At 69.6% G+C, this 55389-nt stretch carries 49 protein-coding genes, 1 pseudogene and 1 riboswitch (1 of these 51 running past the window's edge); of the genes and pseudogenes, 17 read left to right on the top strand and 33 right to left on the bottom strand.

The features are described 5' to 3' along the window. Positions 1 to 128 precede the first annotated feature (128 nt). Positions 129 to 1415 carry a tyrosine-type recombinase/integrase gene (locus tag DTPSY_RS18235; protein ID WP_015914418.1) on the bottom strand — a complete coding sequence of 429 codons (1287 nt, stop codon included), beginning with the start codon at positions 1413 to 1415 and terminating at the stop codon, positions 129 to 131. 417 nt (positions 1416 to 1832) lie between these two features. Here DTPSY_RS18235 and DTPSY_RS15845 point away from each other — a divergent pair, with 417 nt between their 5' ends. Continuing rightward, complete coding sequence (locus DTPSY_RS15845) at positions 1833 to 2585, top strand: tyrosine-protein phosphatase (RefSeq protein ID WP_041838898.1); 753 nt, start codon at positions 1833 to 1835, stop codon at positions 2583 to 2585. An 87-nt stretch (positions 2586 to 2672) separates the two neighbouring features. Here the strand turns inward: DTPSY_RS15845 and DTPSY_RS15840 are convergent, their stop codons facing one another. Beyond that, a complete protein-coding gene (locus DTPSY_RS15840; protein WP_011806976.1) occupies positions 2673 to 3092 on the bottom strand; it encodes an HU family DNA-binding protein in 420 nt (139 codons plus the stop codon). A 220-nt stretch (positions 3093 to 3312) separates the two neighbouring features. Between DTPSY_RS15840 and DTPSY_RS15835 the strand changes: the two genes are divergently transcribed. Then, the gene (locus DTPSY_RS15835; protein WP_015914416.1) at positions 3313 to 4308 is read left to right on the top strand and encodes a PhaM family polyhydroxyalkanoate granule multifunctional regulatory protein; all 996 of its coding nucleotides are present in this window, start codon (positions 3313 to 3315) and stop codon (positions 4306 to 4308) included. Between the two features lie 40 nt (positions 4309 to 4348). Further along, positions 4349 to 5614 (top strand): FIST signal transduction protein, encoded by a 1266-nt coding sequence (locus tag DTPSY_RS15830; protein ID WP_011806974.1) that lies wholly within the window; start codon positions 4349 to 4351, stop codon positions 5612 to 5614. Between the two features lie 71 nt (positions 5615 to 5685). On the opposite strand, the gene DTPSY_RS15825 is transcribed toward DTPSY_RS15830, so the two are convergent. The 5 genes from DTPSY_RS15825 to DTPSY_RS15805 all read right to left on the bottom strand — a co-directional run bounded on the left by DTPSY_RS15825 (position 5686) and on the right by DTPSY_RS15805 (position 11559). Continuing rightward, positions 5686 to 6996: a D-amino acid dehydrogenase gene (locus DTPSY_RS15825; protein ID WP_015914415.1), complete on the bottom strand. Its 1311-nt coding sequence runs from the start codon at positions 6994 to 6996 to the stop codon at positions 5686 to 5688. 93 nt (positions 6997 to 7089) lie between these two features. Beyond that, positions 7090 to 7201: riboswitch (glycine riboswitch) on the bottom strand. A gap of 171 nt (positions 7202 to 7372) precedes the next feature. After that, positions 7373 to 8482 (bottom strand): peroxidase-related enzyme, encoded by a 1110-nt coding sequence (locus DTPSY_RS18230; protein WP_015914414.1) that lies wholly within the window; start codon positions 8480 to 8482, stop codon positions 7373 to 7375. Next, the gene (locus DTPSY_RS15815; RefSeq protein WP_015914413.1) at positions 8479 to 9957 is read right to left on the bottom strand and encodes an NAD(P)-binding domain-containing protein; all 1479 of its coding nucleotides are present in this window, start codon (positions 9955 to 9957) and stop codon (positions 8479 to 8481) included. Before DTPSY_RS15815 ends, DTPSY_RS18230 begins: the two co-directional genes overlap by 4 nt. Positions 9958 to 9989: 32 nt before the next feature. Then, positions 9990 to 10976 (bottom strand): Bug family tripartite tricarboxylate transporter substrate binding protein, encoded by a 987-nt coding sequence (locus DTPSY_RS15810; RefSeq protein ID WP_011806970.1) that lies wholly within the window; start codon positions 10974 to 10976, stop codon positions 9990 to 9992. Between the two features lie 166 nt (positions 10977 to 11142). Then, complete coding sequence (locus DTPSY_RS15805; protein WP_015914412.1) at positions 11143 to 11559, bottom strand: YXWGXW repeat-containing protein; 417 nt, start codon at positions 11557 to 11559, stop codon at positions 11143 to 11145. Positions 11560 to 11921: 362 nt separating this feature from the next. On the opposite strand from DTPSY_RS15805, the pseudogene DTPSY_RS15800 reads away from it, so the two are divergent. Both DTPSY_RS15800 and DTPSY_RS18225 read left to right on the top strand, forming a co-directional pair. Next, positions 11922 to 12359: pseudogene (locus DTPSY_RS15800) on the top strand (host attachment protein). Between the two features lie 32 nt (positions 12360 to 12391). After that, complete coding sequence (locus DTPSY_RS18225; RefSeq protein ID WP_434060544.1) at positions 12392 to 12823, top strand: alcohol dehydrogenase catalytic domain-containing protein; 432 nt, start codon at positions 12392 to 12394, stop codon at positions 12821 to 12823. An 18-nt stretch (positions 12824 to 12841) separates the two neighbouring features. Here the strand turns inward: DTPSY_RS18225 and DTPSY_RS15795 are convergent, their stop codons facing one another. Further along, positions 12842 to 13585, bottom strand: coding sequence for a helix-turn-helix domain-containing protein (locus DTPSY_RS15795; protein ID WP_011806966.1), 744 nt, complete (start codon positions 13583 to 13585; stop codon positions 12842 to 12844). A gap of 134 nt (positions 13586 to 13719) precedes the next feature. On the opposite strand from DTPSY_RS15795, the gene DTPSY_RS15790 reads away from it, so the two are divergent. Beyond that, complete coding sequence (locus DTPSY_RS15790) at positions 13720 to 15675, top strand: MFS transporter (protein ID WP_015914409.1); 1956 nt, start codon at positions 13720 to 13722, stop codon at positions 15673 to 15675. A 39-nt stretch (positions 15676 to 15714) separates the two neighbouring features. On the opposite strand, the gene DTPSY_RS15785 is transcribed toward DTPSY_RS15790, so the two are convergent. Next, positions 15715 to 16731 (bottom strand): 1-aminocyclopropane-1-carboxylate deaminase, encoded by a 1017-nt coding sequence (locus DTPSY_RS15785; protein ID WP_015914408.1) that lies wholly within the window; start codon positions 16729 to 16731, stop codon positions 15715 to 15717. A gap of 140 nt (positions 16732 to 16871) precedes the next feature. Between DTPSY_RS15785 and DTPSY_RS15780 the strand changes: the two genes are divergently transcribed. From DTPSY_RS15780 to DTPSY_RS15760, 5 genes are all read left to right on the top strand, one after another. Continuing rightward, a complete protein-coding gene (locus DTPSY_RS15780) occupies positions 16872 to 17381 on the top strand; it encodes an Lrp/AsnC family transcriptional regulator (RefSeq protein WP_015914407.1) in 510 nt (169 codons plus the stop codon). 128 nt (positions 17382 to 17509) lie between these two features. Beyond that, a complete protein-coding gene (locus DTPSY_RS15775) occupies positions 17510 to 17992 on the top strand; it encodes a YiaA/YiaB family inner membrane protein (RefSeq protein ID WP_015914406.1) in 483 nt (160 codons plus the stop codon). A gap of 23 nt (positions 17993 to 18015) precedes the next feature. Continuing rightward, entirely contained in the window at positions 18016 to 18474 is a 459-nt protein-coding gene (locus tag DTPSY_RS15770) for a hypothetical protein (protein ID WP_041839085.1), read from the top strand. 2 nt (positions 18475 to 18476) lie between these two features. Continuing rightward, a complete protein-coding gene (locus DTPSY_RS15765; protein WP_015914404.1) occupies positions 18477 to 19277 on the top strand; it encodes a DUF2145 domain-containing protein in 801 nt (266 codons plus the stop codon). Positions 19278 to 19355: 78 nt separating this feature from the next. After that, positions 19356 to 20516 carry a hypothetical protein gene (locus tag DTPSY_RS15760; protein WP_015914403.1) on the top strand — a complete coding sequence of 387 codons (1161 nt, stop codon included), beginning with the start codon at positions 19356 to 19358 and terminating at the stop codon, positions 20514 to 20516. On the opposite strand, the gene DTPSY_RS15755 is transcribed toward DTPSY_RS15760, so the two are convergent. Beyond that, entirely contained in the window at positions 20513 to 21262 is a 750-nt protein-coding gene (locus tag DTPSY_RS15755; RefSeq protein WP_015914402.1) for a DUF72 domain-containing protein, read from the bottom strand. The genes DTPSY_RS15760 and DTPSY_RS15755 overlap by 4 nt on opposite strands. Before the next feature lie 79 nt (positions 21263 to 21341). After that, positions 21342 to 22514, bottom strand: a complete 1173-nt coding sequence (tgt, locus tag DTPSY_RS15750; RefSeq protein ID WP_015914401.1) for a tRNA guanosine(34) transglycosylase Tgt — start codon at positions 22512 to 22514, stop codon at positions 21342 to 21344. A gap of 102 nt (positions 22515 to 22616) precedes the next feature. Between tgt and DTPSY_RS15745 the strand changes: the two genes are divergently transcribed. Continuing rightward, positions 22617 to 23105: a universal stress protein gene (locus DTPSY_RS15745; protein ID WP_015914400.1), complete on the top strand. Its 489-nt coding sequence runs from the start codon at positions 22617 to 22619 to the stop codon at positions 23103 to 23105. A 75-nt stretch (positions 23106 to 23180) separates the two neighbouring features. Here the strand turns inward: DTPSY_RS15745 and DTPSY_RS15740 are convergent, their stop codons facing one another. From DTPSY_RS15740 to DTPSY_RS15725, 4 genes are all read right to left on the bottom strand, one after another. Then, a complete protein-coding gene (locus DTPSY_RS15740; protein ID WP_011806955.1) occupies positions 23181 to 23567 on the bottom strand; it encodes a hypothetical protein in 387 nt (128 codons plus the stop codon). Between the two features lie 241 nt (positions 23568 to 23808). Further along, a complete protein-coding gene (locus tag DTPSY_RS15735) occupies positions 23809 to 24990 on the bottom strand; it encodes a phospholipase A (RefSeq protein WP_015914399.1) in 1182 nt (393 codons plus the stop codon). A 41-nt stretch (positions 24991 to 25031) separates the two neighbouring features. Beyond that, positions 25032 to 25361 (bottom strand): hypothetical protein, encoded by a 330-nt coding sequence (locus DTPSY_RS15730; RefSeq protein ID WP_238526544.1) that lies wholly within the window; start codon positions 25359 to 25361, stop codon positions 25032 to 25034. A gap of 109 nt (positions 25362 to 25470) precedes the next feature. Continuing rightward, a complete protein-coding gene (locus tag DTPSY_RS15725; RefSeq protein WP_015914397.1) occupies positions 25471 to 27540 on the bottom strand; it encodes an ATP-dependent helicase in 2070 nt (689 codons plus the stop codon). Between the two features lie 177 nt (positions 27541 to 27717). On the opposite strand from DTPSY_RS15725, the gene DTPSY_RS15720 reads away from it, so the two are divergent. Next, complete coding sequence (locus DTPSY_RS15720; RefSeq protein WP_015914396.1) at positions 27718 to 28674, top strand: AEC family transporter; 957 nt, start codon at positions 27718 to 27720, stop codon at positions 28672 to 28674. Between the two features lie 212 nt (positions 28675 to 28886). On the opposite strand, the gene DTPSY_RS15715 is transcribed toward DTPSY_RS15720, so the two are convergent. The 4 genes from DTPSY_RS15715 to DTPSY_RS15700 form a co-directional block, all read right to left on the bottom strand. Next, entirely contained in the window at positions 28887 to 30008 is a 1122-nt protein-coding gene (locus DTPSY_RS15715; RefSeq protein ID WP_015914395.1) for an asparaginase, read from the bottom strand. Between the two features lie 115 nt (positions 30009 to 30123). Continuing rightward, on the bottom strand, positions 30124 to 32298 hold the full coding sequence (gene priA / locus DTPSY_RS15710) for a replication restart helicase PriA (protein WP_015914394.1): 2175 nt from the start codon (positions 32296 to 32298) through the stop codon (positions 30124 to 30126). A gap of 650 nt (positions 32299 to 32948) precedes the next feature. Continuing rightward, positions 32949 to 34061: a uroporphyrinogen decarboxylase gene (gene hemE / locus DTPSY_RS15705; RefSeq protein WP_015914393.1), complete on the bottom strand. Its 1113-nt coding sequence runs from the start codon at positions 34059 to 34061 to the stop codon at positions 32949 to 32951. Between the two features lie 101 nt (positions 34062 to 34162). Further along, entirely contained in the window at positions 34163 to 35089 is a 927-nt protein-coding gene (locus DTPSY_RS15700) for a LysR family transcriptional regulator (RefSeq protein ID WP_015914392.1), read from the bottom strand. 127 nt (positions 35090 to 35216) lie between these two features. Here DTPSY_RS15700 and DTPSY_RS15695 point away from each other — a divergent pair, with 127 nt between their 5' ends. Further along, positions 35217 to 36200: a TerC family protein gene (locus DTPSY_RS15695; RefSeq protein ID WP_015914391.1), complete on the top strand. Its 984-nt coding sequence runs from the start codon at positions 35217 to 35219 to the stop codon at positions 36198 to 36200. 52 nt (positions 36201 to 36252) lie between these two features. Here the strand turns inward: DTPSY_RS15695 and DTPSY_RS15690 are convergent, their stop codons facing one another. Genes DTPSY_RS15690 through nhaA form a run of 3 tightly spaced genes read right to left on the bottom strand, consistent with a single transcriptional unit; the run spans position 36253 to position 39448 of the window. Further along, complete coding sequence (locus DTPSY_RS15690) at positions 36253 to 37578, bottom strand: O-acetylhomoserine aminocarboxypropyltransferase/cysteine synthase family protein (protein ID WP_015914390.1); 1326 nt, start codon at positions 37576 to 37578, stop codon at positions 36253 to 36255. A gap of 54 nt (positions 37579 to 37632) precedes the next feature. Next, positions 37633 to 38148 carry a CoA-binding protein gene (locus DTPSY_RS15685; RefSeq protein ID WP_015914389.1) on the bottom strand — a complete coding sequence of 172 codons (516 nt, stop codon included), beginning with the start codon at positions 38146 to 38148 and terminating at the stop codon, positions 37633 to 37635. 49 nt (positions 38149 to 38197) lie between these two features. After that, positions 38198 to 39448 carry a Na+/H+ antiporter NhaA gene (gene nhaA, locus DTPSY_RS15680; RefSeq protein ID WP_041838897.1) on the bottom strand — a complete coding sequence of 417 codons (1251 nt, stop codon included), beginning with the start codon at positions 39446 to 39448 and terminating at the stop codon, positions 38198 to 38200. 181 nt (positions 39449 to 39629) lie between these two features. On the opposite strand from nhaA, the gene DTPSY_RS15675 reads away from it, so the two are divergent. Then, a complete protein-coding gene (locus tag DTPSY_RS15675; RefSeq protein ID WP_015914387.1) occupies positions 39630 to 40676 on the top strand; it encodes a formylglycine-generating enzyme family protein in 1047 nt (348 codons plus the stop codon). On the opposite strand, the gene DTPSY_RS15670 is transcribed toward DTPSY_RS15675, so the two are convergent. Then, a complete protein-coding gene (locus DTPSY_RS15670) occupies positions 40677 to 42893 on the bottom strand; it encodes a protein-disulfide reductase DsbD family protein (protein ID WP_015914386.1) in 2217 nt (738 codons plus the stop codon). A 52-nt stretch (positions 42894 to 42945) separates the two neighbouring features. Next, positions 42946 to 43698 carry an alanyl-tRNA editing protein gene (locus tag DTPSY_RS15665; RefSeq protein WP_015914385.1) on the bottom strand — a complete coding sequence of 251 codons (753 nt, stop codon included), beginning with the start codon at positions 43696 to 43698 and terminating at the stop codon, positions 42946 to 42948. Positions 43699 to 43748: 50 nt separating this feature from the next. On the opposite strand from DTPSY_RS15665, the gene DTPSY_RS15660 reads away from it, so the two are divergent. Then, entirely contained in the window at positions 43749 to 44576 is an 828-nt protein-coding gene (locus DTPSY_RS15660; RefSeq protein WP_015914384.1) for a creatininase family protein, read from the top strand. 65 nt (positions 44577 to 44641) lie between these two features. On the opposite strand, the gene DTPSY_RS15655 is transcribed toward DTPSY_RS15660, so the two are convergent. The 9 genes from DTPSY_RS15655 to DTPSY_RS15615 form a co-directional block, all read right to left on the bottom strand. Continuing rightward, positions 44642 to 45313, bottom strand: coding sequence for a histidine phosphatase family protein (locus DTPSY_RS15655; protein WP_011806938.1), 672 nt, complete (start codon positions 45311 to 45313; stop codon positions 44642 to 44644). A 60-nt stretch (positions 45314 to 45373) separates the two neighbouring features. Beyond that, positions 45374 to 46495 (bottom strand): SDR family oxidoreductase, encoded by a 1122-nt coding sequence (locus DTPSY_RS15650; protein ID WP_015914383.1) that lies wholly within the window; start codon positions 46493 to 46495, stop codon positions 45374 to 45376. Further along, positions 46492 to 47751 (bottom strand): ABC transporter substrate-binding protein, encoded by a 1260-nt coding sequence (locus tag DTPSY_RS15645; RefSeq protein ID WP_015914382.1) that lies wholly within the window; start codon positions 47749 to 47751, stop codon positions 46492 to 46494. Before DTPSY_RS15645 ends, DTPSY_RS15650 begins: the two co-directional genes overlap by 4 nt. A 33-nt stretch (positions 47752 to 47784) precedes the next feature. Then, complete coding sequence (locus DTPSY_RS15640; RefSeq protein WP_011806935.1) at positions 47785 to 48873, bottom strand: cyclase family protein; 1089 nt, start codon at positions 48871 to 48873, stop codon at positions 47785 to 47787. Positions 48874 to 49047: 174 nt separating this feature from the next. Then, a complete protein-coding gene (locus DTPSY_RS15635) occupies positions 49048 to 50025 on the bottom strand; it encodes a threonine dehydratase (RefSeq protein ID WP_015914381.1) in 978 nt (325 codons plus the stop codon). Continuing rightward, positions 50022 to 50897 carry a PhzF family phenazine biosynthesis protein gene (locus DTPSY_RS15630; RefSeq protein WP_015914380.1) on the bottom strand — a complete coding sequence of 292 codons (876 nt, stop codon included), beginning with the start codon at positions 50895 to 50897 and terminating at the stop codon, positions 50022 to 50024. The genes DTPSY_RS15635 and DTPSY_RS15630 overlap by 4 nt, the downstream gene beginning before the upstream one ends. Positions 50898 to 51011: 114 nt before the next feature. Continuing rightward, on the bottom strand, positions 51012 to 52190 hold the full coding sequence (locus DTPSY_RS15625) for an aminotransferase-like domain-containing protein (RefSeq protein WP_187148582.1): 1179 nt from the start codon (positions 52188 to 52190) through the stop codon (positions 51012 to 51014). 165 nt (positions 52191 to 52355) lie between these two features. After that, a complete protein-coding gene (locus DTPSY_RS15620) occupies positions 52356 to 53300 on the bottom strand; it encodes a DMT family transporter (RefSeq protein WP_015914378.1) in 945 nt (314 codons plus the stop codon). A gap of 68 nt (positions 53301 to 53368) precedes the next feature. Beyond that, entirely contained in the window at positions 53369 to 53968 is a 600-nt protein-coding gene (locus tag DTPSY_RS15615; RefSeq protein WP_015914377.1) for a LysE family translocator, read from the bottom strand. A 144-nt stretch (positions 53969 to 54112) separates the two neighbouring features. Between DTPSY_RS15615 and DTPSY_RS15610 the strand changes: the two genes are divergently transcribed. Then, positions 54113 to 55389: the 5' portion of an aminotransferase-like domain-containing protein gene (locus DTPSY_RS15610; protein ID WP_015914376.1), read on the top strand. The gene runs 181 nt beyond the window's last position; only the first 1277 of its 1458 coding nucleotides appear in the window; it begins with the start codon at positions 54113 to 54115; its stop codon lies off the right edge, out of view.

The following is a 55389-nucleotide window of genomic DNA, read 5'->3' as shown; positions in this document are numbered from 1 at the left end:
TCGGCTTGCGAGGTTAAAGGTATGGGGCCCTGCCCGAATGGCGTGACGCGGCCCCAAGGGTGCTTTGACGCAGAATCCTCAATCCGAATGCTAGCCATTCACGGGCGGCGCTTTTTTGCCCTTACGGGCTAGGCAGCCATTTGCACTTCGTTCGTAGCATTTCCTCGGCGGAGGGCTTCCAGGTAATTAGCCCATTGCTGCATCATCTTTCGGCGCTGAACAAGGTACTCCGTGCGGTTGTACGCGCGCCCAAGGCTGTCTTTAACTGAATGAGCAAGCTGGGCTTCTATGATTTCTGACGCAATGCCGAGTCGTTCGTCCAGCAGCGTCCGCGCGGTCGCGCGGAATCCATGTCCCGTTACCTCGTCCGCTCCAAATCCCATCGCTCGTAGTGCTGCATTCACCGTGTTTTCAGACATCGGGCGGTGATGATGGCGCTCTCCCCTGAAGACGAGTTCGCCGCGGCCGGTAATCGGGTGTAGCTCACGAAGTACCTGTACCGCTTGCCGCGGGAGCGGGACAATGTGTGGCATGCCGTTGAGCTTACCTTCCCGCTCACGTTTCATCCGCTCACCTGGAATCGTCCATGTAGCTGTGTTCAGGTTGATCTCATCCCATCGAGCATGCCGCAGCTCTCCTGGACGCAGCAGCAGCATGGGAGCCAAACTCAGGGCCGCGCGTACAACGTGCGTACCAACGTAGCCGTCGCACGCGCGCAGCAGTTCGCCGAGTCGTTTGGGGCACAGGATTGCAGGGAAGTGCCTAGTTCTTGGCTTACGCAGCAGGCCCTTCAGGTCGCGTGCAACATCCCCTTTCGCAAGTCCCGCGCCTACAGCGAAGCGGAAGATTTGTGAGCAGCTTTCGTGTGCCCTATGCGCCGTCTCGATGACCCCTCGATCTTCGATACGGCGCAGAACGGCAAGAAGTTCAGGTGCGGTTACATCTCCGACAGGCCGTATTCCGATGTGGGGAAACACGTCGGCCTCAAGGCGGCGCAGAACCTTTTCAGCGTATTTGGCAGCCCATTCGGGCGAACGCACCTCAAACCATTCCCGCGCGACTGCCTCAAAGGTACCGTTCAGAGGCTTGCCTGCGGCAACGAGCTTTGCATCCTCGTGCACTTTTTTTTCCGCTGCCTTTTTCGACTTTCGGTCAGCGCTGGGGTCAATCCCGGCTGCGACCAGTTCGCGTGCTGCGTTGGCTTTCGCGCGTGCCAGCGACAGCGATGTTGCCGGGTAGGTCCCCAGCGAAATCGTCTTGCGTTTGCCTTGGACTTTGTAGTCAAAACGCCAGCCATGCTTGCCCCCGTTCACGTAGAGCAATAGGTAAAGTCCATTGCCGTCCGTCAGCTGTCTGCGCGGGTCTCCGGGCTTGACGCTGCGAATGGTGGTGTCAGAGAGGGCCATGGTAGCCATACAGTAACTTCTCCAGTAACATGAGGAACCACGTATAGGCAAACTCATTGCTTTTGCGGGGTCGGCTCTGGTTTTCGAGAGCGTCCCAGCCACCACATACAACGCCCAACCACTCGGTTGGGCGTTTTTGTTTCTGCACTGCCACGCTACGTGGAACGACGCAGTAGTTGCGTGTCCTCATCCTCCAGCGCTGCACAGACCTCTCCGTGATTCGGGGCCTTGTTTCTTTCGTGGGGCGGTAGTCCTTTTTTTGGGAGCCAGTACCTGCAGGCACGGGCGCGGGGCGTACGGAAGCCAGGCACTCTCCCATGCCCCAGAGATCACGCGATGCGGGCAGCTCTACGCAAGGCGACACTTCGGGCTGCATGTACGCCCATGTGTCATGAGCGTGTGACGGCTTTGAACTACAGTGACCGGATGCAAGACTTTTCACGCACGCTTTCGCTGACGGGGGCGTCCAACTTCCGTGATCTGGGAGGCTATGCGGGGCTGGATGGACGCACGGTACGCTGGCGCCGGTTGTTCCGCTCCGATCATCTGGCGGCCCTGACACCGCAGGACGCGCAGGTGCTGGCCGGTCTGGGGCTGACCCGCTCGGTGGACTTCCGCGGGCTGGTGGAGAGCGCGGCCCAGTCGTATGCGCTGCCGCAGGTGCGCTATCACGCGCTGCCGATCGAGCCGACCGTTGTGCAGCGCGCCAAGGAACTGGCGGTAGCGGGCCAACAGATCACGGCACCCGTTGCGGTAGGGCTGATGCAGGACACCTACCGCGCCTTTGTTTCCGACAACGCGCAGCAGTTTGCGGGCTTGTTCGAGCAGTTGCTGGCAGAGGATTCCCCACTGGTCTTTCACTGCACTGCGGGCAAGGACCGCACCGGTTTCGCCGCGGCCCTGATTCTGCTGGCGCTCGGCGTGTCGCGCGAGGTGGTCATGCAGGACTACCTGTTGACTAACGCGCTGTACCGTCGGCCCGCGGGGCTGGTCAGCTCCGCGCCGCAGGAGGTGCTGAACGTGATCTGGCGCGTGCAGGAGGACTTCCTGGAGGCCGCATTGCGAGCCGTTGACCAGGACCACGGCGGCGTGCAGTGTTACCTGGAGCGTCGCCTGGGCGTGGACGATGCCGCGCGCAACCGCCTGGCGCAGCTGTACCTGCAGCCGTTGCCGGAGTGAGGCGCCGCGGCCGTGCGCCCCGGGTCGCTCGGGCATAAAAAAAGCAGCCCGGAGGCTGCTTTTTTTTGCGAAACCCGCGCCACGGTGTCAGAGCGTGGCGTCCTTGAGTTTCTTCAGTGCGCGGGTCTTGATCTTGACCGATGCGGGCTTGGCGGGGAACCAGCGCTCTTCGCCGGTGAACGGGTCCTTGCCGAAGCGCTTCTTCTTGGCGGGCACTTGCTGCAGGCCGATCTTGAGCAGGCCGGGCAGCGTGAACTCGCCGGAGCCCTTCTTGTGCACGGAAGCCAGGATGGCCGTCTCCAATGCGGCGAGCACGGCCTTAGCGGCCTTGGGCTCGACACCCGCCTGCGTGGCGAGGTGGGCGATCAGCGCGGTCTTGGTGAAGGCTTCCTTCACGGGCTTGATGGCAGCAGGAGCTGCGGGGGCGGCTGCCTTCTTGGCAGGTGCCGCCGCCTTTTTGGCGGCGGTCTTTTTCACCGGAGCGGTGGTCTTCTTTGCAGTTGCCATGATGTCGGATCGTTGTAAGGTGTATAGAAGCAGGCCAGCCAGGCTGGTGATCGGATTCTAGGCGCTGTCTGCGCGCGTGGGGTGCCCTATTCATGCGGGTTTGCGCGAGAAAACCACGCTATCGCGGGCCTGTGGACGGTACAGGGCACGCACGTGCCGCACGGGTGGCGCGCATGCGGGTAAGCTGTGCAACCATTCCCTGATGCACCAGGAGCAGGCCATGAGCGATAGCACCCCTTTCGGCTTCGGGCGTTTCGTCCCGGGATTTGATTTCCTGCAGAACCTGGCCAAGGGCGCTGCGGCGGGTATGCCCACCATGCCGGGGCTGTCGGGCTGGGTGGCGCCCACGGTGAGTGTGGACGAGCTGGACAAGCGCATCCAGGAGCTCAAGGCCGTGCAGTTCTGGCTGGAGCAGAACGCGCGCGCCCTGGCCGCCACCGTGCAGGCGCTGGAGGTGCAGAAGATGACGCTGGCCACGCTGCAGGATATGAACGTGGCGATGGGCGACCTGGCCGCGAGCTTCGGCGCCGCCGCAGGCCAGGACACGGAGCGGCCCGCCGCACGAGCCGCCGAGCCACCGTCCGCGTTCCCGTTCACTTCTCCACCCACACCTGCACCTGCACCTGCACCGGAGGCGCCGTCCCCGGCCAACAACGCCTCGGCGGCGCGCAGCGCGCGAACACCACCGGACGATGAGGCCGCGCCCGAGCAGACCAAGGGCGTGGCCGACCCGATGCAATGGTGGGGTGCGCTGACCAGCCAGTTCCAGCAGATCGCGGCGCATGCCCTGCGGGATGCGGGCACGCACCAGGCGGCCTTCGACGCCACGCGCGAGATGGCCAGCGGCGCACTCAAGACCGCTTCCAGCATGGCGGCGCAGATGGCCGCGCAGGGCATGCACGGCATGCGCGCGGCGGCGCAGGCCGCCGGTGCGGCGCCTGCGGCAACGCCCGCCCCTGCCGCCGGGAAGCCTTCCGCAAAGGCGGCCGCCCGGCCGGCGACCCAACCGGGCGGCAAGGCCAACGACAAGGCTAACGATAAGGCTAACGACAAGGCTAACGACAAGGCTAACGACAAGGCTAACGACAAGGCTAACGACAAGGCACGTCCGGCCGCCAAGCGGACTGCCGCGGCCAGCGCGGGCGCCAAGCGTGCCCCCGCACCATCGCCCACCCAAAAGGCTGCCGCGTCCCGCACGCGGCGGCCGACAGGCTGAGCTGCGCGGCGGCGCCTGTACCCCACCGCAGGGCTGACACATGAGACTCTTTCCCAACGCACACGCCACCCATCCGCAGTGGCACATGGCCGCGGTGCTGGTGCTGGCGCAACTGCGGGCGCAGATGGCGCTGCCCCAGTACGCCAGTGCACCCACGCTGGGGCTGCTCTACATCACCGACCACTACGCGGACGATGCCGCGGCCCTGCTGGACCTGCTGCGGCGCGAACTGCCGACGGTCACCGACTGGGCAGGCGCGGTCGGCGTGGGCGTGGCGGGCAACAACGTCGAATATTTCGATGAACCCGCGCTCTCGCTGATGCTGTGCGACCTGCCGCGCGCGCACTACCGCGTGTTCTCGGGCGTGGCGCCGCTGGCGCACGGCGATGCGGCCGGGGTGGGCTTTGCGGCCCACACGGCGCTGGTGCATGCGGACGGCCAGACACCCGAACTGGCGGACCTGGTGGCCGAGATGGCGGGCCGCACCAGCAGCGGCTACCTGTTTGGCGGCGTGGTGGCCAGCCGCGGGGCGCAGGTGCAGCTGGCGCTGCCCGCCGGCGGCGAGGGCGACGGCGTGCTGCACGGCGGCCTGTCGGGCGTGGCCTTTGATGCGCAGGTGGAACTGGTCTCGCGCGTCACGCAGGGCTGCCAGCCCATCGGCGCGCAGGCGGCCATCACCGCCGCGCAGGACAACGTGGTGCTGGAGCTGGACGGCGAGCCCGCGCTGGACGTGCTGCTGGACACGCTGGGCGTGACGCTGCAGGGGGACGCCCAGGCCGCCCTGCGCGCCGTGCGCGCCACGCTGGCAGGGCTGGAGGACGCGGACGCACCGCAGCGCCAGCGCACGGGCCATTTCGGCGCCGACACGCGCGTGCGCCACATCGTCGGGCTGGACGCGACGCGCAGCGGCGTGGCGCTGGGTGACCATGTCGAGGTGGGCATGCGCCTGGCCTTCTGCCAGCGCAACGTCGGCGCGGCCCGTGCCGACCTGATGCGCATCTGCGCAGAGGTCCGTGAGGAGCTGTCGCCCCAACTCGAAGAGGCGCAGGCGCTGCCCGCCGCAGGCAGCGCGCCGCATGCCGAGCCGGCGGGCGGCCGGCGCATTTGCGGTGCGCTGTATGTGAGTTGCTCGGGCCGCGGCGGGCCGCACTTCGGTGGGCCCAGCGCCGAGCTGCAGATCGTGCGCCATGCGCTGGGCGACGTGCCCCTGGCGGGCTTCTTCGCCGGCGGCGAAATCGCCGCGCACCGGCTCTATGGCTACACGGGCGTGCTGACGGTGTTCGTCGCGCCGGACGGGGCTTTATAAGCCTTTTGGGCCTCTAGCGCCCGTCCATCAAGCGCAAGCAGCTATGCAATGCATAGCGCCGTGGCGCTTGCTCAAACGCCGATGACGGCGGGGCGGGGCGCCGCAGCAGGGCGCGGCAGGCCGCAGAACGCGAAGTCCAGCTCCGGCTCCAGCCCGCTCACGATGCGCGCGATGGACTTGCCAGAGCCGCAGGCGTGGGTCCAGCCCAGCGTGCCGTGGCCGGTGTTCAGGAACAGGTTGCCGTAGCGCGTCTTGCCGATCAGCGGCACGTTGCTCGGCGTGGCGGGGCGCAGGCCGCTCCAGAACTGCGCCTGGCTCGCATCGCCCGCGCCGGGAAAGAGCTGCTCCACGCGCCGCACGATGGCTTCGCAGCGCACGGCGTTCAGTGCGCGCTCGTAGCCGTTGAGCTCGGCCGTCCCCGCGATGCGCAGCCGGTCGCCCTGGGCACTGGTGTAGCGCGAGAAGACCAGCTTGTACTCATCGTCCGTCAGGCTCACCTGGTAGGCGGCGGCCGCGTCGCGCACCGGCAGCGTCACCGAATAGCCCTTGGCCGGGTAGATGGGCAGGCGCAGGCCCAGGGGCTGGGCCAGCAGCGGGCTGAATGCGCCCAGCGCCAGCACGTAGGCGTCGCCGCGCACGCGCTCGTAGCCGCCGGCCTCGTTGGTGATCTCCACATGGTCGATGGCGCCGCCCGCCGGGTGCAGCGCGGTGATGTGGCAGCCCAGGCGGAATTGCACGCCCGCGGCCTGGGCCACGCCGGCCAGCGCGCGCGTGAACAGGTGGGCGTCGCCGGACTCGTCCTCCGCCGTGTAGGTGGCGCCCGCCAACTGCGGGCGGACGTGGGCCAGGGCTGGCTCGATGCGCACGGCCTCGTCCGCGTCCACCACGCGGCGGTGGCAGCCCAGCGCACGCATCTGCTCGGCGGGCGCCAGCGCGGCGTCGACCTCCTGGGTGCTGGTGTAGAAGTGCAGGATGCCCTGCGTGCGCTGGTCGTACTGCAGGCCCGTGTCGGCGCGCAGTTGCTGCAGCGTGCTGCGGCTGTAGCTGCCCAGGCTCACGATCTGCTCGATGTTGTGGCGCGTGCGCGCGGGCGTGCATTCGCGCAGGAATTGCAGGCCCCAAAGCCACTGGCGCATGTCCGCGCGCAGGCGAAACAAGAGCGGCGCATCCTCTTTGCCCAGCCACTGCAGCACCTTGAGCGGCGCGCCGGGGTTGGCCCAGGGCTCGGCGTGGCTGACCGAGATCTGGCCGCCGTTGGCGAAGCTGGTTTCCGCACCGGGCACAGCCTGCCGGTCGATGACGGTGACCTCGTGGCCGAGTTGCTGGAGAAAGTACGCAGAGGTGGTGCCGACGACGCCGGCGCCCAGAACGATCACGCGCATGGTTGACAAGCCTTTTTCAAGGTTTGCGCAGGCAGGGCGCGCGCGAGCAGCTATTGAATGAATAGCGAACAGCGGGCGCGACATGGCCTGGCTGCCGCTCCCCCTGTCCTTGGTACCTGAGAGATTCATGCCGCGCGGGACCGTGCGCGGCACTTGCTCCTTCGGTGCGCCACGGCGGGCGTGGCGGCTCTCCAGACGGCTGTGTGGGTGTGCAGTACGGAACCTGAGCGTGTATGGGAGTTTGCGCCTTCGGTGAAACGGCACATGGCCGTTTGCTCTCCTGCGCCGGCCATCGTAGCGGCCCGGGCGCGGCGGCCCCAGCGGGCTAACCCTCAGACCATGAACACGCTCTCAGGGTGGGGCGCTGGGTGCATGCTCAGGGGTAGACCGCTTCGCCCAGGTTGAGCATGAGGCGGTTGGCCCAGGCGAACAGCGCGGCGGCGTGCACCGTGTCCAGGATTTCCAGGTCGCTCAGGCCCGCGGCGCGCAGCGGCGCGAGGTGCTGTGGCCCGAACGCACCGGGCGCGCGCGTGAGCGCGGCGCTGGCCTGCGCCAGGGCGCGCTCGCGGGCGTTGGTGCCGGCGCTGTCGGGGTCGGCGAAGATCTGCGCGATCACGTCGTTGCGCTTGGCCAGCTGCTCGAAGCGCTGCGCATGCACCGCCGCGCAGTACACGCAGCCGTTGATGCGCGAGACCACGGTGGTAGCTACCTCGCGCTCGGCGCGCGGCAGGCCGCCAGGCGCATACATGATGGCGTTGAACGCCTCCGAGCGCTCGGCGAGCACGCGGGGCTGGTGCGCCAGCACGAGGTAGAAGTCCGACGTGCGTGCCTTGGGGTGGCTTGCGTCCAGCACGGCGTTCTGCTCGGCGCTGGCGGTGGCGGGGTCCACCACGGGCAGCCAGGCCTTCCAGTCCAGCGTCTCGCTGGTGTAGCCGGCCAGGCGCAGCGGCTCGCCGGGCGGGGGCAGGTTGGCGGGGTGCACGAAGGGCGCGTCCGGCGTGGTGGGAGCGACCGCCGTGGCTGCGGTGCCCGCGGGGCCGAGGGCGGCCAGCGCCGCCACGCCTGCCACCAACCGCGCCTGGTAGGCCACGAAGCCGATGAGTTGCGCGAGCAGCACCACGTCCGGCGTGGCGAGGCCCGCCTGGGGCAGGGCGAGCAGGGCCGCGCGGTCGGCCGCAGCGGGCTGCGTGGTCAGCAGCTGCGTGAAATGCGTGATGGCTTGCCAGCGGGCATCCGCCGCGGGGGCGGGTAGGCCGGCCAGGCGCGCGCCGTAATGGTCGGCCAGCGTTGCCACGCCGCTGGCGGCCGCCACGGCCTGGGCCACGGACAGGCGCTCGGCCAGCGCCAGGCCACCGGGCAGTTGGGGGGCGAGCAGCAGGTCTTCGCAGGCCTGGGTGGCGGTGATGGCCTTGGCGCGCTGTTGGCGCGCGGCCTGGGCATGGGGGGCATGGCCCAGGCGGGCGAGTTGGTCGATGGTGTCGGTCATGGCGAAGGCAGGATGCGTTGGGAGGTGTCGGCGGGCGTCCATTCGTCGCCCAGCAGTTCCGGCTCGGCATAGGCCTGCAGCGCGGCGAAGTGGTGCTCCACGTCCTCGCGGTACAGCAGGCCGGCGATGCCGCTGGCCAGGCGCCGTGCGCCGTCGCTGATGGCGGGAATGTCGCCCGACACCGTGCCGTGTGACAGCGCCGCGGGGTAGCAGAAGCAGTGGATGCGGTCCAGGCCAGGGCAGGCGCCGGCGGCTTTCTCGCGGAATTCGAACACCGGGCCGAGGTCGGGCGAGTCGGACAGTTCGCGGTCTTCATCGCCGGCGGGCGGCTGGTAGCGCTCGCCCCAGGTGCGCACATGGCGCGCAAACGGCGCGAACTCGGGCTTTTGTGCCCAGTCGATCACGAAGCCTGTTGCGAGGACCAGGAAGTCGAATGCGAACGTACCCTTGGCCGTCGCCACGTGCAGCGCGTGGCCCACCTGCGTAACGTCCTGCACTGCGCAACCGAAGTGGAAGAAGGCGTTGGCGTGGCCGGACACGCGCAGCGTGCTGCCGTGCGGCGGCGGTACCTGCTGCACGTTGATGTAATGGCGGATGCGCCACTTCCATGCGTCGGGCAGGTCGTGGTGCCCTTGCGTGAGGCCGGGCACGCCCGAGCCCTTGGACTTGTTCACCGTGGGCATGACCGCGCGACGCGCGATCAGGTCCACGCTGGCGGCGCCGCATTCCAGCGCCGTGCCGGCGCTGTCCATGGCGGACGAGCCCATGCCGATCACGCCCACGCGCTTGCCCTTGAGCGTGGCGTAGTCCAGCACGTCGGACGAATGCGCCCACAGGCCACCCTGTGCGGCGTGGGCCACGCCCCGCATGAACGCAGGGACCTGCGGGCCGCCCAGGCCGTCGCGGCCCGTGGCCAGCACCACACGGCGCGCCAGCCAGGTGGCGTGGCCGGCGGGGGCCTGCACGTCCACCGCCACCAGACCGTCGGCGCGTGGGTGCACGGCGGTGACGGTGTGTTCATTGCGCACGTCGGGCTGCGTCACGCGGCGGTACCAGCGCAGGTAGTCCATCCATTGCAGGCGCGGGATCTTGTCGAGCGAGGCCCAGGCCTCGCCGCCCCACTGGGCCTCGAACCAGGCGCGGAAGGTGAGCGAGGGCACGCCGAGCGCGGGGCCGGTGAGCTCCTTGGGCGAGCGCAGCGTGTCCATGCGCGCCGTGGTGGCCCAGGGGCCCTCGTAGTCGGCGGGCGCGCGGTCCAGTAGCACGGCGGCAATGCCCTGCTGCGCCAGCGCCATGCTGGCCGCCAGGCCCGCCTGGCCGGCACCGATGATGAGCACGTCGGTGACGGGCTGCCCTTCATGGGTGCGTGGCGGCAGCCATGCGCGGGCGCGCCAGTTGAGGGTGAGCAGGTCGTGCCGCAGGCGGTCTTCGAGGGCGGCCAGGCCGGCCGCCCCCAGGGGAAGCGAAAGAGACATGGAGGGCGTCGAAGAAAGCGTGGAGGGCGAAATCAGTCGATGCTGATTTTGGCGTCCTTCACCACTTGCGCCCACTTCGCGCGGTCCTTGTGAACCGTCTGGCGGAACTGCTCGGGCGTTTCGATGCGTACCGTGTTGCCCTGCGACTCGAAGCGCTGGCGCACGTCGGGCTGCTCCAGCACCTCGCGCAAGGCGGTGTTCAGCTTCTGGACCACGGCTGGGTCGGTGCCCTTGGGAGCGAAGATGCCGAACCAGATCGAGCTGTCAAAGCCCTTGGTGCCGGGCAGGCCACTGGCGCCGATGGGCGGCACCTCCTTCACGGCCGCCACGGGCTTGGCCGTGGTCACCCCCAGCAGGCGCACCTTGCCGGTCTTGTAGTGCGGCAGCACGGTCTGCACCTGGTTCATGATGCAGCAGGTCTCTCCGCGCAGCACGGAGGTGATGGCCTCGGGCCCGCCCTTGTAGGGCACGTGCACCATGTTCAGGCCCAGGCGCGCATTCAGCTCGGCAAAGGCCATGTGCGTGCCCGTGCCGTTGCCGGTGGAGGCGAAGTTGTACTTGCCCGGGTTGGCGCGCACGGTCTCGACGAACTCCTTGAGGTTCTTGGCGTCGATCACCGCGGGGTTGATGGTCAACACGTTGGACACGTCGATCAGCGGGGCGACGGGCACGAAGTCGGCCTCCACGTCGAACGGCAGGTTCTTGTAGAGCGCGGCATTGCTGCCGTGCGTGGCGGCCGTGCCGAAGGCCAGGGTGTAGCCGTCGGCCTTGGCGCGGGCCACGTACTCACTGGCGATGTTGCCGGCCGCGCCGGACTTGTAGTCGATGACCACGGGCTGGCCGAGTTTCTGGCCCAGCGGCTCCTGCACCGCGCGCGCCACCACGTCCACGCCCGATCCGGCCGGAAAGCCCATGATCAGGGTGACGGGCTGCTTGGGCCAGTCCGTGGCCTGGGCGAGGGCGGATGTGACGGTCAGCAGCGTGGCCAGGGCGGCGGTGGCGTGGCGCAGGAGGGGCATGGCGAATTTCCTTGTGATAGGTCAGTGCAAGGCGGCGCTCTATCGTGTAAGCGCAGCCGAAACACACCCATTGTGGAGAAATTCACATGCGCACGCGCTATATGCATATGGACGGCCCGTCGCCGTCCCGGGCCATGCTGGGCGCGGACGACCGGCGCTCGGCCGTTCATCTCCGGTAGGGGTTGTCGGGCCGGCGGTCGTGGCGGTTGGGCACGCCGTCGCCATCGCGGTCCCAGCCGCCGCGCACGAAGCGCCATTGGTCACCGCGCTGCACCCAACGCGGCTGGCGGTAATGGTGGCCGTGGCGCACCTGCATCCACTGGCCGGGCACCCACACATGGCGGTGGCCGCGCCATTCCCAGTGGCCCTGCGACCAGACCATGCCGCGGCGCGGCGGGGGCACGCGCTCGTAGCGTGGCGGCGGTGGCGCGTGGTACTGCACCGCATAGGCGGGCGGTGCCGAGTAGTGGGGCGTGCCGGCCTGGATCACGACGGTGGCGTTGGTGGCTGCATGCGCGGCGCCTGCCAATGACAGCAGGGCGACGAGGCTGCCGGCTGCGGCAAGGGTGGCGGTGCGGACCATGGCGTTCTCCTGTGTTGTGGGATGCGGCGCGGGGCGCTGCGGGAGACTCCATGCTGCGGGCCGCATGTCAACGTTTCGGGCGCGTTGTTGCATCCCCGGCAAAGGTTTGTGAGCAGGTGTGACGACGGCCTTTCGGCGGGCAGGACTCAGGTGCTGGTAGGGCTGAAGCCCTTGTCAGAGAAGCGCCACAAGCTCCTTTTTCAATAGTGAGAGAGGCGCGACCAGTGCGTGGCGAGGCGCCGCGGTGCTTGGCGCACCGCCCGCCACGCCACGATTGCTTGCATGTACCGTGGGATTGACCCCTCTGGGGCCGCCCCCCAAGATCAAACACCGCACACGGCTTGGAGAACTGGGGGCTTTGCATGGACACACCCAACTGGGCCCTGGTGGCCAATGGCTCGATGGCGCGCCTGCTGGAGCTTGACCCCGCGGCAGCCACGCACTGGACGGAAAGGCAATGCCTGACGCATCCGGCCGCCCGCCTGCATGGCAGTGCGGCGGGGCATGAGCCGCCCGGACATTCGATCGCAGGACGCAGCGGTCCGGCGCCGCGCAGCGAGGCCGCCGCGCAGGACCGGCGCACCTTCGCGCGCGAGGTGGCCCACGCGCTGCGCGAGGCCGTGGGCACGGCCTAGCGCAGCCGCGTGGCCGTGTTCGCGTCCAACCCCTTCCTGGGCGAGCTGATGGAACAGCTGGATGGCGTCACCCACCAGCGGCTGGTGGCCAGCCATGCACAGGATCTGACGCACCTGAGCTTGCAGGAGCTGGCGCGGCATTTGCAGGCGGAACGCGGCGGCTGACACGGCCCCGGTGTGAGGACCGACCACGCGCCATGGTGCTGGACGGGCCCGGCCAGCCGCTGCGGCTGGCGGAGTTGCCGTGCCCCGTTCCGCAGGCAGGCCAGTTGCTGCTGGCGGTGCAAGCCTGCGGCGTGTGCCGCACGGACCTCCATCTGCGTGACGGCGAGCTGCCGGATGCGGTGTGGCCCCTCGTGCCGGGGCATGAGATCGTGGCCCGTGTCGCCGGCCTGGGGCCGGGCGTGCGGGGCTGGCGGCGGGGACAGCGGGTAGGCGTTCCTTGGCTGGGGTGGACCTGTGGGCACTGCCGGTTCTGCACCAGTGGGCGCGAGAACCTGTGCGTGCAGGTGTGTGGGGGCGACGGATGGTCCAGTGTGGGCACCGCGAAGGGGGAAGTCAATGGCAGGCCGACTGCGTCGGGTTTTGGGTGTTTTAAGGCGTTGGCACCCGTCCATCAAGCGCCATAAGCTATTAATATAGGAGCATCACGGCCTTGCGGTGCGGCGCATCTGGGCAAAGGCCTCGAACTCCCAGCTGCGCATGGCCAGCAGCAGGGTGTAGCCCTCGCGCTCACGCTCGGGCAGGCGCTGGTCGGCCAGGTGCTGCTGCGCAAAATCCTGCGCCACGCGTTGCAGCCGCTCGGTGAAGGCCGGCGCCAGGCTGCGTGCGATGGAGCCGTGCACCAGCAGCACGCCCTCGCCCGGCGCGTCGAAGCCGCCGTTGAAGTAGTCCAGCAGTGCATGGTCGCGGAAGTAGTGCATCACCGGCCCGTGCGGGCGCCAGCGGAAGGTCTTGGCAAGCTTCAGGCGGTAGCGGTTGAGCGGGCGCAACTCGATGATGCCGATGCGGTCGAGCTGCGCCAGGTACTGGATGCCCTCGGCCTCGCTCAGCCGGTAGGTGGTGGTGATCTGCTCCAGGGTCCACTGGCTCAGCACGCAGATCGCCATCAGCAGCAGCTTCTTGTCGGCCACCACGGCCTTTTCCTGCTCCTGCGTCAGCTCGCTCAGCAGCGGCTGGCTGTCGGCCACGCGCCGCGCCAGGTCGGCAAAGTCCAGCCGCAGCACGCGGCAGATGGCGTCGATGCGCGACAGCGGCATGTCGCCCTTGGCCAGCATGCGCTTGACGCTGGACTCGGCCATGCCCAGCGCCTGTGCCAGGCCGGCATAGGTCATCTGGGCGGACTTGAGTTCCTTCTTCAGGGCGATGACGAGGTCGGCGGTGGTGCTCATGGGGTGCTGGAGGTGAAAAGTATCGAATGGCGATACCCTAAGTGTGATCCAAGCCACAAAGGCCCACAAGCGGCTGGCCTGCGCGGGCTTTGTGCGCACAATGCGCGGCACCTTCACACCCCAGCACACCGCATATGAGCGCGCAGCACCCCGTGACCTTGTCGCCCACCGCCCAGCCTGCCGAGGCGCCGGCGCACCCCAACCAGTTCGCGCTGCTGCGCCAGCGCCGCTTCGCGCCGTTCTTCTGGACGCAGTTCGCCGGCGCGGCCAATGACAACCTGTTCAAGTTCGCCTTCACGGTGATGGTGACCTACCAGCTCAGCGTGTCGTGGATGCCGCCGGCGCTGGCGGGACTGGTGATCGGCGCGCTGTTCATCCTGCCGTTCCTGCTGTTCTCGGCCACGGCAGGGCAGCTCACGGACAAGTACGAGAAGACGCGCATCATCCGCTTCGTGAAGAACCTGGAGATCGCCATCATGCTGGTGGCGGGCGCGGGTTTCGTAGCCGGCAGCGCGGCCATCCTGCTGGGCTGCGTGTTCCTGATGGGGCTGCATTCCACGCTGTTCGGCCCCGTGAAGTTCGCCTACCTGCCGCAGGCCTTGAACGAGCGCGAGCTGACGGGCGGCAACGGCATGGTGGAGATGGGCACCTTCGTCGCCATCCTGCTGGGCAACGTCGCGGGCGGCCTGCTGGTGGCGCTGCCGGCCATCGGCCACACCACAGTGGCGGTAGCCTGCCTGGCCCTCGCCCTGCTGGGACGCCTGGTGGCGCAGTTCATTCCGCCGGCCCCGGCCACTGACCCGGGCCTGACGGTGAACTGGAACCCGGTCAGCGAGACGTGGCGCAACCTGAAGCTGGCGCACGGCAACACCGTGGTGTTCCGCTCGCTGCTGGGCATCTCGTGGATGTGGTTCTTTGGCGCGGTGTTCCTGTCGCAGTTCCCCAGCTTCGCCAAGGACGTGCTGCATGGCAACGAACAGGTGGCGTCGCTGCTGCTGGTGGTGTTCTCGGTGGGCATCGGCATCGGCTCGCTGCTGTGCGAGGTGCTCTCGCGCCGGCATGTGGAGATCGGCCTGGTGCCGCTGGGCGCCATCGGCATGAGCGTTTTCGCTATCGACCTGTACTTCGCCTCGCGGGCCCTGCCGCCGTCGGAGGTGCTCACCCTGGCGGCCTTCGCGGCGCAGCCCGCGCACTGGCGCGTGATGGCCGACCTGCTGCTGCTGTCGCTGTTCGCGGGCCTGTACAGCGTGCCCATGTACGCGTTGATCCAGATGCGCAGCCAGCCCACGCACCGCGCGCGCATCATCGCCGCCAACAACATCCTCAACGCGCTGTTCATGATCGCCAGTGCCGTGCTCGCGGGGGCGCTGCTGTCGGCGGGCTTCACGGTGCCGCAGATCTTCCTGTTCACCGGCATCGCCAATGCGGTGGTGGCGTTCTATATCTTCCTGCTGGTGCCCGAGTACCTGCTGCGCTTCGTGGCCTGGGTGCTGTCGCGCTGCATCTACCGTTTCAAGGTGCGCGGCGACGAGCACATTCCCACGGAGGGCGCGGCCATCCTGGCCTGCAACCATGTGAGCTTCGTCGATGCCGTGCTGCTGATGGCGGCCAGCCCGCGCCCCATCTACTTCATCATGGACCACCGCATCTTCCGCATCCCGGTGCTGGGTGCGCTGTTCCGCCTGGCCAAGGCCATTCCCGTCGCGCCGCAAAAGGACGATGCCGCCACCTACGAAGCCGCGTTCGAGCGCGCGGCCCAGGTGCTGAAGGACGGCGACCTGCTCGCCATCTTCCCCGAGGGCGGCATCACGCGCGACGGGCAACTGCAGGCGTTCAAGGGCGGCATCATGAAGATCATCGAACGCGCGCAGGCCGACGGCGTGCGGGCGCCGGTGGTGCCCATGGCGTTGACCAACCTGTGGGGCTCGTTCTTCAGCCGCATCGAGCAGGGCGGCGCCATGGTGCGGCCGTTCCGCCGCGGCATGTTCAACCGCGTGGGGCTGAACGTCGGCGCGCCGCTGCCGGCTGCCGAGGTGCAGCCAGCCCTGCTGCGTGAGCGGGTGGCGGGGCTGCTTCAGATCAGCGCTTGAGCCAGCAGGCGCCCCAGGGCCTGCGCATCCGCTGCGGCTTCAGCCGTTGCGAAAAAGAAAGCTGTACGCGTTCAGGGCCGGCACGCCGCCCAGATGCGCGTACAGCACCTTCGATCCGGCCGGGAATTCGCCGTTGCGCACCCGCTCGATCATGCCGTGCATGGACTTGCCCTCGTACACCGGGTCCGTGAGCATGCCCTCCTGGCGAGCGCACAGGCGGATGGCCTCCAGCGTGCCTTCATTGGGCAGGCCGTATTCCGGGCCGCCATAGCGCGTGTCCAGCACCACATCCTCGGCAGTGATGTCCTGGCCCAGCTCCACCAGATCGGCGGTGCTCTGCGCGATGCGCAGGATCTGCGCGTGGGTCTTCTCGGGCGTGGCGGATGCGTCGATGCCGATCACCCGGCGCGCGCGCCCGTCGGCGGCAAAGCCCACCACCATGCCCGCCTGCGTGCTGCCCGTGACCGAGCACACGACGATGTAGTCAAACCGAAAGCCCAGCTCCTTTTCCTGCTGGCGCACCTCTTCGGCAAAGCCGACGAAGCCCAGGCCGCCATAAGGGTGCTCGGAGCAGCCAGCAGGAATGGGAAAGGGCTTGCCGCCGGCCTGCTTCACGTCCGCCATGGCCTGCTCCCAGCTCGGGCGGATGCCGATGTCGAAGCCCGCCGCGTCCAGGCGCACGTCGGCGCCCAGGATGCGGCTCATCTCGATGTTGCCGACGCGGTCGTACACCGCATCGGAGTAGTTGACCCAGTTCTCCTGCACCAGCACGCACTTGAGCCCCAAATGCGCGGCCACGGCGGCCACCTGGCGCGTTTGGTTGGACTGGATGCCGCCGATGGACACCAGCGTGTCGTAGCCGCCGGCAATCGCCTCGGGGATCAGGTACTCCAGCTTGCGCGTCTTGTTGCCGCCGAAGGCCAGGCCCGAGTTGCAGTCCTCGCGCTTGGCGTACAGCTCTACCTTGCCGCCCAGGTGCTGCGACAGGCGCTTGAGCGGCTGGATGGGCGTGGGGCCGAAGGTCAGGGGATGGCGGGGGAATTTCTGCAGGTTCATGGCGGTGTTCCGGTCGATGGGGAAGGTGCCTTGCATCGTAGGAAAACCGCGCATTAACAGGGTTGTGAAATAAGATGATCTCAAGAATCAAAAAAAGTACCTACCGCCAAATAGCAGTATTTCATTTCCCCAATCAAGCCATGGCCGCAATAAAAAAACGCAACGTGAATGCCGCGGCAGAGGGTGCCGAGGTGGACCGCACCGACCGCGCCATCCTGCGCCTGCTGCAGCGCGACGCGTCGCTGTCCAACGTGGCCCTGGCGGCCAAGGTGCACCTGAGCCCGCCGGCCTGCCTGCGCCGCGTGGAGCGGCTCAAGCGGCTGGGCTTCATCGATGGCGTGGTGGCGCGGCTGAACCCGCAGGCGGTGGGTGCGGGCATGCTGGTGATGATCGGCGTGGTGCTGGACCGCTCCACGCCCGAGTCGTTCTCGGCCTTCGAGAAGGCGGCGGCCAAGATCTCGGGCTGCATGGAATGCCACGTGGTCACGGGCGAGTTCGACTACTTCATGCTGATCCGCACGCGCGACAGCGAGAGCTTCAACCGCCTGCATGCCGAGCAGCTGCTGTACCTGCCGGGCGTGCGGCAGGTGCGCTCGTTCATGGTGCTGCGCAACGTGCTGTCCACCACCGAGCTGCCGCTGGCGATCTGAATGCGGTATCGCATGGCGATACTTTTCGCTGCTGGATAGGTTACTGCGTCGGAATATCGGCTGCTTTGGCGCCGCGCGGCCGCAGCATCCGCCCCGTGTTCAACCAACGCCTGCGGGCACCGACCACCATGCATTCCTCTACCCCCACCCTCCAGCGCGACACGCGGGCCTGGCAGTTCCAGGTGTGGGCCTCGTTCGGCATCGCCGTGTTCCTGTGCGCCACCGGCCTGGCCTGGCTGCCGGGCGAGCGGCTGGAGGTGGCCTTCATGTTCATGGGCTACGTGTTCTGCCTGTCGGCGGCCTTCATGCTGGCCAAGTTCGTGCGCGACAACCAGGGCGCGCGCCGCGGCGCCGGCCAGGGCGGTGGCGACACCCCGCTGTGGAAGCTCGTCGTCTGGGGCGGCTTTGCCGTGGCCATGGGGCTCACCGGCTGGGGGCTGTGGGGCATGGCGATCAGCGCCACCTACAAGGCCTTTTTGGGCGTGAGCTGGTTGTACCTCATCACCTGCGCGTTCACGCTGGCCAAGATGCTGCGCGACCGCCACGAGGCGGATCTGGCCGACGCCCGCCTGCGCAGCCGCCTGCAGGCCCGCACCGAGGCCGCTGAATGATGCCCGCCGCGCAGGAGACCCACATGCCAACCCTTTTTCGCAAGACCTTCGCCCCCGCGCTGCTGGCGCTGGGCCTGCTGTGCGGCGCGGCGCTGCCGGCGCGGGCGCACAGCGAGGCCTCTGCAGCGCTGTCGCTGATGCCGGTGGCCTCCGTGGTCGTGGCCGCGGGCGGGGCGTCCGCGGCGGCGGGCGCCGTGGTGGCCCTGCCGGCGGCCCTGTCGGTGGGCGGCGCGGTGCTCACCGTGAAGGCCGTGCAGGCCTCGGCCACGGGCACGGTGTACCTGCTGGAGCGTGCATCGGACGGCGCCCAGGCCAGCGTGGAGGTCTCGGGCCGCGCCGCCGGTGCCGCCAGTGGTGCCGTGGGCACGGTGCTCACCTGCACCGTGATCGGCACGGGCGTGATCCTGTCGGCCGCGGGCGAGGTGCTGGCCTTCGTGCCCAACGCGCTGGGCCGCGCGCTGCTGCACAACGAAAGGCTCTGACCATGCGCACCCTGCACGGGATCGCGGCCGCCGCCCTGGCACTGGCGGCCATGGCGGCACATGCTGGCCGCTCCTGCGAGCCGCGCCAGCCCACGGCGCAGACCATCGCCCAGGGCATGCAGCTGGCGCAGCAGACGGCCCAGGCGCTGGACGCCAGCGGCGCCCGCGTGGTGGTGCTGGCGCGCGCGGGGCAGGACTTGTCCCGCTACGGCCTGCGCTACTCGCACCTGGGCTGGGCCTACAAGACGCCCGAGGGCCCGTGGCGCGTGGTGCACAAGCTCAACGACTGCGGCACCGCCGTGGCCGCCGTGTACCGCCAGGGGCTGGGCGAGTTCTTCCTGGACGACCTGTGGCGCCACGAGGCCGTGTGGGCCGTGCCCACGCCCGCCGTGCAGCAGGCGCTGCTGCCCCTGCTGGCCGACGGCGCGCGCGCCACGCGGCTGCACCAGCGTGCCTACAGCATGGTGAGCTATGCGTGGGGCACGATCTACCAGCAGTCCAACCAGTGGGCGCTGGAGACCCTGGCCCTGGCCATGGAGCCCGAGCGCGCCCAGACCCGCGCGCAGGCCCAGGCCTGGCTGCGGCTGCAGGGCTACCAGCCCACGGTGCTGCGCATCGGGCCGCTCACGCGGCTGGGCGGGCGCATGACGGCGGCCAACGTCGCCTTCGACGACCATCCGCCCGCGCAGCGCTACGCCGACCGCATTGAGACCGTGACGGTGGACTCCGCCCTCGCATGGCTGCAGCATGCGCGGCTGGCGGGCGCCCCGCAGGTGCAGGTGCTGAGTCCGGAGAAGTTTTAAGCAAAAATTGGCTCCTGCGCTTATCCATCAAGCGCGAGCAGCTACTATTCCAATAGCAAACATCGTGAGGGATCACACATGAGCAAGGCATTGCGACTGTCGGAGAAATGGTTTCGCCGCGGCCTGTGGCTGGTGGCACTGGTGTTCGCCAGCTTTCTGATCGGGCTGGGCGGCACCATCGTGGGCGACCTGCCCAAGGTGGAGGCGCCCCTGCAGCTGGACGACTTCCTGGACCGCGACGCCGCCCAGGCGCTGCGCGGCCAGGTCAAGGAAGCGCGCCAGGCCGAGCAGGAGGCCCAGACCGCGCTGGAGCAGGCCCGGCTGCAGCACGCCAAGGCGCGCAGCGAGACGCAGGCCGAGCGGGAGACCTTCAGCAACTGGCTGGCCGCACGCCGCGCCACCCAGCGCGCCGAGCACGACCCCGAGGTGATCGCGCGCACCCAGGCGCTGGACGCCCTCAAGGCCCAGGAGCGCCGGGCCCAGCAGGCCGTGCAGGCGCAAGACCAGGCCCTGCTGGACGCGCGCCAGGCCGCGCAGGCCGCGCAGCAGCGCCTGGGGCGCCTGGAGCAGGGCGGTTACGAGAAGATGGCCGCCGAGCGGCGCAAGGTGGAGTTGCGCGTGTTCCTCTACCGCCTGGCGCTCACGCTGCCGCTGCTGGTGGCGGCAGGCTGGCTGTTCGCCAAAAAGCGCAAGAGCACCTGGTGGCCGTTCGTGTGGGGCTTCATCTTCTTCGCGGTGTTCGCGTTCTTCGTGGAGCTGGTGCCCTACCTGCCCAGCTATGGCGGCTACGTGCGCTACGTGGTGGGCATCGTGGTCACGGCGCTGGTGGGGCGCTACGCCATCCTTGCGCTCAACCGCTACCTGGAACGCCAGAAACAGGCCGAGGCCCTGCCCGAGCAGGAGCGCCGCAAGGAGCTGGGCTACGACGTGGCCCTGGCGCGCCTGGCCAAGGGCGTGTGCCCGGGGTGCGAACGGCTGGTGGACCTGAAGGACGGGGTGACCGACTTCTGCCCGCACTGCGGCATCGGCCTGTTCGACCGCTGCGGTGCCTGCGGCACGCGCAAGAGCGCCTTCGCCCGTTTCTGCCATGCCTGTGGAGCCGGTGCGGCGCCGTCCGGGATGGCCTCGCCCGGTGCGGCCCCTGCCGGTGCGGTCCCCTCGGGCATGCCGCCCGCCGGCGCGGCCCCCACCGGTACGCCACCCCACGGTGCGATGCCCGGCGCGGCAGGGAATCGCTAGGCGCAGGCCTGGTGCAGGTCCAGCGCGTTGGCAGCCGCCGCGCCGCTGGCCGTGTTGTCGAAGATGCACCAGACGCTGCGCGCCGCCAGGGTGGCGACGCGCAGCCGTGCCGCTAGCGCGTCGACCAGCGCCGCGTCATAGGCCGAGTAGTACACGCGCGGTGCGCCGTGCAGCCGGCAGTAGACCAGGCCGGGCCAGCCGCTGGGCACCTCGCCGCCCGCGTGCAGCACCGGGTCGGCGAGCACGCGGCCGGCCTGCCAGGCGCGCAGCAGCGCGTCGCCCTCCGGTGTGAACCAGCTGGCGTGGCGCGGCTCCACGGCAACGCTGCCGTGGGGATGCCGTTCGCGCAGGCCGCGCAGGAACGCCTCGGCGACGGGCCGGTCGAGCCGCAGGCTGGGCGGCAATTGCACCAGCAGACAGCCCAGGCGCTCCCCCAGCCCCTGCGCCTGTTCCAGGAAAGCCTCCAGCAGCGTGTCCGTGCCCTTCAGGCGCGCCGTGTGCGTGATGCTGCGCGGCAGCTTGACGCTGAAGCGGAACGCTGGCGGCGTGGACGCGGCCCAGCGCTCGTAGGTGCTGCGCTGGTGGGGGCGGTAGAACGATGAATTGATCTCCACGGCGGGCAGCCGGGCGGCGTAGCGCTCCAGGTGCGAGCCTTCGGCCGGGAACCGGTGCCGGCTGCCCTGCGGCACGTTCCACCCCGCGGTGCCGATGTGCAGCGGTGCGGCCGTCGACGGTCGGGTGTCCATCGCGCCAGCATAGGAGGGACGGCGCGGCGCCGGGCGCGGAATGCGCAGGCCCTCGCCGTCAGCCGCCGCCTACGCGGCGCTATACGCCGCGTGCGCGCTCGGCCTTGAAGCGCGCGCGGAATGCGCCGAACTGGCCGGCATCCAGCGCCTCGCGCACCTCGCGCATCAGGTTCAGGTAGTAGTGCAGGTTGTGGATGGTGGTGAGCATGGGCCCCAGCATCTCGCCGCAGCGGTCCAGGTGGTGCAGGTAGGCGCGCGAGAAGCCGCCGCGGCCCCCGTCGTTCCAGCTTACGCCCTCGGTGCCCGCGCAGGCGTGGCAGGTGCAGCTTGGGTCCAGCGGCTGGTGGTCGGTCTTGTGGCGGGCGTTGCGGATTTTCAGGTCGCCATAGCGCGTGAACAGCGTGCCGTTGCGCGCATTGCGCGTGGGCATCACGCAGTCGAACATGTCCACGCCCTGGGCCACGCCCTCCACCAGGTCCTCGGGCGTGCCCACACCCATCAGGTAGCGCGGCTTGTGCGCGGGCAGGCGGTGGGGGGTGTGCGCCATGATGTCCAGCATCTCGTCCTTGGGCTCGCCCACGCTCACGCCGCCCACGGCGTAGCCGGGGAAGTCCATCTCCACCAGGGCTTCGAGCGATTCCTGGCGCAGGTTCTTGTACATGCCGCCCTGCACGATGCCGAACAGCGCGTTGGGGTTGCCCAGGCGCTCGAATTCATTCTTGGAGCGCACCGCCCAGCGGCGGCTCATCTCCATGCTCTTGCGCGCCTCGGCCTCGGTGGTCTTGTGGCCGTTGGTCTCGTAGGGCGTGCACTCGTCCAGCTGCATCACGATGTCGCTGTTGAGCGTGGTCTGGATCTGCATGCTCACCTCGGGCGACATGAACAGCTTGTCGCCGTTCACGGGCGAGGCGAAATGCACGCCTTCTTCGGTGATCTTGCGCATGCTGCCCAGGCTCCAGACCTGGAACCCGCCCGAGTCCGTGAGGATGGGCTTGTCCCACTGCTCGAAGCCGTGCAGGCCGCCAAAGCTCTGCATCACGTCCAGGCCGGGCCGCATCCACAGGTGGAAGGTGTTGCCCAGGATGATTTGCGCGCCCATCTCGCGCAGGCTGCGCGGCATCACGCCCTTGACGGTGCCGTAGGTGCCCACGGGCATGAAGATGGGGGTCTGCACCACGCCGTGGTTGAGCGTGAGCGTGCCGCGGCGCGCGTGGCTGGAGGTGTCGGTGGCCAGGATTTCAAACTTGAGCATGGGCGCGATTGTCCCAGACTGCACCGGCGGGGATTGGTGCCCGTAGCGCCCCGCGCGGCCTACACTGACCCTATCGACACAGCATTGCAAGGAGGTGCCCCCATGTTCCGAATCCTGATCGCCGTTGATGGCTCCGAACTCGCGCTCGACGCCGTGCGCCATGGCGTGGCCCTGGTGCGCCGCGGCGGCCTGCAGGCCACGCTGGTGCTGGGCCACGTGCAGGAAGAGGCCTCGCTGATCGAGTTGGCCACGCAGGGCGCGGACGCCGTGGCCGCTGCGAGCGTGGAGGCCGGCCAGCACCTGATGGCGTCGGCCGTGGCGATGGTGGAGGCCGCGGGCGTGCCGTATGAGACCGAGATCGGCCTGGGCCCCGTGGCGGCCACGCTGGTGGACATGGTGGAGCGCTGCGGCTGTGACGCGCTCATCATCGGCGCGCGCGGCCTGGGCGGGCTGCGCGGCACGCTGCTGGGCTCGGTATCGCAGGCGCTGGTGCAGCAAAGTCCCGTGCCCGTCACCGTGGTCAAGCATGCGGAGCCGGAGGAACTGCCCGAGGATGACGACCAGGACGACAACGTAGGTGCGCAGGACTGACCCCAGAAACAACGGGTCCCGCGGGACCCGTTGTGCTATTGAATCAAGAGCTGCTGGCGCAGATGGGCAGGGCGTTCAGGCCGCTTTTTTCCATTGCTGCGCCGCGCGCTGCAGCTTGCCGTGCGGTAGGCTGGCCAGGCGCGTGAACATGCGCCGGCAGTAGCCGCTGATCCACAGGCATTTGTTGAGCTCGTCCACGGGCAGCGGACCGGAGACGACCACGATGTCGTTGGCCACGTCCGCCGCGCCTGCGGCGCGCAGGCGCCGGCGCGTGTGCGTGGCCCAGGACTGGATGCGTGCCGGGCTGCCGTGCTGGTGCACCTCGCCGGTGTGCAGGTCGAAGGCAATGGCCACGGTGTCGGTCTTGAGCTTGAAGCGACGCTCGCCCGTGACTGCGCTGGGCGTTTCGCGCATGTCGTACAGGTAATAGCTGCCGGCCTTCAGCTGGTATTGCAGGTCCATGGTCGTCGTCCTCCGGGCTGCATTGTGCGGACGGCGCTGGCCGGTGATGGGGCGAATACCGCGCGAAAGCAGGCGCTTATTGCGCAGGGCGCGGGCCCGCCCCCGGCGGCGCCGGGGTGCGTCCGATTGTGTCGGCGCACCGCGGCGCCTTCAACCCGCCGGCCCGGTCAAAGGGTAACCGGTTGTGATCGGGCCGGCAGGCGCGCGTGGCGCGCCCGCCCATCCATTCGCGCTGTGGGGTTCAGAAATCCACCAGGCTCAGGCCCACGCTGAACACGGTGCGCTTGCGGTTGTAGTCGATCAGGCTGTCGCCGTAGCCCGTGAACAGCTGGGTGTGCAGGCGCAGGTTGGTACGGTTGCCCACCAGGCTGGTTCCGAGGGTTTGCAGCCATTCCAGCCGTGCCGAGCCGCGCCCGGTCGCCCCCAGCGAATGCCGTGCGGTCAGCGCCAGGGTGTTGTCCTTGTCCACGTTCCAGGTCAGGCCCAGCTCGGCCCGGCCCACGTAGTTGCTGATGCCGGGGTTGTCGTCGCTGTCCGCGCTCTCGTGCAGGCGCTTCCACAGACGGCCGGTGACGGTCCAGCGGTTGTCCAGTTCCATGCCGGTCATCAGGTACACGCGGTTCCAGCTGCGCGACAGCGGCAGGCTCTGGCCGTTGGACTGGTGCACCAGGCCGATGCCGCTGTAGCGCCAGCGCCAGCCGAAGGGCAGCTTAGCGTCGGTGGGGTACACGTACATGATCTCGGGCTCGTGGTCCGTGTTGCGGAACGGCCGCGAGATGCCCGGCGAGAACAGTTGCCAGTACGACTGCTGCGTGTAGCCCGCCCACAGCGAGTCGCGCAGCGTGGGGTGGCCGCGCGTGAGCAGGCCCTGCGCGAGCTTGGTACGCACCGACAGCTGCACGCGCATCTCGGTCTTGCGGTAGTCCACCTCGCTGGCGGCGTTGTTGTCCGGGCTGCCCGAGGTGGGCAGGCGGTTGACGCTGGTGGCGCCCACGACGGACACGCTCATGGGCCGGTACCCGCGAAAGCGGAACGACCCGCAGTCGCTGCCCGTCTCCAGTTCCCAGAAGCGCGACAGGGTGCTGTACTGGCCGTCGCGGCAGCCGTCCACCTGCGCCACGTCGATGATGCGCGTGGCCGGCAGCGTGGCGTCCACCGGCGGGGGCGGCGCCTGCGTGGCGGCGGCGGGCTGGGCGCTGGCCGAAGCGGGCGGCGCCTGCCAGCTCTGCTCGGCGGACCACTGGTCAAAGCAGGCCAGGCGTGCCTGGCTGTCACCGGTGAGGGCGGCGCACTGGCGCCAGCCGGCCACCCGGTTGACGGCGGGTGCTGCGGCGGTCTCGGCCAGGCTGACCAGCGGCAGGGCCGTGCCCAGCAGCGCGGTGGCCAGGCCCAGGCGGGACAGGGGGTGTGAAGGCTGTGTCATGGTCGGATGATGCGCGTGGTCGGTGACGGCTGCCATGCAGGTCAGGGCCGGGAAGGGGCCTGCTTGCGCAGGGTGAAGGTGTAGGGCCGGTCGGCCTCGTCGGTCCATTCGCCGCGGATCTCGCGCGCGCAGCTGCCCTCGACGACGTCGCCGCTCCAGTTGCCGCTGACCCGCGTGCCGTCGCGCGACTCTTCCATGGTGAGCCGGCCCTGGTGCACGTCGCCCACCACCACCGAGGTGAAGCCCGGCCACTGGATGCGTCCCTTCACCGTGCCGTCCCATTCGGGGTGGGGGCCCAGTTCCAGCAGCACGGGCTCGGCCATGCCGTCCAGCCGCGCCTGCCAGCGGCCCACCAGTTCGGGCTGCTCCATCTGCGCGGCCGTGGGGCAGGCCGGGCGAGGAGGTTGAGAGGGTTTTTGGGCACAAGCGCTTACCAGTAAAGCGCTATTAGCTATCAAAAATATAGTTTTCAACATGGGTTCAGGGTGTGGCGGGGCTGGGGGCGGCCTGGGCCTTGCGCGCGAATTCCTCGCGCAACTGGCGCAACTTGTCGCGTGGGTTCTCGCGCGCTGTGGCGGCGTCCAGTTTCATCTCGGCAATGAAGCGGCTGGGCTGGCAGGCCACCATCTCGCGCCCCTTCTTGCGCTTCTTGGTCCAGCTCACGGCCAGCGTGCGCTGGGCGCGGGTGATGCCCACGTACATCAGGCGGCGCTCCTCCTGCAGGCGCTGCAGGATGTCGTCACTCACCTTCTGCTGGCGGCCGTCGTCATCGTCCAGCTTGAAGGGCAGCATGCCCTCGGTCACGCCGGCCAGGATCACGTGCGGCCACTCCAGCCCCTTGCTGGCATGCAGCGTGGACAGCACCACCATGTCCTGCTCCTGTTCGCGCTCGGAGATGGTGGACAGCAGGGCGATGGTCTGCGCCACCTCCAGCAGGCTCTTGGTCGCGGCCTGCACCGTCGCGCCCGCGGTGTCGTCGATCTGGCCGCCCGCGCGCTGTGCCATCCAGTCGCAGAACTCCAGCACGTTGCTCCAGCGCGCGGCGGCCACCTTTTCGCTGTCCTCGCTGTCGTACAGGTGTTGCTCGTAGCCCATGTCCTTGAGCCAGTCGGCCAGGAAGGCACGCGCGGCTTCGTGGCCGTGCGTGTGGCGTGCGCGGTGCTCCAGGTCGTTGACGGTGCGGCCGAACTCCAGCAGGCCTTCCAGGCCCCGCTTGGGGATCACGGCGGGCAGCATGGCGTTGAACAGCGCGCCGAACATGCTTTGCTTGTGCTGCGTGGCGAACTCGCCCAGCGCCGCCAGCGTGGTGTGGCCCACGCCGCGCCGCGGGCTGGTGACGGCGCGCAGAAAGGCCGGGTCGTCGTCGTTGTTGATCCACAGGCGGAACCACGCGCACAGGTCCTTGATCTCGGCGCGGTCGAAGAAGCTGGTGCCGCCCGAGACCTTGTAGGGGATGTTGGCCTTGCGCAGGGCCTTCTCGAACGGTTTGGCCTGGTGGTTGGCGCGGTAGAGGATGGCGAAGTTCTTCCACGCCGGCGGTGGATTGCTGGCTGCCCGCAGGCCCTGGATGCGCGCCACGGCGCGCTCGGCCTCGTGCTCCTCGTTGTCGCAATCGACCACGCGCACGGGCTCGCCCTCGCCCAGCTCGCTGAACAGCGTCTTGGGAAACAGCTTGGGATTGGGCTGGATGACGTGGTTGGCCGCGCGCAGGATGGCGCTGGTCGAGCGGTAGTTCTGCTCCAGCTTGATGACGTTGAGCTGCGGGAAGTCCTGCGGCAGCTTCTTCAGATTGTCCAGCGTGGCGCCGCGCCAGCCGTAGATGCTCTGGTCGTCGTCGCCCACGGCGGTGAAGCGCGCGCGTTCGCCCACCAGGTATTTCAGCAGCTCGTACTGCGTGGCGTTGGTGTCCTGGTACTCGTCCACCAGCACGTGGCCCAAGAGGCGCTGCCACTTCTCGCGCACCTCGGGGTGGTGGCGCAAGAGGCGCATGGGCATGCCGATCAGGTCGTCGAAATCCACGCTCTGGTAGGCCGTCAGGCGCTCCTCGTAGCGCTGCATGATCAGGGCGATGCTGCGCTCATGGTCGTCCTGGGCCATGGCCAGCGCCTTGCGCGCGTCCCAGCCCTGGTTCTTCCAGTTGCTGATGGTCCATTGCCACTGGCGCGCGGTGGCCAGGTCGGTGGTGCCGCCCGCGCAGTCCTTGAGGATGCCCGTCACGTCGTCCTGGTCCAGGATGCTGAACGAGGGCTTGAGGCCCAGCACATGGCCGTCCTCGCGCACCATGCGCACGCCCAGGGCGTGGAAGGTGCACACCAGCACGTCCTTGGCCTGGCGGCCGATCAGGCCGGCGGCGCGCTCGCGCATCTCGGCCGCGGCCTTGTTGGTGAAGGTGATGGCGGCGATGCGCCGGGGCGCCAGGCCCGTCTCGATCAGCCGCGCGATCTTGTGCGTGATCACCCGCGTCTTGCCCGAGCCCGCGCCCGCCAGCACCAGGCACGGGCCCTCGGTGTAGTGCACTGCCTGCAACTGAGCAAGATTGAGACCGGACATGGATGCAGCGGGAGGAACGGGGGCGCGCCTGCGCCACGGGCTGCGGCGGGCGGCGGGTGAGAGGGAGAACAGCGGGTGTGCATGATAGCGGCGTGCGCGCACCAGGGTGATTGCCCGGGGTGGCACGCCCGGTGACAAGGCGTTTCAGCGCGCGGCGGCGCTGCGACAATCGCGCCCGTGCTGTCCGTCCTGCTGATCACCTTCCCCTTCTTCGCCCTCGTGTTGTGCGGCTACCTGGCCACGCGGGCCGGGGCGCTGCCGGTGTCCGCCATCGGGGGGCTGAACAGCTTCGTGCTGTATTTCGCGCTGCCATGCATGCTGTACCGCTTCGGCGCCAGCACGCCCATCGCACAGCTGCTGGACCCGGCCGTCGCCGGGCTGTACCTGCTGTGTGCGCTGCTCATGGTGGGCGGCACGGTGGCCCTCACGCTGCGGCGCCGGGGGTGGAACGATGCGGCCTTCGGCGCGCTGGTGGCTGCCTTTCCCAACACCGGCTTCATGGGCGTTCCGCTGCTGGTGGCGTTGCTGGGCGAGGCCAGTGCCGGCACCGTGATCGTGGTGCTGGCGGTGGACCTGGTGATCACGAGCTCGGCGTGCATCGCGCTGTCGCGCCTGGATGGCGCGGGTGCGCACGGCGTGGCCGTGGCGCTGCGCAACGCGCTGCGCGGCATGGCCACCAACCCCATGCCCTGGTCCATCGTGCTGGGCGGCGTGGCGTCGGTCCTGCAGTGGCAGCCGCCGGGCCCCGTGGACCAGACCCTGGCCATGCTGGCGGGCGCGGCATCGCCGGTGGCGCTGTTCACCATTGGCGCGGTGCTGGCGCGCTCGCAGATGAACCAGCAGGAATACGTGCCGCCGGGCCAGTACGTGCCGATCGCGCTGGCCAAGCTCGTCGTGCACCCGCTGCTGGTGTGGTGCCTGGGGCGTGCGGCAATGGCGCTGGGGGTGGACCTGTCGCCGTTCACGCTCACGGTGATGGTGCTGCTGGCCGCGCTGCCCAGCGCGAGCAACGTGGCGCTGCTGGTGGAGCGCTTCGGGGCCCACGGCGGGCGCGTGGCGCGCATCATCCTGGTGAGTACGGGGCTGGCGTTCCTCAGCTTTTCGGCGGCCGTTGCGCTTTTGGTTCAAAAATGAGAGCGCTTGGCGCAGGGTGGGACTACGCTAGGTGTCGATTTGGCTAAAAAATATCCACCTGAAGCGCAGCCGTTGTACCGCGTGCGCCAGACCGACGGCCATTGGGCAAGGACCTGGACCGGCCACGCCGCGCAGCGAGGGTGCCGTCCCCCTGCCCGTATTGCGACGCGAGGGGAGGGCAGGGGAAGACGCGGGCGCCTGAGGGGCAGACCTCAATACTCCCAGAACATGCGCTGCAGTTCCTGCGTGCTGGCGCCCTTGGCCAGGGCGAGCATGGTCAGGATGCGCGCCTTTTCGGGGCGCAGATCGTGGGCCACCACCCAGTCGTGCTTGTCGTCGGGCTGCTCGGCGTTGCGCAGCACGAAGCCGTAGGGCACGCGCGCAGAACGCACGATGACCACGCCCTTAGCGCGCGCGTCCTGCAGCGGCTTGACCATGCGGTCGGCCACTGAGCCGTTGCCCGTGCCGGCATGGATGATGGCCTTGGCGCCGCCGGCCACCAGCGCGTTCACGGCCGTGGGCTGCACGTTGCCGTAGGCATAGACGATGTCCACCTGGGGCAGCGAGGTGATGCTATCGATGTCGAATTCCGACTGCGTGGTGTGGCGCTTCACCGGCGCGCGGAACCAGTAATTCTTGCCCTCCACCACCATGCCCAGCGGGCCCCACTGGCTCTTGAAGGCGCTGGTCTGGATGTTGATGTCCTTGTTCACGTCGCGCGCGGTGTTGATCTCGTCGTTCATGGTGACCAGCACGCCCTTGCCGCGCGCATCCTTGGAGGCCGCCACGCTCACGGCGTTGACCAGGTTCAGCGCGCCGTCCGCCGACAGGGCAGTACCCGGGCGCATGGAGCCGACCAGCGCGATCGGCTTGTCGGTGCGCACTGTCAGGCTCAAGAAGTAGGCGGTCTCGGCTAGCGTGTCGGTGCCATGGGTGATGACGATGCCGTCCACGTCGCCCTGCTTGGCCAGTTGCGACACGCGCTGGGCCAGCTTCAGCAGGTGTTCGTTGGTGAAGCTCTCGGAAGCGATCTGGAACACCTGTTCGCCCGACACCTGGGCGACGTTGGACAGCTCGGGCAGGCCGGCCAGCAGCTTGTCCACGGGCACCTTGGCGGCCGTGTAGGTGGCGCTGTTCATGGCCGAGGCGCCGGCGCCGGCGATCGTGCCGCCCGTGGCCAGCACCACCACGCGGGGCTTGGCGGCGGCCGGCTGGGCCTGCGTGGCCGTCGTGGCGCGCGTGTCCTGCGCGTGGGCGAGGGTGGGGGCGCCGGCAAAACCGGCAACGGTGATGGCAGCAGCCACTAGCGACATGCGAAACGCTTGGAAGGTCATTGTGGGTTCCAAAAAAGAAAAGCGGTCTCGTGGACCGGGGGCGGAACTTTGCCCCGATGGCGCAGCGCATGCCATGCGAGAAAACCCGCGGGCACCGCCCGCAGCGGCGGGGGCCTCAGATCGCCTGCGGGTCCACGTCCACCAGCCAGCGCACCAGGCCGCGGTGGCGCGGGCGCTCGGCATGCAGCAGCGGCTGCCACGCGGCCAGAAAGCGCTGCAGCGCACCGCGCTGGGGACTTTCCAGCAGCATCTGCGCGCGCTCCACATTGGCCACGCGCTGGATGGCGAGCGGCACCGGCGGGAACAGGAAGACCTGGTCCAGCCCCGGCAGCCCGGCGGCGCGCGCGGCGTCGCTGGCGGCCTGCAGGAAGGCCTGGGCCGCCTCCTGCGTGCGGGCGTCTGCGCGCACCAGCGCCTGATAGGCGAAGGGCGGCATGCCGGCTTCCTGGCGTTCGGCCAGCTGGCGCGCGGCGAAGGCCGGGTAGTCGTGGCGGCGCAGCGCGGCATAGACGGCGTGGTCGGGGTGCCAGGTCTGGATCCACATCTCGGGCGGGCTGCCCTGCGCGGCCACATAGCGCGCATCGCGCCCCGCGCGGCCCGCGGCCTGCATCAGCAGGGCGAACATGCGCTCGGGCGCGCGGAAGTCGCTGCTGAAGAGCGCTCCGTCGGGCTGCACGGCCGCCACCAGGGTGATGCGCCGAAAGTCATGTCCCTTGGCCACCATCTGCGTGCCGACCAGCACGTCCACCTCGCCGCTGTGCACCTGGGCCAGTTGCTCCTCCAGCGCCCCCTTGGCGCGGGTGGTGTCGGCGTCGATGCGTGCCACGCGCGCGGCGCGGCGGTCCGGGGTGATCACGTTGCGCAGCAGGGCGGCCAGTTGCTCTTCCAGCTGCTCGGTGCCCCGGCCCAGGGGCAGGATGTCCGGGTTGCCGCAGCTGGGGCAGGCCCGCGGCACGCGTTGCGTAAAGCCACAGTGGTGGCAGCGCAGCGTGCGGTCGCTCTTGTGGAATACCTGGTGGGCGCTGCAGTGCGGGCAGTCGCTCTTCCAGCTGCAGTCATGGCAGTGCAGCACGGGTGCAAAGCCCCGGCGGTTGAGCAGCACCAGGCATTGCTCCCCGCGCTGCACCCGTTCGGTGATGGCGGCCAGCAGCGGGGGCGAGAACACGCCACCCGCCCCCGAACTGCGCGGCTGTTGTCCCATGTCCACCAGGCGCACGCGCGGCAGCTCGCCTGTGCCGGCGCCGTCCCCTGAGCCGATACGGCTGGGCATGTGCAGGCGCAGATAACGGCCCGGGCCCCCCTCGCTGGCCGGGGTGCTGGCATGCCAGCTCTCCAGCGACGGGGTGGCGCTGCCCAGGATCACCTTGGCGCCCTGCTCGCGTCCGCGCCACAGCGCCAGGTCGCGCGCGGAGTAGCGCGCGCCCTCCTGCTGCTTGTAGCTGGCGTCATGCTCCTCGTCCACCACGACCAGTGCCAGCCCCGGCAGGCTGGCGAACACCGCCATGCGCGTGCCGAGCACGATGCGCGCAGCGCCCGTATGCGCGGCGAGCCAGCTCTTCAGGCGCTGTGCCGGCGTCATCCCGCTGTGCATGCTGACCACGGCCGCCTCGCCGTACAGGGGCGCGAAGCGCTCGCGAAAGCGCGCCTCCAGCTGCGGGGTGAGGTTGATCTCGGGCACCATCACCAGTGCCTGTGCGGCGGGATGGCCGGCCAGGGCGCGCTGCACGCAGTGCAGGTACACCTCGGTCTTGCCGCTGCCCGTGCTGCCGAACAACAGGAAGGGCCCGCGCTCTGTATCGATTTGGGCTGTAGCGCTTGCCTGTTCTGCGGTAAGTGCTATTGTTTTTGCAACTGCTTCGGAAGGGTGCGCCGGCGGTGCGGGGCGGCGCAGGCGCCGCGCCAACTGCTCGGGCGTGAGGTCGCGCAGCTGTGGGGGCAGGGCGGCCAGCGCCACCTCGCCCACCGCGCGTTGGTAGTAGCGCGCGGCGAAGCTCACCAGACGGCGCCAGGCGGCGTCCAGCGGCGCCACGCCTTCGAGCACGCCCGCCACCGTGCGCGGCACCATGCCCGGCGGTAGCGCCGCTGGCTCGGCGGGCGCGTCCCAGACCACGCCCAGCACCTCGCGCGCGCCCAGCGGCACGCGCACCAGTGTCCCCGGAGGCAGCGGGCGCGGGCTGGCATAGCTCAGCGGTTCGCCCACGCCACTGTGCGCCGGCGTGCTCACGGCCACGCAGAGCAGGCAGGCGGCGCTGTCATGCGGCGTGGTCGGGGACAGGGAGCGGTCAGGCATGGGCGGTGGGTGAAAAGGCGGGCGGCACCGGGGCGCGGCCCCGCATGATTCCACAAGCTTGCCCACTGCTATGAGAGATGCTGTGGATAACTTTGTTGAAAAGCAGCGCGCAACACGCCGCGGGACGCGCCCCTGCTGGACTGCGCGCTAGCGGATTTGTAGACGGCGCGGTGCAAAAAAAGCTTATGAATCAACGTTCTTTGCTGCACCGCAAAAAGTGCCGCAGCGGTTGTCGGGCGACGCTCTGCGCAGGGGGCCGCAGTTGCCAGCATGTGAACAACTGGCGCTGTCAATAGGGAAGAGCATCCCCCGGATGTGGTAGGCGCCGCAGCCACTGTGGGACTTTTCCTTCACTTCGTGCGGCAAGTGCTTGATTTTGCGAGGGAAACACAGGAAGTTCAGATTTTCTGTGGATAACTTTGTTGATATCCCGGCTGGGCCGCCCGAAAGCCCTTGTCTGGCCGTGGTTTGCTTAGGGTGCCCACAAAATCGGCAGGCGCAGGACCTTCATATGAATCAACCACTTACGAGGTTCGGAGTGATTTGTTGCCGGTTGTTGCGCTGCTCACTGCGGGCCGCGCGGCAAGCCGGATGCGGCTGCCGCAGTGTGAATAAGTCATGCCGGCGCCGCAACCCTGGTAAGTAGGCATTCACCGCTGCCGCAGGCTGCGTGAATAGCCATGCACGGCTTCCACCAGCGCGGCCACGTGTTCGGGCGGGGTGAACTGGCTGATGCCGTGGCCCAGGTTGAAGATGTGCGTGGGACCGGTGGTGGTCTTGTCGGTGTGGGGTGTGCCGAAGCTGTCGAGCACGGCGCGCACCTGCGTGACGATCTGCGCCGAGGGGGCGAACAGCACGTTGGGGTCGATGTTGCCCTGCAGTGCCTTGCCGGGGCCGCCGACCTGGCCGCCGACGATGGCGCGCGCCTTGCCCAGGTGGGCCGTCCAGTCCAGGCCCAGCACCTCGCAGTCGATGTCCTTCATGTCGTCGAGCCAGATGCCGCCGCCCTTGGTGAAGACGATGCGCGGCACGTCCTGGCCGTCCACGCCCGTGCGCTTGAGCTGCGCCAGCACGCGCCGGGTGTATTCCAGGCTGAAGTCCTGGAAGCACCCATCGGCCAGTACGCCGCCCCAGCTGTCGAAGACCATGACCGCCTGGGCGCCGGCGTCGATCTGGGCGTTCAGGTACGCGGCCACGGCGTCCGCATTCACCGCCAGGATGCGGTGCATCAGGTCCGGGCGGCTGTACATCAGCGTCTTGACGAGGCGGTAGTCGTCGCTGCCCTTGCCCTCGACCATGTAGCAGGCCAGCGTCCAGGGGCTGCCCGAGAAGCCGATCAGCGGCACACGGCCGTTCAGCGCGCGGCGGATGCTGGTGACGGCGTCGAACACATAGCGCAGCTTGTCCAGGTCGGGCACGGCCAGCGCGGCCACGTCGGCCTCGTCGCGCACCGCCTTGGCAAAGCGCGGGCCTTCGCCCTCGGCGAACGACAGGCCCAGGCCCATGGCGTCGGGCACGGTGAGGATGTCGCTGAACAGGATGGCCGCGTCCAGAGGGAAGCGCTCCAGCGGCTGCAGCGTCACCTCGGTGGCGTACTCCACGTTCGTGGCCAGACCCATGAAGCTGCCGGCCTTGGCGCGCGTGGCCTTGTATTCGGGCAGGTAGCGGCCCGCCTGGCGCATCAGCCACAGGGGCGTGTAGTCGGTGGCCTGACGACGGCAGGCCCGCAGGAAGGTGTCGTTCTGGAGGGGGGCGAAGCTCATGCGCGCGATTGTCGCAGGCCGGCTCCCGCAGGCCTTGGGCAAGCCCCGCGGGCTTGCCTCAGATCAAGGAAAGGGGCGCTGCAGGACGATGCGCCGTCTCCTCAGACGGGGGAACGGGTGGGGTCCGGGTTCCACAGCGTCCCATCGGCTCCGGCCTCCAGCAGCCGGGTCAGCAGCGGGTGCATCACTTTGCGGGCGCTGTAGATCAGGTGGAACTGCTCATGCACCTCGGGGGTGGTGCCCACGGGCACGAGGCCATGGGTCTGCTCCAGGTGCGCGCCCAGGGTCTCGGGCGCGGGCATCACGCCCATGCCGGTGGCTGCGAAGGTGCTGAGCAGGGCGCTGTCCTCGAATTCCCCTGCAATGCGCGGGCGGATGCGCTCGCGTTCCAGCCAGTGGTCGATGCGCGCGCGCAGCGCGGCGTGCTCGGTGGGCAACAGCACGGGGACCACCGCCAGGCTGCGGGGGAATTCGTGGCGCGCGGCCTGCGCCCACAGCGGCGGGGCATACCAGCCAATGGCGCTGGTACCCAGCAACTGGCTGGTGGTGCGCAGCGCCGGGTTCGGCGGGGCGGGGCGGTCGGCCAGTACCGCGTGCAGCTTGTGCAGCGCCAGTTCGCCCAGCAGGGGCTGGAATTCCCCCTCGTGGCACAGCAGGCGCAGGTGGGGCTCGTCCAGCACGGGAGTGAGCAGCCGGTGGACCGCCAGTTTGGCAATGCCGTCGGAGATGCCCAGGTTCAGGCGCAATGTGGGTCCTGAGGCGGCCTCGCGCACGCGCTGGGGCAGCTGCTCGCCCAGCGCGAAGATGTGGTCGGCCTCGTGCAGCGCGGCCACGCCGGCCTCGGTCAGCATGAGGTTGCGGCCCTCGGCGCGCAGCAGGCTCACCCCCAGGGACTTCTCCAGCTCGCGCACCTGTGCGCTGATGGTCTGCACGGCCATGTCCAGCCGCTCGGCGGCCCGTGCCATGCCGCCCTCCTTGGCGACGACCCAGAAGTAGTACAGGTGGCGGTAGTTGAAGCTCTGGCTCATGGAGTTACTTCGTAAAAACCGAAGTAATAGTATCGATAAGGCAGATTTTTTGGAATCCATGCGACCTCTACATTGCACCTCCTCGGGCTGTGGGCCCGTCAGTACAACCTTGTTGGAGAAGGAACGCATGGAAACGATAGGCACCTGGTGGATGTGGGCGGGCTTCGCCGCCTTTGTGGTCGTGGCGATCGCCGTGGACCTGCTGGTGATGGAGCGCCAGGGCGCGCACCGGGTGACGATGGGCGAGGCCGCGCGCTGGAGCCTGCTGTGGTTTGCGCTGGCATTCGTGTTCGTGGGACTGCTGTGGTGGTACCTGGACGGCAGCCAGGGCCGCGACGTGGCCAACACGGTGTCGATGCAGTTCATCACCGGCTACCTCGTCGAAAAGAGCCTGTCGGTGGACAACATCTTCGTGTTCCTGATGCTGTTCAGCTACTTTGCCGTGCCGCCGCAGTACCAAAAGCGCGCCCTCATCATCGGCATCATCGGCGCCATCGTGTTGCGCACGCTGCTGATCCTGGCGGGCGCGTGGCTGCTGGCCACGTTCCACTGGCTGCTGTACGTGTTTGGCGCGTTCCTCGTGGTCACCGGCATCAAGATGTGGTTGGCCGCGGGGCAGGAGCCCGACATCGCGACCAACCCGGTGCTCAAGCTGCTGCGCCAGCGCATGCGCATCACCGACCGGTTCGACGGAGAGAAACTCTCCACCATGATCGACGGCGTCAAGCACTACACCCCGCTGTTCGTGGTGCTGGTGCTGATCGGCACCACCGACATCATCTTCGCGGTGGACAGCATCCCCGCCATCTTCGCCATCACCAGCGACCCGTTCATCGTGCTCACGGCCAACGTGTTCGCCATCCTGGGCCTGCGCGCGCTGTACTTCCTGCTGGCCGACCTGGCCAACCGGTTCCACCTGCTGGCCTACGGTCTGGCGCTGGTGCTGGTGTTCATCGGCACCAAGATGCTGCTGATCGACCTGGTGAAGATTCCCATCGGCTACGCGCTGCTGGTCACGGCGACGCTGATTGCCGGCTCCATCGTGCTGTCGCTGCGCGGCTCGGGGGGGAGCGCGGCGCGCCCCGCGCCCCCACTGCCGGGCAAGCGCTGACCTGCCCTGCGCACCCCCGGTCGGGCGTGACCCTGGCCGTGGGTGGCCCGGTTCAGCGCGTGCGTGCCAGGGCTTGGTCGATGTCCCAGAGGATGTCGTCCAGCTCCTCGATGCCCACGCTCAGGCGCACCATGTCCGCGCGCACGCCGGCGCGGACCAGCTCCTCCTCGTTGAGCTGGCGGTGCGTGGTGGAGGCGGGGTGGATCACCAGCGTCTTCGCGTCGCCGATGTTGGCCAGGTGGCTCAAGAACTCGCAGGCGTCGATGAACCGCTCGCCCGCCGCGGCGCCGCCCTTCACGCCGAAGGTCAGGATGCCTGAGGCGCCGGGGCTGCCATCCACCGTGCGGAACTGCTTTTGCGCCAGCGCGTAGTACGGCGAGTCCGGCAGGCCCGGGTAGTTAACCCAGGCCACCTGCGGGTGCTGCTGCAGGAACTGCGCTACGGCCAGCGCGTTGCGGCAGTGCTCGCGCATGCGCAGGTGCAGCGTCTCGGCGCCCTGCAGCAGCAGCCAGGCGTTCAGGGGCGAGAGCACGCCGCCGAAGGTGCGGTTGACCTCCATGCGCGCCTTCATGGTGTAGCCAAAATCGCCAAAGGTCTCGTAGAACTTCACGCCGTGGTAGGCGCGGCTGGGCTCCACCATCTCGGGGAAGTGGCCGTTGTCCCAGGGGAATTGGCCACCCTCCACCACCACGCCACCCATGGTGGTGCCGTGGCCGCCGATGTACTTGGTGGCGCTGTGCACCACGATGTCGGCGCCCAGGGCCAGCGGGTTGCACAGGTAGGGGCTGGCCACGGTGTTGTCGATGACCAGCGGCACGCCGTGGGCGTGGGCCACCTCCGCAATCGCCGCGATGTCGAGCACGTTGACCAGCGGGTTGCCGATGGTCTCGCCGTACACGGCGCGCGTGTTCGGGCGCATGGCGCGGGTGAAGTTCTCGGGGTCGGACGGGTCGACGAAGGTCGTCTCGATGCCCAGGCGGCTGAAGCCCACGCCCAGCTGCCCCACCGTGCCGCCATAGAGCGTGCTGGCGGCCACGATGTGGTCGCCGGCCTTCAGGATGGCCAACAGCGCCGCCATCTGCGCAGCCATGCCGCTGGCGCAGGCCAGGGCCGCGCGGCCGCCCTCCAGGCTGGCCATGCGCTCCTCGAACACGGCGACCGTGGGGTTGCTGATGCGGCTGTAGACGTTGCCGAAGGTCTGCAGGTTGAACAGGCTGCTGGCGTGTTCGGCGTCGTCGAAGACGAAGCTCGTGGTCTGGTGGATGGGCGTGGCGCGCGCGCCGGTCACGGGGTCGGGCTGGGCGCCGGCGTGGATGGCGCGCGTGCCGAAGCCGAAGGCACGGTCGGCTCCAGAGCCGGGTGGGGTGGATGCGGTCATGGTGTTATGGGTCAAATAGGCCTCTAGCGCTTATCCATCAAGCGCTAGCAGCTATCAATATGGGAGCTTGCGCAGGCGCTTGGACGAGATCACCTGGGTGTTCACGCCCATCCAGCCCAGGCCGCCGAACAGGCGTGCGTGCTCGATCTTCACGCAGCGGTTCTGGATCACGCGCAGGCCCGCGGCCTCGGCCTGCGCGCCGGCGGCCTCGTTGAATACGCCCAGCTGCAGCCACAGGCATTGCGCGCCCACCGCGATGGCTTCAGCCGCCAGCGGCGGGATGTCCTCGCTCTTGCGAAAGCAATCCACCATATCGATGCGCGCGCCCTGCGCGGCCAGCGCGGCGGCGGCATCAAGCACGCTGGCGTAGGCGGTCTCACCCAGGATCTGACCGCCTTCGCGCGCGACCAGCGGGTTCACGGGAATCACGCGGTAGCCGTGCGCCTGCATGTACTTGGCGGCAAAGTGGCTGGGCCGGTGCCATTGCGGCGACAGGCCCACCACGGCGATGGTGTGGCACTGTGTGAGCACGTCACGCAAAGTGCTGATGGTGTCGGGTGTGCGGAGCATGGCGGCAGTGTATGCACAGCCGTGGGCCCACGGGTATCCGCGCCACCCCTCAGGCGGTCGTGGCGCGGCGCTGGAGCCACCACCCCCACGCCAGTCCCAGCAACGCCGCCAGGCCCGAGGCCAGCAGCACCCCGCGCTTGGCGGCGTCCAGCAGCGCGGCGCTGTCGAACGCCAGGGTGGCGATGAAGATCGCCATGGTGAAGCCGATGCCCGCCAGCAGCCCGGTCAGCAGCAGCCCGCCCCAGCCCATGCCCGCGGGCAGGGCGCACAGGCGCAGGCGCACGGCCAGCCAGCAGGCCAGCAGCACGCCCAGCGGCTTGCCGGCCACCAGCGCCACGGCCACCGCGGCCATGACCAGGCCGGTGCCCGGCGCCGCCGGTTGCGCGCCGCCTGCACTGCCCAGCGCCACGCCGGCATTGGCCAGCGCAAACAGCGGCATCACACCAAAGGTCACCCACGGATGCAGGCTGGCCTGCACGCGCTGCACCGGGGGCGCGGGCTCGCGCCCGGCCAGTGCGTGCACCGGCGTCACCAGGCCCAGCACCACGCCGGCCAGCGTGGGGTGGGCGCCCGTCTGCCAGATGCCCCACCACAGCACCGCGCCGGCCGGCACATAGGCCCAGGCGCGGCGCACACCCAGCTGCTGCAGCAGCAGCACGCCCGCCAGGCCCAGCGCGGCGATGCCGAACATCGGCCACTGCAGCCCGCCCGAGTAGAACAGCGCGATGATGAGCACGGCCACCAGGTCGTCGATGATGGCCAGCGTGAGCAGGAACACCCGCAGCACCGGCGGCAGGCCGCGCCCCAGCAGGGCCAGCACGCCCACCGCGAAGGCGATGTCGGTGGCGGTGGGCACGGCCCAGCCGCTGCGCAACGCGGGCGGCACGAGCGCCAGGTACAGCAGCGCCGGCACGGCCACGCCGCCCAGCGCGGCCAGCACGGGCAGCAGCGCATCGCGGGGCTGGGCCAGGGCGCCGTCGTGCAGTTCGCGCCGGATCTCCAGCCCCACCACGAGGAAGAACACCGTCATCAGCGCGTCGTTCACCCAGAAATGCAGCGACTGCGTGAGCTGCCAGCCGCCCACGGCGACCGACAGTGGCACGTGCCACAGTGCGTGGTAGCTGGCGGCCCAGGGTGAATTGGCCCAGGCCAGCGCGGCGACGGCCGCGATCAGCAGCACGATGCCGCCTGCGGCATCGGCATGCGACAGGCGCGATAGCAGAGCGGTGCAGCGGTCGGCCAGGGGAAGCAGGGCGGGCTGGCGCGGCGCAGCGCGCCGCGGGGTAAGGCGGTCGGTCATGGGCAGGCGGGGCCGCATGCTGCGGCCCGTGGTGCACAGGCGGCCCGACCTGCGCTGCAACAATCCTGCCCTGCCGCCCCATGCGGTGGACACCCGCGGGCAGTATAGGAAGCCGCGCCCAGCGTGCCCGCGCAATGCCCCGGCCCTACACTGGCTTTTTTCGCATGCCCAGGAGTTTGCGATGGTCCGTGCCACCTCTGCCGCTTTGCAGGGCGTCTGTTTGGCGCTTGTCCTGGCCGCCAGCGCGGCGCAGGCGCAGCCGGCCGCGCCGGCCCTCTGGGTGAATGCGCTGGGCATGCCCTTCGTGCGCATCGCGCCGGGCAGCTTCCGCATGGGCAGCAGCGAGCCCGTCGACGCGTTGGCCCGTGCCTACCCGACGCTGGAGCGCTGGCGGTTTGAGCAGTTGGCCGACGAGGCGCCCGCCCATACCGTGCGCATCACGCGCGCCTTCTACCTGGGGCAGACGGAGGTCACGGTGGGGCAATTCCGCCGCTTCGTGCAGGCCTCAGGCTACGTGCCCGAGTCCGAGGCCGACGGCACGGGCGGCTACGGCTACAACCCGGCCTACGACCCCGCCGCCAGCGTGCGCGGCGACGCATTCGAGGGGCGCGACCCGCGCTATTCCTGGCGCAACCCCGGCTTCGCCCAGGGCGACGACCACCCGGTGGTCAACATCACCTGGCACGACGCGCATGCGCTGGCCGCCTGGCTCAGCGCCACCGAGGGCCACCGCTACCGCCTGCCCACCGAGGCGGAGTGGGAATACGCCTGCCGCGCTGGCACGCGCACGCGCTACCCGCATGGCGACGACCCGGCCGCGCTGGCGCGCCACGCGAACGTGTTCGACGAGGATGCCGCGCCCTACTGGCCGCGCTGGCGGCCCCAGGCCGCGCCGGGGCATGACGGGCATGCGTTCACCGCGCCCGTGGGCCGCTACGCGCCCAACGCCTTCGGCGTGCACGACATGCTGGGCAACGTGTGGGAATGGGTGTCGGACTGGTATGCCGAGGAGGGCTATGCGCACTCCCCGCGGGACGATCCGCAGGGCCCGGCCACCGGCCAGGTGCGCGTGCGCCGCGGCGGTTCCTGGCACACATGGCCGCTGTACGCGCGCTGTGGGTTCCGCAACTGGAACACGCCCCAGACGCGCTACACCCTGGTGGGCCTGCGCCTGGTGCGCGAGATCGACCCGCCGCAATCGCCACGGCCACGCGGCGCGCGGCGGTGATCAGAGCGCGGACATGGCGGCGCGCAGTTCCGACTCGCCCAGGATCTCGGAGAACACCACCGGCGCCTTGCCCGGCGCATGCAGCACATAGACCGGCACGCCGCTGCGGCCGAGCTGTGCCAGCGCGGCGGTGATGGCGGGGTCGCGCCGCGTCCAGTCGGCGCGCAGCAGGGCCACGTTCTTCGTTGCAAAGTCCTGCAGCACCGCAGCGCTGGCCAGCGTGGTGTTCTTGTTGTACTGGCAGGTCACACACCAGGCGGCTGTGTAGTCCACGAACACCGGGCGGCCCTGGGCCACCAGCTCGTCGGCCAGGCCAGGGCGCCAGGGCTGCCAGGAGGTCACGCCGGCCACGCCGCTGGGGGCGGAGGCTGCGGCCATGGGTGTGCTTTCCAGTTCAATGATCTTTGGGCCCCAAAGCCATACCAGCCAAGCGCAAGCAGCTATGGAAAGAGGGGCGAGAACCGCCCGCGTGGCCCCGCGCAGCGTGAGCGCCCACACGGCCATGCTGAGCGCCACCAGCAGCGCCAGCAGCGCCGCCGCGCCGTTGATGCCGCTTTGCTGGCCCAGCACCCACACCAGCCACACCACGGTGGCGAACATCGGGAACGCCAGCAGGCGGCGCAGCGTGTCCATCCACGCGCCCGGCCGCGGCAGGGCGCGCGCAAACGCGGGCAGCCAGCTGGCCAGCAGGTAGGGCAGGGCCAGGCCCAGGCCCAGCGCCGCGAAGATCGACAGTGCCTGCCCCGCGGGCAGCGTGGCCGTGAGGCCCAGCGATGCGCCCATGAACGGCGCCGTGCACGGCGAGGCCACGGCCACGGCGAGCACGCCGGTCAGGAAGGCATCCAGCACGGGGTGGCGCGCCTGCAGGCCCGCCAGCGACGAGGGCAGCATGCGCCCGAACTCGAAGACGCCCGCCAGGTTCAATCCGATCAGCGTGAACAGCGCGGCGAGCGACGCCACCACCGCCGGCGACTGCAGCTGAAAGCCCCAGCCCACGGCTTCGCCCGCGGTGCGCAGGCCCAGCATCAGCGCGCCCAGCAGCAGGAACGACAGCACCACGCCCGCGGTGTAGGCCAGCCCGCCGATGCGGTGGGCGCGCTGGTTCTGCGCATGGCGCGCAAAGCCCACCACCTTGATCGCCAGCACCGGGAACACGCAGGGCATGAGGTTCAGGATCAGCCCGCCCAGCAGCGCGCCGGCCAGCGCGGCCAGCCAGGTGCCCAGCGGCGCGGGTGTCGCAGCGGCGGGGGCCGCGGGCGCGGCGGCATTGGCGGCGTTGGCTTTCAGCGCGGCCTCCAGCGCGGGCGACATGCCCTTCAGTGCCGCCACGGCGGGCCAGCCGCCCGGCACGGGCAGCTCGGCACGCCAGCCCTGGCCGCCATGGGCCAGCACCACCGGCATCGGTACGGGCCCGTCGCTGCGCTGGGGCGACAGCGGCAGGCGCGCGGTCCACACCGCGCCGTCCCACTGCTGCGCGGGCGTGGCGGCGGTCTCCACCACGCCCGTGGTCTCGGGGAACACCTCCAGCGTCTGGCCCTGCAGCGCCGGGGGCAGGCCGGCCACGCGCAGCAGCACGGCGTCGCCCTCGACCTGCGCGCTGCTGCCGCCTAGAGCCGGCAGATCGCGCGGGTGCGCCGCGGCGGCGGCATCGAACGCGGCGGCATGCAGCGCCGTCGTGCCTTGCAGCGGCAATTGCAGCGTGAAGCTGCCCTCTTCGGGGATGCACTCCTGGCGGCACACCAGCCACGAGGCCTTGAGCTGGAAGGTCGCTTCCTTGGCCAGCGGGCCGGGGTTGAAGGCCGGGGAGACGGTCATGGGCACGGGCAACAGCACCGTGCCCTCGTAGCCGTAGTTGGCCAGGTTGCCCAGCGGAATCTTCTTGGGCACGGGCCAGGCGACCTCGCCCGCATCGATGCCCGCCGGCAGCTGCCACTCCAATTGCGTGGGCAGGCCGGAGTCGCCCGGGTTCTTCCAGTAGGTGTGCCATTCGGGCTGGTGCGTGATCGACAGGCCCAGCCACAGCGGCTTGCCCGGGCCCACACCGTCGGGTGCCTGGGCCACCAGCTCGGCGCGCACATGCGGCGTGACGACGCTGCTGCTGCCCGCGGCGGCGGTTGTCTTGAGCTGAATTTGGCCGATGGCGCCCGTGGATACAGCGCAAGCAGCTATGAAAAAAAGAGTGTGCAGGGAGCGCTGCAAGGGGCGAAGGCAGGACATGGCGCAGGGTGGGAGCAACTGGGGCGGGGTTTGGTTCCTTGGGGGCTGGCGTTCAGGCGCCCAAGCCCAGCACCACGCGGCGCGACATGGCGCCCTTTTTCTCGATCTTGGTGACCACCACGGCGCCGATCTCGCCGGTGCGCGCCACATGCGTGCCGCCGCAGGGCTGCAGGTCGATCTGCGCGGCGTCGCCGTCGCAGGCGCCGCCCACGCGCACCGTGCGCACCGTGCCGGTGCCGCGCGGGGGCTGCACGCTCATGCTCTTGACGAGCTGCGGGTTGGCGTCCAGTGCCGCGTCGCTGATCGCGCCGATGGTCACCGCATGGTCTTGCGCCACCAGGCGCGCGATGGCGGCGGTGAGCGCGTCCTTGTCCAGCGCACCGTCCATGTGGAAGTCCAGGCGCGCGTAGTCGGGCGTGATCGAGCAGCCGTTCACCGGCTGCGCGACGATGTGGCACAGCAGGTGCGTGGTGGTGTGAAAGCGCATCAGCCGGTGGCGGCGCTCCCAGTCGATGCGCGCCGTGACCGCATCGCCCACCGCCAGGCCGAGCGCCTGGCCTGGCGCGGGCACATGCACGATGTCCGCGGTGGGCCGCCCCTCGGCGTCCTTGCCCTTGCGCGTGTCGGCAATCGCCAGTGCGCTGCCATCGGGGCGCAGCAACACGCCGGCATCGCCGGCCTGGCCGCCGCCCAGCGGATAGAACACGGTGCGGTCCAGCACCACGCCACCCTCGGGCGTGAGGGCGGTGACGATGGCGCTGCATTCGCGCAGGTAGCTGTCGGCGCGGAAAAGGTCGTGGGTCATGGTGGGCAATGGTAGAGCGTCCGCCCAGGAGTGCGCGGACAGGCTCTAAGATGGCCCGCATGCGATATACCTCTCGTTTCTGGGCCGAGCTGTCCGCCCGCGACTTTGCCCAGGCGCAGGCCACGGGCCTGGCCGCGCAGACCGTGGCGGTGCTGCCCGTGGCCGCCGTCGAGCAGCATGGGCCGCACCTGCCGCTGTCGGTCGATGCCACGCTGCTGGCCGGCGTGATCGACGCTGCGCTGCCCTTGCTGCCCGCCGATCTGCCCGTGCTGCTGCTGCCGGCGCAGAACGTGGGCCTGTCCACCGAGCACCTGTCCTACCCCGGCACGCTCACGCTGTCGCCCGCCACGCTGATCGCGCTGTGGACCGAGCTGGGCGCTTGCATCGCGCGCGCGGGGGTGAAGAAGCTCCTGCTGCTCAACGGCCACGGGGGCAACGTGGCGGCCATGGACATCGTGGCGCGCGAGCTGCGCCAGCGCCACGGGCTGCTGGTGTACGGCAGTAGCTGGTTCAACCTGGTGGACGAGGCCACCAACGCACGTTTTGCTGCGCAGGAGCACCGCTTCGGCATCCACGGCGGCGAGATCGAGACGTCCATGATGCTGCACCTGGCGCCGGCCACCGTGCGCATGGAGCATGCGCAGCATTTCCCCTCGACCTCGCAGGACCGCGCGGCGCGCTACGGGCTGCTGGGCAACGGCAAGAGCGCCAAGATGGGCTGGGCCATCGAGGACTACAACCCCGCGGGCGCCGTTGGCAATGCCGCGGCCGCCACTGCCGCCCAGGGACAGGCCATGGTGCAGGCTGCCGCAAGGGGGCTGGCCCAGTTGTTGGGCGAGCTGCATGCGCTGCCGCCCGAGACGGTGGCAAAAATTTAAGCAAAAATCGGCTCTAGCGCTTTTCCATCAAGCGCTAACAGCTCACTTTTCAATAGCAAACGTTCTCAGGCGTGCGTTGCCCAGCCGCGGTGTTCGGGCGTGTCCAGGTGCGGCAGCGTGTTGAAGGTCTGCAGCATCAGGCGTTTGGGGCTGATGCTGAACTCCGTGACCGCGCTGTTGCGGATGCGCATGTTCAGCGCGATCGTGACCTCGGGCGGGGTGCAGAGCACCTCGCCCACGGCGGCGGCGATGGGCCCGCCGCTGGAGACCAGCAGCACGTTGTGCCCCGTGTGCTGGCGCCGCACATGGTCCAGCGCGGCGCGCACCCCGCCAGAGAAATCGTCCCAGCAGGGCATGCCCGCCGGGCTGATGGTGCCCGCCATCCACTGCGCCATGGCATCGCACAGCAGGCGAAAGTGCTGCTTGTACAGCTCGGGCGTGTCGGGGCGCGGCAACGGCATGGGGTGCACGCAGTGGATCAGCGCATGGCTGTCGTATTCGTTGAGTCCCGGCATCAGCAGGGGCTCGGGCGTACCCTCCAGCCCTTGCTGGATGCCTTGCAGCGTCTGCGCATGGCGGCGCAGCGTGCCGCACAGCACCGCATCGAACTGCAGCCCGCGCTCGCGCCAGTACGCGCCCAGGCGCACCGCCTGCTCATGGCCGCGCGGGCTGAGCTGGTCATAGTCGTCCGCGCCAAACGAGGCCTGGCCGTGGCGCACGAGGTAGAGGGTTCCCATGGTCTGGAATTGTGGCGAGGCCGCAGCCGCGCGCTTGTCGCGGCTGCGACCGGCGGCGCGCTAGGCGGCAAGCGCCGCCCGCGCCTGCGCCGCCGTGGGCAGCAGGCGGCGCTGCTGCAACTGGCCGAACCATTTGCGGAACATGTCCTCGGTGTCCATGCACGCATGAAAGCCCGCCTGGCGGATCTTCACCGAACTCATGATCACCGGCGGCAGCGGGGCGGCCCTGCCGTGGTTCATCTGGAAGTCGGCATACGCTGCGCCCTGGCCGATGAAGGCGGTCAGATCGCGCGGCGCCGCCAACTGGTACTTGTCCACCAGGCGCTCCCACGCGGGCTGCTGGTCGGCCAGCGCGGTGGCCAGCGACTGGGGCTCGGGCTCGCCCACGGGCATGCCCAGCGCGTCGGCGATGGTGGGCCAGACGTTCTGCCAGACGAACACGTCGCCGTTTTCCAGGTTGAAGGTTTCGTTGCGTGCGTTGGGCGACTCGGCAGCCCAGGCGCAGGCCTGGGCGATCAGGTCGGCGTCGATGGCTTGGTTCACGCGCGCCGGGCCGCCGGGGTAGGCCAGCGGCAGGCCCTGTTCATGGCGCAGCCAGGCATAGACGCCGATGGCCGGGATGGGGTTCATGTTGCTGCCCGCCGCGTCGCCGAACACGATGCGCGGGCGCATGATGGTGAAGTGCCACTGGCCCTTGGCCTGGCGCTCGCGCAGGAAGTCCTCCTGCAGCCAGTAGAAGTTCTCGTGGGGGTCGCGCGGCCAGCGTTCGCGTGCGGGCACGGCGATCTGCGGGTGGATGTGCACGCCGTAGGCCTTGCCGCCCTGCATGATGGTCACATGGCGCAGCGCACCGCCCGGGCGGTCCAGCGGCTCGACCACGTTGCGCAGCATTTGCAGGTTGATGCGCATCTGCTCCTGGTCGCGCCAGCCGCCCACGAGGCCCCCGGGCTGCTCGTACACGGCGGCATAGACCACATGGGTGATGTCGTCCCGCGCGCCCAGCGCAGCCTGGCAGGCCGCCGCGTCCTGCAGGTCCAGCTGCAGCGCGGTGGCGCCCGCGGGCAGGGCGATGGCGCGGCGCGCCACGCCCACGGCGCGCCAGCCGGGCAGGGCGGCGAAGTGGCGCAGGCAGGCCTGGCCCACGACGCCGGTGGCGCCCACGACGAGTACGGTGTTCGTCATTTCTTCACCATGGGGCACTTGGACTGCGACAGTGGCAGGAAGGCCTTGTCGCCGGGTACGGTGGCCACGAGCTTGTAGTAGTCCCACGGGTACTTGGACTCGGCCTGCGACTTGACCTCGAACAGGTACATGTCATGCACCATGCGGCCGTCCTCGCGGATGCGGCCGTTCTTGGCGAAGAAGTCGTTGATGGGCGTGGCCTTCATCTTGGCCATGACATGGGCCGTGTCGTCGGTCTTGGCGGCCTGCACGGCCTTCAGGTAATGCATGGTCGAGGAATAGGCGCCCGCCTGGCTCATGTTGGGCATCTTCTTCATCTTCTCGAAGTAGCGCTTGGACCAGGCGCGCGTCTCGTCGTTCATGTCCCAGTAGAAGCCCTCGGTCAGCATCAGGCCGCCGGCGGTGCGCAGGCCGATGGCGTGGATGTCGTTGATGTACATGAGCAGGCCGGCCAGGGTCTGTTTGTTCTTGCCCGTGGTCAGGCCGAACTCGCGCGCGGCCTTGATGGTGTTCACCGTATCGCCCCCCGCGTTGGCCAGGCCCACGACCTGGGCCTTGCTGTTCTGCGCGCTGATCAGGAACGAGGCGAAGTCGGTCGCCGCGATCGGGTGGCGGGCCGCGCCCAGCACCTTGCCGCCCTGGGCCGTGACCACGGCGCTGGCCTGCTCCTGCAGGCTGTGCCCAAAGGCGTAGTCGGCGGTGATGAAGAACCAGTCCTTTCCGCCGCGTGCGGTGATGGCGCTGGCCGTCACGTTGGCCAGGGCGTAGGTGTCGTACACGTAGTGCACGGTGCTGGGCATGCACAGGTCGCCCGTGAGGCGGTCCAGGCCGGGGCCGTTGAAGATGACGACCTTCTGCTTTTGCTTGGCCACCTCCAGCACCGCCAGCGCCGGCGCGGAGACGGCCACGTCCATGATGGCGTCCACCTTGCCGGTATCGAACCACTCGCGCGCCTTGCTGGAGGCGATGTCGGCCTTGTTCTGGTGATCGGCCACCACCAGTTCGATCTTCTTGCCCGCTACCTTGCCGCCGAAGTCGTCGATGGCCATCTGGATGGCGGCGGCGCTGCCTGGGCCGGTGATGTCGGCGAACGGACCGTTCAGGTCGGTGAGGATGCCCAGGCGCACCACGTCGTCAGAAATTGCCGTGCCCTGGGCGGTGACGGTGGCCGTGGCGGCCAGCAGGGCAAGGCCCGTGCACAGCGCGCGGCAGGCGCGGGTCAGGGGGTGCGGAGTGAGGTGGACGGGGCGGTTCATGGTTGTCTCCTTGGTTGGTGTGTGTTTGGGGAATCACAGGGTGGCAATGGGGGTCACGGGCGAGCCCACGGCGCCCGGCAGGCGCAGCGGTGGCGCGGTGAGCAGGAAGCGGGTGCGCCCGAGGGCGTGCAGGTGGTCGGCCAGTTCTTTCAGGTACCACAGCTCGCCCAGCGGCAGGCCCAGCTTGAACAGGCAGTGCTCGTGCAGCGGCAGCACGGGGTAGGGCGCACCGTCCTCGGGCACGCGGCGTGGCGGGTGGCGCTCCACGGCGTAGTTGTCGGCGATCAGCGCGGCGATGCCGCTGTCGGTGATCCACTGCAGCAGCTTTTCGTCGCCGCCGTCCAGCGCGGCGCAGCTGTGGTGCAGGCGGTGCGCGTCGGGCTGGCGCTGCATGGACAGCACCAGCTCGGCAAAGCCGGTGCGCAGCAGCAGCATGTCGCCGGGCTCCACGCTGGCGCCGCTGCGCTCCATGGCACGCATGAGTTCGTCGTAGCCGATGTCGCGGAAGTCGGTGCCGTAGGCGCGCTCCAGGTCCACCAGCACGCCGCGCCCCTGCATGCCCTTCACGGCCAGGTGCTCCACGCCCAGCGCGCGGGCCACGCTTTCGTCCGGTGCGCGGCCGGCGCAGCACACGGGCTGGTAACGCGCCGCCGCGCCGTCGCCGTCGCGCGCGGGAATGCCATGGTCCTGCGGACCCAGGATGTGCTCGTGGCCGCGGTAGCCGTTGTAGTACACCGTGCGCGGCTGGCCATCGCCGTCGGGGTCGAACAGCGCACCCACATGCGCCAGCGAGTCCCATTGCGTGGAGTACTGCAACGACAGCAGCACCTGGTCGTCGCTGACCACGTCGGTGGCGCCGGGGTACACATGGCCCAGCGGAAAGTTGACGTACGGAATGCCTTCGCGCCGCGTGGGGCGCAGTTGGGGCGGCAGGCGGCGCGCGTTCAGCACGTTGCCGCCAGGGTAGTCCAGCGGCAGCGACAGGCACAGGCTGATGCCCTCGCGCACTTCCTGCACGCCCTTGCGCACCTGCTCCGGGCCGATCAGGTTGGTGCGGCCCAACTGGTCGTCGGGCCCGAAGTCACCCCAGTTGGAGCCGGCGGGGCGTTGTCTCCATCGCATATTGGTGTCTCCAGCGCCGCGGATGGGTGCGGCTTGGAAGCAATGGTGTTGGCGCAGGCAGGGCTGCGTCAAACACCGCGATGAAAGTTTTGTTGGTTGAAATCACCCGCCGGGAAAACCCTGGCGTTCTCCGGCCGGCCTCGTGCGGCGTGTTTTGCAGGTCGAAACCCGCAGTCACTGCCCCAACAGTACCCGGGCGAACAACGCCGCATCCACATTCCCGCCCGTGAGCGGCAGGCCCACGCACTGGCCGCGCAGGGCTTCCCGCTGCTGCAGCGCGGCAGCCAGTGCCGCCGCGCCCGCGCCCTCGGCCACGTTGTGGGTGTCCGTGAACAGCGCGCGCATGGCGGCGGCCACTGCGTCATCGTTGACCTGCACCACCCGGTCCAGTTCAGGCAGCAGCACGGCCAATGCGTCCGGGTCGGCCATGCGCACCGCCAGGCCGTCGGCGATCTGCGTGCTGACGGGCGACGCCACCACATGGCCCGCGGCGAACGAGTCGGCATAGGTGGTGGCGTGGCAGCTCACCACGCCCACCAGGCGCACTCCATGTCCCAATGCCCGCTTGGCCGCCACGGCAGCGCAGGCGCCGGAACCCAGGCCGATGGGCACATAGGCCACATCCATGTGCGGCACGGCGCGCAGGAATTCCCACCAGTAGGTGGCCACGCCGCGCACCAGGTCGGGGTGGTAGCTGGGCACCATGTGGGCGCCGCGTTCGGCGGCCAGCCGCAGGGCGTGCTCGCGGGCGGCCTGAAAGTCGTCGCCGTGTTCCACCAGGTTCACGCCCAGTGCGCGCATGGCCGCGTTCTTCTCCACCGAATTGCCGTGCGGCACGACGATGGTGCAGGCCACGCCATGGCGTCGCGCGGCCCAGCCGATGCTCTGGCCGTGGTTGCCGCGCGTGGCGCTGATGACCTCGCGCGGCAGCTCACCCCGCTGCGCCAGCTGGTCGAAGTACGTCAGGCCGCCGCGGATCTTGAACGCGCCCACCGGGTTGTGGTTCTCGTGCTTGAGCCAGCACTCCGTGCCGAGGCGCTCGCCCAGCAGGCCCCAGCGGTACTGCGGCGTGGGCTGGAACTCCTGGTAGACGGTGCGTGCCGCGGCTTCGATGTCGGCCAGCGTGGGCAGCGGTGCTGCGGCGCGCGTCACAGCCGCACCTCGCCGCGCACGCAGGTGACGGAGTGGCCGCCCACCCAGATCTGCGGGCCGTCCTGCTGCACATGCACGCGCCCGGCGCGGCCCAGCGCCGTACCCTGGCTGGCCACATAGCGGCTGGGCGCCAGGCCCGCGCCGATGAGCCATTGCGCCAGCGCCGCGTTCAGGCTGCCGGTGACGGGGTCTTCCGCCAGACCGTTGTTGCCCGGGAAGAAGGCGCGCACCTCGAACGCGATGCCCTCGGCATCGCTGGCACCCACCACGCCGACCTTGCCGCGCGGCCCCACCACGCCCACGTCCAGCCCGGCCAGTACCGCGCCGTCGGGCCGCAGTCCGAGCACCTGCTCGGCCGAGCGCAGCATCACGCCGCGCCAGTTGGGGCCGTTGTCGCACCAGGCATGCGCCACGATGTCGTCCCGCGCCACGCCCAGGCCGCGTGCGATGAGCTGCACATCGTCCTCGGCCAGCGGGCCGCTCTTGACGAGCGGCGGCGCGGCAAAGGCAAGCTGCTCGCCGTCGCGCCGCAGTGTGACCAGCCCCACGCCGCATTCCTGCACGATGCGCCCCGTGGCGCGCGGCTGGCCGCCGGCCTGCAGCCAGGCGTGGCAGGTGCCCAGCGTGGGGTGGCCGGCAAAGGGCAGCTCGCGCCCAGGGCAGAAGATGCGCACGCGGTAGTCCGCGCCGGCCGCATGACCCTCGGGCGTCGGCGGCAGCACGAAGGTGGCCTCGGACAGGTTGGTCCAGTTGGTGAACCGCTGCATCTCCTCGGTGGACAGGCCCTCGCCGTCCAGCACCACGGCCAGCGGGTTGCCGAGGTAGGGCGTGGCGGTGAAGACATCGACTTGCTGGAACGGGCGCAGGCGCATGGAACGGCTCCGGTGGTGGTGATAGAGGATGGGGCGGGCATGCGGCGGCGGCACCTGCGCGTGCGCAGGGCTGCAGCCACCTTCCCGCGCGGGAAGGTCAGGGTTTGAAGGGCGTCAGGCCGCTTCGCGGATGGCGGCGGCCAGCGCGGCAATCGCGGTGCGGATCTGGCCCTGCGACGCCGTGACGAAGGACAGGCGCAGCGTGCGGTCGTCCGGCTGGTCGGCGTAGAAGGCCGCGCCGGGCACGAAGGCCACGTTGCGCTCCACCGCGCGCGGCAGCAGTTGCAGCGCGCTCATGCCTTCGGGCAGGCGCAGCCACAGGAACATGCCGCCGTCGGGGCGGTTCCAGGTCACGCCCAGGCCCTGCATCTCCTGCTCCAGCGCGGCCACCATGGCCTGGCACTGCTCCTTGTAGAGCTGGCGGATGGTGGGCACGTGGCGGTCCAGGAAGCCGTTCTTGATGACCTCGGACACCAGGCGCTGGTTGAAGCTGGGCGTGTGCAGGTCGGCCGCCTGCTTGGCCTGCAGCAGCTTGGGGTACATCTGGCGCGGCGCGACGACGTAGCCCAGGCGCAGGCCGGGGGCCAGCACCTTGGAGAACGAACCCATGTAGATGCAGCCCTCGGGGTTGCGCGCCGTCAGGGGTTTGGGGGGCGCCTGGTCAAACCACAGGTCGCCATAGGGGTTGTCTTCCACCAGCGGCAGGTTCAGCGCGGCGGCCTGGGCCACCAGGGCCTCGCGGCGGGCTTCGCTCATGGTGCGGCCCGTGGGGTTCTGGAAGTTGGGCAGCACGTACAGGAAGCGCGCCTTGTGCGCGCCGCTGCCGGCCTTGGCCGCCAGGTCGTCGATCAGCACGCCCTCGCTGTCGCTGGCCACCGACACCACCTGGGGTTCCATGGGCGCGAAGGCCTGCAGCGCGCCCAGGTAGGTGGGCGTTTCCACCAGCACGCGGCTGCCCGTGTCGATGAGCACCTTGCCGATCAGGTCCAGCGCCTGCTGCGATCCGGTGGTGATCAGCACTTGGTCGGGGTGCACGTCCCAGGGCAGGAATGCGGCAATGGCCTCGCGCAGCGGGGTATAGCCCTCACTGGCCGCGTACTGCAGCGCCGATGCGCCGTCGGTGGCCAGCACGGACGCGGCCGCGGCGGCGAAGGACTCGATCGGGAAGGTCTTGGGCGAGGGCAGCCCGCCGGCCAGGCTGATGATGCCGGGCTTCTCGGTCACCTTCAGGATTTCCCGGATCACCGAGGGGTTCATCTTTTCGGCGCGTGCGGCCAGGGTCCAGTTCGTCATTCGTTTATCTCCAATGGCGCGCTGCTGCGCGCCGTCTATCCACTCAGAAATGCCGTTGTGCGGCGGTGTGCGGCCCTGCGGGTGGGGCAGCGCGCGCAGCATACGGCAACGGCGCACCGCCCGAGGGGCGCGGCGCCGGGTCCAGGGTTTTCACGGGGCGGCGGTTCACCGGCGCACCGGCATGCGCCGCCCCAGGGCCACGGTGGCCAGCACCGCTAGGCCAAACGCCACGCTCACCGCGTCCAGCGACTCGCCCAGCAGCGGCACGGCAAACAGCATGCTCATGAACGGCTGGGCCAGTTGCACCTGGCTCACCCGCACCGTGCCGCCCAGAGCCAGGCCGCGGTACCAGGCGAAGAAGCCCAGCCACATCGAAAATACCGCCACGTAGGCAAAACCGCCCCAGGCCGCGGCAGGCACCGCCGCCTGCGGCCATGCCAGCCAGGCCAGCGGCAGCGATACGGGCAGCGACAGCACCAGGGCCCAGCAGATCACCGCATCGGCGCGCATGTGCTGCGCCAGTCGCCCGCCCCAGGCGTAGCCCACTGCGGCGCAGGCCACGGCGGCCATCAGCAGTAGATCGGCCGGATGCAGCGACAGGCCCTGCTGGCCCGAGCGCAGCACCGCGAACACCACCACCAGCGCCGAGCCCAGCAGCGCGCAGGCCCAGAACGCGGCAGACGGTCGCTGGCGGTGCAGCAGCGCGCCCGCGGTGGCGGTCGCCAGCGGCAGCAGGCCGATGATCACGGCCGCGTGCACGGCGCCCACGTAGCGCATGGCGATGGAGGTGAGCAGCGGAAAGCCGAACACCACGCCCAGCGCCGTCACGGCCAGCGGCCACCAGTCGCCGCGCCGCGGCAATGGCGCGCGCTGCCACAGCAGCAGCGCGGCCGACAGCAGCCCGGCCACTGCCGCGCGGCCCATGGCCAGGAACAGGCCGGACATCAGCGGTGCCTCGGGCGTGCCGACGGCCAGGCGCGTCATGGGCAGGGTGAGCGCGAAGATCGCCACGCCCAGCAAGCCCAGCAGCAGGCCGCGTGATTCCGAATCACCCCCTGAGTCGCTTCGCGCCTTCCCCCTCCAGGGGGACGCCGCCGGTGGCCTGGCCAAGCCAGCTCCACGGCGTCCGCTGGCTTGGCCTGCTCCGCGGCCTTTCGACCAATGAGGATGCGCCGGTCTCATGCGGCCACCATCCACAGCGCCGTGGCCAGCAGCACCACCGCCATGGTGCGGTTGAACCACAGCAGGCGCTGCCCGTGGGCCAGCCAGTGGCGCAGCAGCGCGCCGGTGGCCGCATAGGTGAAGTTGCTGGTCAGTGCGAAGAAGGCCATTGCCGGCAGCACCACGGCCATGCGCTGCAGGCTGTCGTCGCGCCCGATGACCCAGCCGGCCACGATGGTCAGCGCGAGCAGCCAGGCCTTGATGTTCACGAACTGCAGCGCCACGCCCTGCCAGAAGCCCACCGACAGGCGTGCCGCATCGGCCTCGGACAGGCGGCCCGTGTTCGACAGCTTGAACGCGAGCCACAGCAGGTAGCCGATGCCCAGGGCCTTGATGGCCCAGCGCAGCGCCGGCACCGCCACCACCACCGCACCCAGCCCGGCGGCGCACAGCACCAGCAGCAGGCTCCAGCCCACGGGCACCGCCACCACGAAGCGCATGGCGGCGGGCAGGCCGCGGTTGGCGGCCAGCGCGGTGGACAGGGTGGTGTTGGGCCCGGGGGTAAAGCTCATGGCGGTGGCCAGCACCAGCAGGGCGGTGAATTCAACCAGGGGCATGGGTGGGGTCCATCGTTGGGAATGAAGTGATGCGATGCACTGTAGGGGCAAAGTCCATTACAGTACCAATACAGTCAAACCCCACAATTTCATGCACTGTATCGGCAATTGCATTGGCACAGTGCCGGCTCAGGAAACGCCTCCATGCTGACCCGCACCCCCGACCGCACCCTGACCGAACAGCTCGCCGAGCGCTTTGCCGAGCGCATCCGCGCGCGGCTGCTGCCCGCGGGGGCCCGCCTGCCGTCGGTGCGCGAATGCGCGCGCCAGCAGGGCGTGAGCCCCTACACCGTGGTGGCAGCCTACGACAAGCTACTGGCCCAGGGGCTGGTGGAGGCCCGGCGCCAGCGTGGCTTCTTCGTGCGCGATTTTGTGCAAAAACAGGCTCCGATGCCCGAGGGGCAAGCGCTGACAGCTCCTACAAAAGGAGCAAAAAATGTGTCGCCGCTGACCGGTGTCGGCATGCGCCTGTCGGGCTCGCACATCAACGCCACGGCGCTGATCCGCGGCATGTTCCACCAGGCGTCGAGCAAGCCCCAGCCCGGTGCGGGCGTGCTGCCCATCGGCTGGCTGGATGAGGCGCGCTTCATGGGCGCCGCGGTGCGCAAGATCACCGGCAGCAGCGCGCTGCGCGACGGCTCGCTGAGCTACGGCGAGCCCATGGGCGAGCCCGCGCTGCGCGAGGCGCTGGCGCGGCGCATGGCCGACATCAACATCCACGCCCAGCCCGATCAGATCATGACCACCGTGGGCGCCACGCAGGCGCTGGACATCGTGAGCCGCACGCTGCTCAAGGCGGGCGACCCGGTGATGGTGGAGGAGCCCGGCTGGTCGGTGGAGTTCGCGCGCCTGGACGCGCTGGGAATGCGCGTGCTGCCCGTGCCGCGCGGCCCCGAGGGGCCGGACCTCGCCGTCATGGCGCGCTACTGCGAGCTGCATGCGCCCAAGCTGTTCGTGAGCGTGAGCGTGCTGCACAACCCCACGGGCTACAGCCTGTCGCCGGGCAGCGCGCACCAGGTGCTGCAGCTGGCGCAGCAGCACAACTTCCACGTGGTCGAGGACGACACCTACGGCCACATCGCCGCCGACCACGCCACGCGCCTGACGGCGTTGGACGGGCTGCGCCGCACCATCTACGTGAGCGGCTTCGCCAAGATCTTGGCGCCCAACTGGCGCGTGGGCTACCTGGCCGCGCCGCCCGACCTGGTGGAGCGGCTGCTGGACACCAAGCTGCTGTCCACGCTGACCACGCCCTCGCTGCTGGAAAAGGCCCTCGCGCTGTGCATCGAGCAGGGCCAGCTGCGCCGCCATGCCGACCGCATGCGGCTGCGCCTGGCGCAGGCCCGCGCGCGCAGCGTGCAACTGGCGCTGGAGGCGGGCTGCAGCTTTGCCGCCGAGCCCGCGGGCATGTTCGGCTGGGT

Source organism: [Acidovorax] ebreus TPSY (assembly GCF_000022305.1).
GTDB classification, from domain to species: Bacteria; Pseudomonadota; Gammaproteobacteria; order Burkholderiales; family Burkholderiaceae_C; genus Diaphorobacter; species Diaphorobacter nitroreducens.
This window is presented reverse-complemented; position numbering and strand designations above follow the sequence as displayed.

Excerpts from the sequence above, each read along its gene's own strand:
- DTPSY_RS18235 (WP_015914418.1), bottom strand. The coding sequence starts at position 1,415 with ATGGCTACCATGGCCCTCTCTGACACCACCATTCGCAGCGTCAAGCCC.
- DTPSY_RS15845 (WP_041838898.1), top strand. The coding sequence starts at position 1,833 with ATGCAAGACTTTTCACGCACGCTTTCGCTGACGGGGGCGTCCAACTTC.
- DTPSY_RS15840 (WP_011806976.1), bottom strand. The coding sequence starts at position 3,092 with ATGGCAACTGCAAAGAAGACCACCGCTCCGGTGAAAAAGACCGCCGCC.
- DTPSY_RS15835 (WP_015914416.1), top strand. The coding sequence starts at position 3,313 with ATGAGCGATAGCACCCCTTTCGGCTTCGGGCGTTTCGTCCCGGGATTT.
- DTPSY_RS15830 (WP_011806974.1), top strand. The coding sequence starts at position 4,349 with ATGAGACTCTTTCCCAACGCACACGCCACCCATCCGCAGTGGCACATG.
- DTPSY_RS15825 (WP_015914415.1), bottom strand. The coding sequence starts at position 6,996 with ATGCGCGTGATCGTTCTGGGCGCCGGCGTCGTCGGCACCACCTCTGCG.
- DTPSY_RS18230 (WP_015914414.1), bottom strand. The coding sequence starts at position 8,482 with ATGACCGACACCATCGACCAACTCGCCCGCCTGGGCCATGCCCCCCAT.
- DTPSY_RS15815 (WP_015914413.1), bottom strand. The coding sequence starts at position 9,957 with ATGTCTCTTTCGCTTCCCCTGGGGGCGGCCGGCCTGGCCGCCCTCGAA.
- DTPSY_RS15810 (WP_011806970.1), bottom strand. The coding sequence starts at position 10,976 with ATGCCCCTCCTGCGCCACGCCACCGCCGCCCTGGCCACGCTGCTGACC.
- DTPSY_RS15805 (WP_015914412.1), bottom strand. The coding sequence starts at position 11,559 with ATGGTCCGCACCGCCACCCTTGCCGCAGCCGGCAGCCTCGTCGCCCTG.
- DTPSY_RS18225 (WP_434060544.1), top strand. The coding sequence starts at position 12,392 with ATGGTGCTGGACGGGCCCGGCCAGCCGCTGCGGCTGGCGGAGTTGCCG.
- DTPSY_RS15795 (WP_011806966.1), bottom strand. The coding sequence starts at position 13,585 with ATGAGCACCACCGCCGACCTCGTCATCGCCCTGAAGAAGGAACTCAAG.
- DTPSY_RS15790 (WP_015914409.1), top strand. The coding sequence starts at position 13,720 with ATGAGCGCGCAGCACCCCGTGACCTTGTCGCCCACCGCCCAGCCTGCC.
- DTPSY_RS15785 (WP_015914408.1), bottom strand. The coding sequence starts at position 16,731 with ATGAACCTGCAGAAATTCCCCCGCCATCCCCTGACCTTCGGCCCCACG.
- DTPSY_RS15780 (WP_015914407.1), top strand. The coding sequence starts at position 16,872 with ATGGCCGCAATAAAAAAACGCAACGTGAATGCCGCGGCAGAGGGTGCC.
- DTPSY_RS15775 (WP_015914406.1), top strand. The coding sequence starts at position 17,510 with ATGCATTCCTCTACCCCCACCCTCCAGCGCGACACGCGGGCCTGGCAG.
- DTPSY_RS15770 (WP_041839085.1), top strand. The coding sequence starts at position 18,016 with ATGCCAACCCTTTTTCGCAAGACCTTCGCCCCCGCGCTGCTGGCGCTG.
- DTPSY_RS15765 (WP_015914404.1), top strand. The coding sequence starts at position 18,477 with ATGCGCACCCTGCACGGGATCGCGGCCGCCGCCCTGGCACTGGCGGCC.
- DTPSY_RS15760 (WP_015914403.1), top strand. The coding sequence starts at position 19,356 with ATGAGCAAGGCATTGCGACTGTCGGAGAAATGGTTTCGCCGCGGCCTG.
- DTPSY_RS15755 (WP_015914402.1), bottom strand. The coding sequence starts at position 21,262 with ATGGACACCCGACCGTCGACGGCCGCACCGCTGCACATCGGCACCGCG.
- tgt (WP_015914401.1), bottom strand. The coding sequence starts at position 22,514 with ATGCTCAAGTTTGAAATCCTGGCCACCGACACCTCCAGCCACGCGCGC.
- DTPSY_RS15745 (WP_015914400.1), top strand. The coding sequence starts at position 22,617 with ATGTTCCGAATCCTGATCGCCGTTGATGGCTCCGAACTCGCGCTCGAC.
- DTPSY_RS15740 (WP_011806955.1), bottom strand. The coding sequence starts at position 23,567 with ATGGACCTGCAATACCAGCTGAAGGCCGGCAGCTATTACCTGTACGAC.
- DTPSY_RS15735 (WP_015914399.1), bottom strand. The coding sequence starts at position 24,990 with ATGACACAGCCTTCACACCCCCTGTCCCGCCTGGGCCTGGCCACCGCG.
- DTPSY_RS15730 (WP_238526544.1), bottom strand. The coding sequence starts at position 25,361 with ATGGAGCAGCCCGAACTGGTGGGCCGCTGGCAGGCGCGGCTGGACGGC.
- DTPSY_RS15725 (WP_015914397.1), bottom strand. The coding sequence starts at position 27,540 with ATGTCCGGTCTCAATCTTGCTCAGTTGCAGGCAGTGCACTACACCGAG.
- DTPSY_RS15715 (WP_015914395.1), bottom strand. The coding sequence starts at position 30,008 with ATGACCTTCCAAGCGTTTCGCATGTCGCTAGTGGCTGCTGCCATCACC.
- priA (WP_015914394.1), bottom strand. The coding sequence starts at position 32,298 with ATGCCTGACCGCTCCCTGTCCCCGACCACGCCGCATGACAGCGCCGCC.
- hemE (WP_015914393.1), bottom strand. The coding sequence starts at position 34,061 with ATGAGCTTCGCCCCCCTCCAGAACGACACCTTCCTGCGGGCCTGCCGT.
- DTPSY_RS15700 (WP_015914392.1), bottom strand. The coding sequence starts at position 35,089 with ATGAGCCAGAGCTTCAACTACCGCCACCTGTACTACTTCTGGGTCGTC.
- DTPSY_RS15695 (WP_015914391.1), top strand. The coding sequence starts at position 35,217 with ATGGAAACGATAGGCACCTGGTGGATGTGGGCGGGCTTCGCCGCCTTT.
- DTPSY_RS15690 (WP_015914390.1), bottom strand. The coding sequence starts at position 37,578 with ATGACCGCATCCACCCCACCCGGCTCTGGAGCCGACCGTGCCTTCGGC.
- DTPSY_RS15685 (WP_015914389.1), bottom strand. The coding sequence starts at position 38,148 with ATGCTCCGCACACCCGACACCATCAGCACTTTGCGTGACGTGCTCACA.
- nhaA (WP_041838897.1), bottom strand. The coding sequence starts at position 39,448 with ATGACCGACCGCCTTACCCCGCGGCGCGCTGCGCCGCGCCAGCCCGCC.
- DTPSY_RS15675 (WP_015914387.1), top strand. The coding sequence starts at position 39,630 with ATGGTCCGTGCCACCTCTGCCGCTTTGCAGGGCGTCTGTTTGGCGCTT.
- DTPSY_RS15670 (WP_015914386.1), bottom strand. The coding sequence starts at position 42,893 with ATGTCCTGCCTTCGCCCCTTGCAGCGCTCCCTGCACACTCTTTTTTTC.
- DTPSY_RS15665 (WP_015914385.1), bottom strand. The coding sequence starts at position 43,698 with ATGACCCACGACCTTTTCCGCGCCGACAGCTACCTGCGCGAATGCAGC.
- DTPSY_RS15660 (WP_015914384.1), top strand. The coding sequence starts at position 43,749 with ATGGCCCGCATGCGATATACCTCTCGTTTCTGGGCCGAGCTGTCCGCC.
- DTPSY_RS15655 (WP_011806938.1), bottom strand. The coding sequence starts at position 45,313 with ATGGGAACCCTCTACCTCGTGCGCCACGGCCAGGCCTCGTTTGGCGCG.
- DTPSY_RS15650 (WP_015914383.1), bottom strand. The coding sequence starts at position 46,495 with ATGACGAACACCGTACTCGTCGTGGGCGCCACCGGCGTCGTGGGCCAG.
- DTPSY_RS15645 (WP_015914382.1), bottom strand. The coding sequence starts at position 47,751 with ATGAACCGCCCCGTCCACCTCACTCCGCACCCCCTGACCCGCGCCTGC.
- DTPSY_RS15640 (WP_011806935.1), bottom strand. The coding sequence starts at position 48,873 with ATGCGATGGAGACAACGCCCCGCCGGCTCCAACTGGGGTGACTTCGGG.
- DTPSY_RS15630 (WP_015914380.1), bottom strand. The coding sequence starts at position 50,897 with ATGCGCCTGCGCCCGTTCCAGCAAGTCGATGTCTTCACCGCCACGCCC.
- DTPSY_RS15625 (WP_187148582.1), bottom strand. The coding sequence starts at position 52,190 with ATGACGAACTGGACCCTGGCCGCACGCGCCGAAAAGATGAACCCCTCG.
- DTPSY_RS15615 (WP_015914377.1), bottom strand. The coding sequence starts at position 53,968 with ATGCCCCTGGTTGAATTCACCGCCCTGCTGGTGCTGGCCACCGCCATG.